Below are 57,671 nucleotides of genomic sequence, written 5' to 3'. Positions count from 1 at the left end.
CCCTTGTCGGCGCCGTGGTCCTTGGCCTCCTTGCGGTCACAGCAGTACTTGACCTCCTTGCCGTAGAGCTCGTGATAGGCGATGGCGGTCACGACGGCCAGGGGGATGCCCTTGTAGGCCGGCCCGAAGAGGACGTCGAAGTCATCGCCGAAGTTGTCGTGAATTGCCTGGGCGTAGTACTCGCCAAGGCGCTTGAGCTGGGAGCCGGTGACGTAGGCGCCCGCGTTCATGAAGAAGGGGGACTGACGGCCGCTCTTGAGCGTGAAGCTGCCGAACTTCAGGACGTCGGACTCGACCATGAACTTGATGAACTCGCTCTTGTATGCCTCCATGGGGCTCCCCTCGGGCGTGGTTTGTACATTCGAATCTAGGATAGAGCAAATGCCGCAGCGAAGAGTTGACAAAGGGACAGTCCCTTTGTCAACCCCGACCTGCAAAAGGGACTGTCCCTTTTGCAGGTATGCATGTCCAGGTTGGTCGGCTACTGCGTGTAGCGGGAGAGGAACTCGCGGGTGCGGGGGTGCTGGGGGTTTTCGAAGACCTGCTGGGGCGTACCCTCTTCGACGATGCTGCCGCCGTCCATGAAAACGACGCGGTCCGCGACCTCGCGCGCGAAGCTCATCTCGTGCGTCACGATCACCATGGTCATCTGTTCGGCGGCGAGGCCCTTGATGACGCGCAGCACTTCCGCGGTGAGCTCCGGGTCAAGCGCGCTCGTGGGTTCGTCGAAGAAGAGCACCTCGGGGTTCATGGCAAGGGCGCGTGCGATGCTCACGCGCTGCTGCTGGCCTCCGGAGAGCTGGCAGGGAACCTTGTCCTCGTTGCCGTTGAGGCCCATCTTCGCGAGGAGCTCGCGCGCCTGCGCCTCGACCTCGTCTTTATTGCGGTGCTGTACGTGGATGGGGGCGTCCGTGACGTTGCGCAGAACGCTCATGTGCGGGAAGAGGTTGTAGGCCTGGAATACCAGGCCAAAGCGCTGGCGCGCGGCCTTGAGGGCACCGGCGTCGCCGTAGCGTGAGCATCCGGTCCCGTCATCCGCGGCGACCGTCACGTCTCCATAGGAGAGGCTTCCGCCGTCGAGCTTCTCGAGTAGCGTCATGCAGCGAAGCAGCGTCGACTTTCCGCCGCCGGACGCGCCGATGATGGCTACGACCTCTCCGCGATTGACCTCGAGCGTTATCCCCTTGAGTACCTCGGTGTCGCCAAATGACTTGCGCGCTCTCTCAATCGAGACGACTTGCTGGTTCGTTGCACTGTTGCATGTTGCTCTGGTTTCAGACATCGAGGCCTCCTAGTCGTGGTAGTAGTCGAGTTTCTTCTCGAGTACACCGAGCGCGATCTCCACCAGGAAGTTGAACACCCAGTAGAAGAGCGCGGCGATGGCAAACGGCACCATGCTCACCTGAGACGCCACGAGCGCCTTGGCGGTGGAGAACATCTCGGCGACTCCGATGGAGAAGGCGAGCGAGGTGTCCTTTACGAGGGTGATGACCTCGTTTCCCATGGCGGGGAGGATGCGCTTGGCAACCTGGGGGAGGACGATGCGGAAGAACGTCTGGCAGCTCGAATAGCCGAGAACCTCTGCAGCCTCATACTGGCCACGCGGTATGGACTGGATGCCCGAGCGGTAGATCTCCGCGAAGTACGCGGCGTAGTTGATGATGAACGCCACGACGCAGGCATGCCATTTGGAGTCTGGCGTGAGTTGAATGCCGAAGACGTAATAAGGGGAGAAGTAGATCGCGAACATCTGCAGCATGAGCGGTGTTCCGCGCAGCACGCTGATGAACGCCCGCGCGAGCAGAGCCAGCGGTCGCAGGCGGCTCATTCGGGCGAGGGCCACCGGTATGCCCAGGGGGATGGCTCCGATGAGCGTGAGCATAAAGAGCTTGAGCGACACGCCAAAGCCCTGTATCAGCATGCCCGTCATCGTTGCTGTGTCCATGGTGCCTCCTGTACCGTGCGCGCCGGCGGTGCCTGGGATGTGGCGCCGCCGGCGCATGCCGGGTGTGTTGTGCGGTGTCTTGCGGAGCCCAGAGCGGGCGAGCCTTGGCTACTTGAGCTCCCAGTTCTCGTACGAGATGCCGTAGCTCGCGTACTTCTCGCACAGCTCCTTGACGAAGCCATCCGCGTCCATGGCCTTGAGGGTCTCGGTGACCTTGTCGGCGAGGGCCTGGGAGCCCTTCTTGAAGCCCGCGGCGTAGTTCTCGGTGGAGAGGTCCTCGTCAAGCTTGGCATAGGCGTCGGGCTTTGCGGAGAGTTGGTATTCGGCGATGGAGAGGTCGCAGGCAACGGCGTCGACGGCGCCGGACTCGAGCTGCATGAACGCGGTGTTGTAGTCGCCGATGGTCTCGAGGCCGGCGAACGTCGCCGCGAGGTCCGCCTTGTCGCCCTGCAGCACCTCGAGGGCGGCGGAGTCGGTCTGGGTGATGACGTTCTTGCCCGCGAGGTCGTCGAGGCCGGAGATGCCAGAGTCCTTCTTCACGACGACGACCTGGCCGTTCTTCATGTAGGGGGCGGAGAAGGTGTAGTCATCCTCGCGGCCCTCCATGGTGAAGCCGTTCCAGATGCAGGTGATCACGCCGGAGTTGAGCTGGGTGTCCTTGGCGTCCCAGTCAATCGGCTCGAACTCGACCTCCCAGCTGTTGCGGCGGCACACCTCGGCAGCGAGGTCGAGGTCGAAGCCGGTGAACTGGCCGTCATCGCCGACGAAGCCGTAGGGCGGGTATTCCTGGTCGAAGCCGACGGTCAGCTTGGTGATGTTCGCGGAGTCGTCGGCGGCCTCTGCCGTGGTACTGGCTGTGGCGGCAGTCGTCGTGGAGCCGGAGCCAGAGCCACAGCCGACGAGGCCGAGGCCGCAAACGGCGGCGATGCCGCCTGCGAGGGAGAGGAACTGACGGCGAGAGATGGAGTCGTTGGTGCGCATGAGAGCCTCCTTGGGGTGCCTGGGGACGCTGAGCGCCTGCGTGTCGTCCCTTGGCACTTTAGTTTGCTAAAGTTGCTGACAAGGACTTTAGCAGACTAAAGTGTGCGATACAACGCGTTCTTAGTAACGGTCGTGTTAACAGAAAGAGGTGCACAATGGTTGACAAAGGGACTGTCCCTTTGTCAACCATTGTGCCGCTGCCATAGGGGAAAGGATCCTCCGGTGACCGAGCCTTCCATTCTCATCGCGTCCGACTCGTTCAAGGGCTCTGCGTCGAGCTTTCGTGTGGCTGAGCTTATAGAGCAGGGCATTCGTAGGGTTTTCCCGCGGGCGAACGTCAAGCGCCTGGCTATCGCTGACGGCGGGGAGGGCACGGTGGATGCCGTCATTGCCGCTCGAAATGGCGAGATCCGCGAAGTGGACGTTCTTGGCCCTCTCGGCGACACCGTCTGCGCGCGCTACGGGCTCTTCGACCGAGACTGCGCCATCATCGAGATGGCGGAGGCGGCGGGGATCACGCTCGTGGAGCAGAATCGCTCGAACGCCCTGCTTGCCTCATCGTACGGCGTGGGCCAGCTCATAGGCGACGCCCTGGATGCTGGCGTCCGTCACATCTACGTGGGTCTCGGCGGATCCGCCACGAGCGACGGCGGCTCCGGCATGGCCAAAGCCTTTGGGGCCCGCTTTCTTAACGTGAACGAGGAGGATGTCGCTCCGGGGCTCGCCGGTCTCAGAGACCTCGCTCGCATCGATCTTGCGGGTCTCGACCCGAGGTTGGCAGATACGGACATCGTTGCCATAACGGATGTCACGAATCCCCTGACGGGCCCCTCTGGCGCCGTCGCGATATATGGTCCCCAGAAGGGCATCGACGTCCGCGACGTGGCTGCCGCCGATTCCTGGATGCGCTCCTACGCGCGCATGCTCGAAGCCATATGCGGGCGTGACATCGACGCCGTGCCGGGAGCGGGCGCTGCCGGCGGCCTCGGTGCGGCGCTAACGGCATTTTGCGGCGCGCGTGTCGAGCGCGGCATCGAGTTCGTGCTTGATGCCATCCATATTGACGAGGCGCTCGAAGGAGTCGACCTCGTTATCACCGGCGAGGGACGCATGGACGCACAGTCCGCGTTTGGCAAGGCTCCCGTGGGCGTTGCTCGTCGCGCCAAGGCCAGGGGAATTCCCGTCGTGGCGGTGGTGGGCGGTCGCGCCGAGGACCTTGGCGAGGTCTACAAGAGTGGGGTTGACCTCGTGCTTCCCGCCGTCATCGGGCCTTCGACGCTCGAGGAGTGCATGGCGGACGCCGCGACGCTGTTACCCATCGCGGGGGAGTCCGTGGCGCGTGCGTTCTTGCTCGGGACTCGTGCATGTCGTGTGTCGAGGCCCTGACTCGCGTGCAGCCTTGATTTGTCATGTTAAAGTTGACCACGGAAAAGTAGACAACCTAAGCGAGCCGCATGATGCGACTCGAGGAAAGGGTGCGTGCCCGTGGCAATCCATATCATCGAAGAAGCGGACCGTTGTCTCCAGTGCAAGAACCCCATGTGTCAGAAGGGCTGCCCCGTCTCCACCAACATCCCCGAGGTTATTCGCTTGTTCAAGGACGGCAAGCTCAACGAGGCCGGAGCGATGCTCTTTGAGAACAACCCGCTCTCCGTCGTGTGCTCCACGGTGTGCAATCACGAGGGCCAGTGCGAGGGCCATTGCATCCGTGGCCGCAAGGACACTCCCGTTCACTTCTCCGCCATCGAGAACTTCATCTCAGACCTCTACCTCGAGCGTATGCAGATTGAGCGCAAGCCTGCCAACGGTCGCTCGGTTGCTGTCATCGGGGCCGGGCCCGCGGGCATCACTGTTGCCGTGAAGCTCGCTCATGAGGGCTACGGCGTCACGATTTTCGACTCGAAGGAGCGCATCGGCGGGGTCATGCGCTACGGCATCCCGGAGTTTCGCCTCCCGAGCTCCGTCCTCGATCGCTACGCGAAGCGCATGGCGGACATGGGCATCATGTTCCGCGCAAACACGACGATCGGCGGCGCCCTCGAGATTCGCGACCTCTTCCGTGACGGCTACGAGTGCGTCTTCGTGGGCACTGGCGTCTGGCGCCCGCGAACCCTCGGCATGCGTGGTGAGTCCCTCGCCAACGTGCACTTCTCGGTCGACTACCTTGCGGACCCGACGGCCTTCGAGTTGGGCGAGACGGTCGCCATCATCGGCGTGGGAAACTCTGCGGTCGACGTCGCGCGTACGGCGCTTCGCCGCGGCGCCCGCCACGTGACCATGTACTCGCGCTCGAAGGAAGTCACCGCCAGCCCGGACGAGCTCGCATATGCCGAGCTCGAAGGTGCCGAGGTCGCCTATGGCGGGGCAATCACGATGCTCACGGAGGACGGTCCCGTCTTCAAGCGCGCCATCTTTGACGAGGAGGACAACGTCATCGGCTTCGACAACGACCTCGTCCAGTACGACGCGGACTCCACGATCATCTGCATCAGCCAGGGCCCAAAGAACAAGCTCATTCTCACGACGCCCGGCCTCGAGGGTGGGGAGCGGGGCCTGCTCCTCACCGACGAGCGTGGTATGACTACGGTCGATGGCGTGTTTGCCGCAGGTGACGTGGTGACGGGCTCCAAGACCGTCGTTCATGCCGTCGAGGGCGCCAAGCGAGTTGCCGAGTCCATGCTCGAGTACCTCGACGCCAAGGCTGCCGCCGGCGATGTTGAGAAAGAGCCGCTAGGCTACATCCACCACGTGCACGGCATCATGGACGTGTAGCGCGCAATCTCGCCCGCCGGCTCGCGGAACACTGGGGGCCGGCGGGCAGGCGACCCTACGCCGGACGACTTACGCCTGGCGGCCCTATGTCGGGTGACATTGCGCCGGACGACCCGTGCCATCTCGCGACCCTCCAGCCAATCATCGGCGTTATGTGGGAGAAACTAGCACGCCATAATTGTATTTTTGCTGTTAAACGGCCCCGTCGTCGGTTCCTATCCGATAGGATTGACGAGTAAGGATAAGAGGGGGCCGTTCTCGCATGTTCGTGCGGCCCTACAGATGGGCGTCCTGCCCGGCGTGTTAATCGCCGCGGCGGGCGTCAGAGCATCCGAAGGAGAACCGTGCTCCAATTTAAGAACTATGCGCGTCCAGACACCGCAGAGGAGGCGTACGAGCTTCTCCGGAAGGGACGCATGAATCGCGTCCTCGGCGGCGGGGTCTGGCTGCGCCTCCAAGACAGGCGAATCAGCACGATGATTGACCTGTCGAACCTCGGCCTCGACCAGATCGAGGAAACCCCCGACAGCTTCGTGATCGGCGCCATGGTGACGCTGCACGAGCTCGAGCGCCACGTCGCCTTCAATGAGGCCACTGGCAACGTCTTCCGCGATGCCGTCCAGGACGTGGTTGGCGTGCAGATGCGCAACTGCGCCACCGTCGGCGGCTCGGTCTTTGGCCGCTTTGGCTTCTCGGATGTCCTCACCTCGCTGCTCACCCTCGATACGGAGGTTGAGCTCGTCGGTGCCGGCATCGTGAGCCTCGCCACCTTCGCCTCCATGCCCTACGAGCGCGACATCCTCACCCACGTGATCGTGCACAAGCATGACTACGCCGCCAATTTCCAGGCGCTCCGCAACTCCGCGACGGACTTCCCGGTCCTGAACGTCTGTGCCGCCGCCTGGGGAGGCGCCTGGCACGTCACCGTCGGTGCCCGCCCGTGTCGCGCCCGCCTCGTCGAGGGCGATCGCCTCGGCCTTCCGCTCGAGTTCACGGACGAGGAGCTTGACGCCTCTTGCGCCCGCCTCGCCGAGCTGCCGATGAGCGGTAACATGCGCGGCTCCGAGCGCTATCGCCGCCACCTCGCCCGCGAGCTTGGTCGTCGTGCCATTCGCGTCGCGGCAGGCCTCGACCCCATCCCCGCTTCTGCCTTCACGCCTGCTCCGCGCACCGTGTGCTCCGGCGACCTGCATGACGCCGAGGGACCCAAGACGGGGGAGGGTGACAACTAATGCTCGTAAGCTTCTTCATTAACGACGAATACGTCTCCGTTGACGTGCGCCCCGACACGCGCCTGCTCGACTTCCTGCGCGAGCGCGGCTACAAGAGCGTCAAGTGCGGCTGTGAGACCACCAACTGCGGACTCTGCACCGTCTGGCTCGACGAGACACCCGTTCTGTCCTGCGCGGTCTACATGCCTCGCGTGAACGGCCGCCGCGTCACCACGCTTGAGGGCCTTCGCTCTGAGTCCGCCGAGTTCGCGCGTTGCATGATGGAGGAGGGCGCCGAGCAGTGCGGCTTCTGCTCTCCGGGCCTTGTCATGAACGTGCTGGCGCTCGATCGTGACCACCCTGACGCGAACGACGAGACGATCAGTCGCTACCTCTCCGGCAATCTCTGCCGTTGCACGGGCTACGCGAGCCAGCTTCGCGCCGTCCGCCGCTTCCTCGCGCGTGACCGCGTGACCGGCGTTTCGGCCCCTGCAAGCACGGAAGTCACCGGCGTCGCGCCCTCCGCAGACGCATCCGCGAACGAAGGGGAGGTGCGCTAATGGGAACCATCGGTGAGAGCGTCGTCTCTGACTCCCGCGCCGGCGAGCTTCGCCAGCTTTCTCACGCCGTTGTCAAGAAGGACGCGAAGGGCCTGCTCGAGGGCCGTGCGGTCTACACGAACGACCTTGCCCCGCGCGACTCCTACATCGTCAAACTGCTGCGTTCGCCCCACGCGCACGCGCGCATCCGCTCCATCGACGCCTCGCGCGCCCGCCGCATCGACGGCATCGTCGCCATCTACACCTACGAGGACGTCCCCCAGGTGCGCTACACGCTCGCCGGCCAGAGCTTCCGCGAGATGAGCCCGTACGACACGATGATTCTCGACCGTACCGTGCGCTACGTCGGCGACGAGGTTGCCATCGTGGTCGGCACGGACGAACTCGCCATCAACGCCGCCATGCGCCTCATCAAGGTCGACTACGAGGTTCTTCCCGCCGTTCTCGACTTCAAGGAGGCGCTCGACAACCCCACGATCGTTCATGACGAGGATGACATCCGCGCCTATGTGCCCATGGGCGAGGACTTCAAGCGTAACCTCGTCTGCCACGAGGTCTCCGAGCACGGTGACCTCGAGCGCGCGTTCGAGGAGTCTGACGTCGTCATCGACCGCGTCTACGAGACCCAGGCGACCGAGCAGTCGATGATGGAGCCCTTCAGCTCCTATGCCTACACGGATGCCCAGGACCGCGTGTGCGTGGTCGCCTCCACGCAGGTGCCGTTCCACATCCGTCGTCAGGTCTCCATCGCTCTCCAGATTCCCAAGAGCCGCGTCCGAATCATCAAGCCCCGCGTCGGCGGTGGATTCGGTGCCAAGCAGACCGGCTGCAACGAGGTCTACTCCGCGTTCTGCGCCTATAAGCTCGGCCACCCATGCAAGTGCATCTACACGCGCGAGGAGACCATGGCGAGTGGCAATACTCGCCACAAGGTGCGCATGCACGTCCGCCTCGGCGCCATGAACGACGGCACGATCACGGCCATCGACCTCTATGCGCTATCTGACGCCGGTGCCTACGGCTATCACGCGCCCACGACCATCGGCCTCGTCGGTCACAAGTCGCTCCCGATCTACAACCACGTCCGCGCGAGCCGCTTCTCCTATGACGTCGTCTACACCAACACGACGCCTGGCGGCGCCTTCCGTGGCTACGGTGCCACGCAGGGCCAGTTCGCGGTCGAGAGCGCCGTCAACGAGATGGCGGACAAGCTCGGCATCGATCCGTGCGAGATGCGCCTCGCCAATATCGTCCACGAGGGCGAGACCATGCCGCAGTACTACAACGAGAAGCTCGAGAGCTGCCGTCTCGATGACTGCCTGCGCCGCGCCATGGAGATGATTAACTGGAAGAACAAGCCGCTCGCCCGTGACCTGGGCGATCGCGTGCGCTCCCTGGGCGTCGCCCTCACCATGCAGGGCTCCGGCATTTCCAACGTCGACATCGGATCTGTCGACCTGCGCCTCGAGGATGACGGCTTCTACGTGCTCAACATGGGCGCGACCGACGTGGGCACTGGCGGCGACACGATCCTCGCCCAGTTCGCGGCAGAGGTCCTCGGTTGCAGCACCAACCGCATCGTGGTGAACGGCGTCGACACGGACACCTCGCCTTTCGACTGTGGCTCCTACGCGAGCTCCGGCACGTACGTTACGGGCATGGCTGTCGTGAAGGCCGCGACCGAGCTGCGCGAGAAGATCCTCGAGCAGGCAGGTCGCGTCATGGGTGTCGAGCCGTCTGCGCTCGACCTCGACGGCGGCCGCATCTTCGTCGCAGACGACGATGACGAGGTGCTCACCGTCGGCGAGATCGCCTCGGGTAAGATGCGTGAGATGACCTTGGACGATCTCTCCGGCCGTCTCATTGGCTTTGGCCTCCAGCCGGGCTTCCTCTCGGCGCATGCGTCCAACTCCCAGCCTGTTTCGCCCCCGCCCTTCATGGCGGGTATCGCCGAGGTCGATGTCGACAAGGCCACGGGTAAGGTCACGGTGGTCGATTACGTTTCCGCCGTCGACTGCGGCACCGTCGCCAACGCGAACCTCGCGCGCGTTCAAGCCGAGGGCGGCATCGCGCAGGGCATCGGCATGGCCCTTACCGAGGACGTACAGCGTGCTGCGGACGGTGGCCTGCGTACGAACAACTTCATGCAGTACAAGATCCCGTCGCGCCTCGACGTGCCTGAGATTCGCATCGACTTCTGCCCGAGCTATGAACCCACGGGTCCGTTCGGCGCGAAGTCGATCGGCGAGGTCGTCATCAACACGCCGCTTGGCGCCATCGCGAGCGCTGTCGCGCACGCAACCGGCAATTACGTGCGCTCGCTTCCGATCACGCCCGAGAAGGCGCTGTTCGGGGAGGAGTAGCTGACGGGTCCCGGCGGGCCGCCTGGGGTGCTTCGCAAACGTCCTCGCGGGCGAGTGCTTTGTGCTAAACGAGGGTGTTGGCGCTGCGGAATGTTTGCTTCAGCACCCCAGGCGGCCCTTTCGTGGACGGAGCCGCTGTGTTCCCGGCGCGCCTTTTCGGGCGCTCTCGTAAGGCTGTTTGCGCAAGCTGCTTGGGCTAATCAATCGCTCGTTCCGTTTTCTTGGCGGGACGGGCGATTGTTTCTATTCAGGTCGTCTAGTGGCCCACTTTTGTTTCGACTGTCACCGGCTTTTAGCCTCGCGTTTTCCGCTTTGTTTCTGCAACAAAGATGCAACCAAGACAAAACGAAGCATCCTACCTGCGGATTCATAAAACGGCGCGTGACTGTTTACAGTAGCGGCGTACTTTTTGTCATCTTTCGTTAACGGACGGCTCGCATTCTGCACCTGTCGCCAGGCAAGGGCCTGACGGACGTGGGGCCACAAGCTCCGCTCACCGATGCGAAAGGGGACGCACCATGGCTAAGCAGAACGTTACTCCGTACATGATCTCTCGCAGGAACTTCCTCAAGGGCGCGGGGATTCTCGGACTCGGCGTCTTCGGCGTCGCCTCCCTCTCTGGTTGCGCGCCGGATAGCTCCTCTGCCACGGGCGGATCTGCCTCCGGCAAGACCGTCAGCGTCCTTACCTACAACGGCAACCCGCCCTACTGTTCCCTCGACAAGGAGGGCAACCTCGTTGGCTACGACGTTGACGTGCTCAAGGCCGTCGACGAGCGCCTCGATGACTACTCCTTCGACATCGACTCCATGGACTTCACGGCCATGATCACGGCCTGCGAGTCGGGCTCGGCAGAGCTCGTCAGCTGCCAGCTCGTCCCCAGCGAGGAACGCAAGGAGAAGTTCATCTTCTGCGAGGAGTCCTTCTGCCTCTCGCCGATGGTCTTTGCTGTGCGCGATCCCAACATCAAGACGCTTGATGACATGGCGGGCCTGACCACGCTCTCCAACCCCATCAACTACGAGTACGGCATGATTGAGAAGTACAACGAGAAGTACCCCGACAAGGCCATCGAGCTTAAGACCACCTCCGACATCACCATGGCCGACGCCTTCAAGATGGTCGCCTCCGGACAGGTGGACTCCTACTCCTGCTACGACGGCTCCTTCGACACCGTCAACGACGAGGCGGGCACGGGTCTGTACAAGACCAACGTCGTGCTGTGCGAGTCTACCTACTTCATGTTCAACAAGGAGCAGACCGAGCTGCGCGATGCCGTGGACAAGGTTCTCAAGGAGATGAAGGGGGACGGTAGCCTGGGCAAGCTCGCCGAGCAGGACCTGGGCGTGGACGTCTTCACCGCTTACGCCGACGTCCTGTCTGACAACGAGCTCATGAACGACTAGCCCGGCGGGAGACAATCCTATGCAGACCTCCTACACCTTCGAGCTCCACGCCGAGCTGATCCCGGGCTTCATCTCGACGATTCTCACGGCGCTGCCCATGACGGTCTACCTGCTCGCGTACTCGCTACTCTTTGGTCTGGTCATCGGCCTTCTGCTCACGTTCGCGCAGCTGCGCGGCGGACGGGTGCTTGCCTCGCTCGCCCACGGCTATATCTCGCTCATGCGAGGCGTCCCGTCACTCGTCTTGATCTTTTTGCTGTTCATGGGCCTGCCGCAGGTCATGCCGGTGCTGGCGAAGCTCCCCAAGTCCACGTTCATCCTCGTGGCGATGACGCTCATCTCCTCGGCAAACCTCGGCGAGATGATGCGCTCGAGCTATCTGGCCGTAGAGCACGGCCAGACCGAGGCGGCGCTGTCTGTGGGCATGACCGAGGTCCAGGCCCTGCGCCGCATCGTGCTGCCGCAGGCCGTCGCCATCGCTATCCCCAACCTGGGCAACAACGTCATCAGCATCTTCAAGGAGACGGCCTTGGCGTTCTCCATCGGCACGCTCGACCTCATGGGGCGTGCGCAGACCATCTCACAGGCCAGCTACGGTGCCTCGCGTCTGGAGGTCTACATCTCGGTCGCCATCATTTACTGGTGCATCTGCTTGCTGCTCCAGCTCGTCACGACCATCATCGAGCGCGCGACCTCCCGCGGTCGCACCGTCACGGCATAGGGGTGGGCACATGATTGACTTAGAGTTTCTCGCCGAGGCGTTTCCCCAGGTCCTGGCATCGGTGCCCGTGACACTGCTGCTGGTCTTCGTCTCCATTCCTATAGGCTGGGTGCTTGGCATCCTCATCGCGCTCGTCAAGAACGCGCGCGTGCCGGTACTCAGCCAGCTGGCCAGCGTGTTCGTCTCGTTTATGCGTTCCGTGCCGATGGTCATCATCCTGTTCGTCTCGTACTACTCAACGCCGCTTATCATACAGACCTACCTGGCCTCCATCGGCCTCTCGGCCGACGTCAGCGCCGTGCCGGCCGCGGCCTACGCCATCGCCGCTTTCGTGCTCGAGCAGGCCGCCTACTCCTCCGAGGTCTTCCGCTCGGCGATTCTGGCCGTGGACAAGGGACAGATCGAGGCCGCGCAGTCCGTGGGTATGACCAAACCGGTGGCCTACGTGCGCGTCGTGCTGCCCCAGGCCATCACGAGCGCCCTGCCCAACCTGAACGGCCTGTTCGTGGGCCTCGTCCAGGGCACCTCGCTTGCCTACTTCGTGGGCGTCTACGAGGTCATGGCGACCTCGACCCTGCTTGCCAACGCGAGCTACGCCTACATCGAGGCCTATCTCATGGCGACGGTCATCTATGAGGTGCTGAGCTTCGTGTTCAACCGCATCTTCCGCGTCATCGAAGGCAGGGCATCCCGCTATCTGAATCTGACCGCGCCCGACGCTTCCGCCCAGACGGCCTAGCGCAACCATCCAAGAGGAGACTCACAATGCCAAACTCCGACTACATGCTTGAGCTCAAGGGCATCCAGAAGTCGTTCGGCTCGAACCACGTGCTCAAGGGCGTGGACATGAACGTAAAGAAGGGCGAGGTCGTCGTTATCCTCGGCCCGTCCGGCTCGGGCAAGACCACGTTCCTGCGCACCATCAACTTCCTCGATCCCGCCGACGAGGGCACGATCGAAATCAACGGGTTCAAGGTCGATGCCAAGAAGCACTCGAAGAAGGACGTTATCGAGCTTCGCCGCAAGACCGCGATGGTCTTCCAGAACTACAACCTGTTCAAGAACAAGACCATCCTCGAAAACGTCATGGAGGGCCTGGTCACCGTCAAGAAGTACCAGAAGGCGGATGCAGAGAAGGCCGCTCGCGAGATCCTGGCCAAGGTGGGCCTGGCCGAGAGGTGCGATTACTATCCCATTCAGCTCTCGGGTGGCCAGCAGCAGCGTGCCGGCATCGCCCGAGCGCTGATCCTCGACCCTGACGTCATCCTCTTCGACGAGCCCACGAGCGCGCTCGACCCCGAGCTTGTCGGCGAGGTCCTCGCCACGATCAAGAGCGTCGCCATGACGGGCATCACCATGGTCATCGTCACGCATGAGATCGCGTTCGCTCGCGAGGTCGCCACGCGCGTCGTCTTCATGGAAGGTGGCGTCGTGGTCGAGGAGGGCAAGCCCTCCGAGATCCTCGTCAATCCCAAGGAGCCGCGCACGCAGAAGTTCCTCGAGCGCGTGACCCACCCGATGGACATCGTCGATGGCAAGGTCGCGGGCGAAGCTGCCCCGACGTTCGCATAGGGGAGGGATGGCAATGTCTTCCATCACTGCAGCGACCGTCTGGACGGTCGCCGGAACCTCCCTTGTGGCGCTCATGCTGCTGGGCTATGCGCTCTTTGACGTGGGCTCCGTTCAGCACAAGAACACGTCGGGTACCATCGTTCGCCATGCCGTCGTGACGTTTGCGAGCGTCCTGGGATTCCTCTTCATCGGATTCGGCCTGTTCTTTGGCGGGCGAGGCGGCTTCTTCGGCGTGCTCGACTTCTTCACCCTCGGCAACTATGGTCCCGAGCTTCCCGAGGGCGTGCCCCTCACGCTCTTCGTCGCGGCGCAGGCCGTCGTCTGCGCCGTCTGCGCGAACATCGTCTGCGGCACGCTTGCGGAGCGCTCCAACATCGCCGCCAACATCGCGACTGCCCTGGTCGTGAGCCTGCTCGTGTATCCCTTCGTGAACCGTTGGACCTGGGGTCAGGGCTGGCTTGCCCAGATGGGCTTCCACGACTTTGCGGGCTCCGCGTCCCTGAACGTGGTTGCCGGCATCGTCGCGCTCGTCGCCGCGGCCCTCATGGGGCCGAGGTCTGGCAAGTACGTTGACGGCGAGGTCCGAGCGCTTCCGGGGCAGAGCCTGACTCGCTGCCTCGAGGGATCCCTCCTCATCTTCGTGGGCTGGTTCGGCCTTATGGGCGTCTCCTGCCTCGCCTTTGGCGTGAGCGGCGTGGATGCCTTTGGTCGGGCCGTTCTCGGCATGCTCGCCGCCTCGAGCGTCTCTGCCCTGACGGCGATGGTGGCGACCAGGGCGCGCTATGGGGGAGTCGACGTTCCGATGACGCTCAATGGCCTCGTTGGCGGCCTTGTGGCCGTTTCCTCCGGGGCAGACGTGATGAGCCCGCTCTTCTGCGCGCTCGCCGGCGTCGCCGCCGGGCTTGTGGTCGTGTTTGGCACGGAGCGCGTGGAGCGCTGCTCCAAGGTGGATGATCCGGTTGGCTCGATCGTCACCCATGGTGTCTGCGGCGTCCTCGGTCTCGTTCTTGCCGGCGTCTTTGGTAAGTCCGGCCTCATCTTCGGCGGATTCGGGACGTTCGTGGCAGAGCTCGTGGGCCTCGTTGCGATCGCGGCCTGGGCCGCCGTCTTCTCTTGGATCGTGTTCTCGATCGTCAAGAGAAACGCTGACCTGCGCGTGCTCGATTCCGAGGAGACGGCTGGCCTCGGTCTTTCCGGCCCGAGCCTCAACAACGCCTTCATGGAGTACCTGCCTGAGCTCAGCCCCGCGGCACTCCAGGGCGCTTCCGCCCGCACGCCGGACCTTCCCATCGACGTCGCCGTGCCCCTCGCCCTCATGGGCGGAGCCGATTCCTGCACGCTTAAGAAGGTCGAGGTCATCTGCCGTCCTACGCGCCTTGACGGGCTTCGCGAGGAGCTCAACCGTATTGGCGTGACCGGCATGACGGTGAGCGACGTCAGGGGTTGCGGCGAGCAGAAAGGTGCACGCGAGACGTATCGTGGCATCCCGGTGAGCGTCGAGTTCGTGCCGAAGGTCCAGGTGGACATCGTCGTCTCGAAGGTTCCCGTCGAGGACGTCGTCTTCGCCGCGCGTCGCGCCCTCTACACGGGTCACATCGGAGACGGAAAGGTGTTCGTGTATGGCGTCGCCGAGGCCGTGAAGGTCCGTACCGGCGAGCATGGCTTTGACGCTGTCCAGAGTATCGACGTACTCTAGCCTTTGCCGGGGCATCGGGAGCATCATCGTCCCTCGCTAGACAACAGGCGTTTGCGTTCTTGTGCAAGCATTCAACGGAAGGGTTCTTCTCATGAAGTATGACTTCACCAGCCACATGGAGCGTCACGGCATGGACGCGATCGCCGTCGACGGTCTTGGCACCGGGTTCGCCCCGGATGCTCCGGCCGAGGGCTTCGACGGCATCCCCATGTGGATCGCTGACATGAACTTCCCCACGGTGCCGACCGTCACCGAGGCGATTATCGAGCGCGCCAAGCACCCTGCGTTTGGTTACTTCGCCCCGACCGATGACTACTTCAACTCCATCATCAGGTGGCACGAGACGCGCAACGGCGTCGAGGGCCTCACCAAGGAGTGCATCGGTTATGAGAACGGCGTCCTCGGCGGTGTCGTCTCCACGCTGGCCTCCTTCATGGAGCCTGGTGACAAGGTCCTTCTCCACAGCCCGACCTACATCGGTTTCACGATGAGCCTCAAGAACAACGGCTTCGATATCGTGAACTCGCCCCTCAAGATCGACGAGGACGGCGTCTGGCGCATGGACTTCGAGGACATGGAGAAGAAGCTCGCCGAAAACAACATCCACGCCGTCGTCTTCTGCTCCCCCCACAACCCCTGTGGCCGCGTCTGGGAGCGCTGGGAGATCGAGCGCGCGATGGAGCTCTTCAAGAAGTATGACTGCGTCGTCGTCTCCGACGAGATCTGGAGCGATATCATCCTGCCGGGCCACAAGCACGTGCCCACGCAGAGCGTCTCCGATGACGCCCGCCAGCGTACCGTGGCCATCTATGCGCCCAGCAAGACGTTCAACCTTGCCGGCTTGGTGGGTTCCTACCACATCATCTACAACAAGTATCTGCGCGATCGTGTCACGGCTCGAAGCTCCAAGTGCCACTACAACGACATGAACGTGCTGTCCATGCACGCGCTCGTGGGCGCCTACAAGCCCGAGGGATACGAGTGGGTTGACGAGCTCACTCAGGTTCTCGGTGCCAACGTCGACTGGGCTTGCGATTACATCGACAAGCACTTCGATGGCGTCATCGTGCAGAAGCCCGAGGGCACCTACATGCTGTTCGTGGACTGCACCGAGTGGTGCGAGAAGCACGGGCGTGACATCGACTGGGTCGAGAAGGAGTGCTGGCGCGTCGGCGTCGACATCCAGGACGGTCGCATGTTCCATGGCCCTTGCCACCTGCGCATGAACCTCGCCCTGCCGCTCGATCGCGTTCAGGAGGCGTTCGAGCGCATGGATAAGTACGTGTTCAACGCGTAACTCGTCTTAAGAAGTCGGAACGAGGCCTCGGGCTGACTTCATCGAGCGAGACGTGATTATCTCGCGCGCCACCTGTGGACGAGGTGGCGCGACATCGTAGGCATGCCATGCCCCCGGCATGCCAAAAGGGAACCACCCCGACACGGCGAGTCGCTTCGTGTCGGGGTGGTTCTTGTGTGCGGCAAGCGCAGGCGTAGGGAGACGTTTAGCCTGCGTGGCGCGCTCGCCGCCCATCCGGGGAGACCCGAACTCCCCGGATGTACCCAGGGACGGGTTGGGCCCCTGGGTTTGGAGAGGGCGCCAGGCCGACGAATTAGCCTGGCGTCCCGGATGTTGGCTAGACCTGCTCGGCGAACGGCTGGCGCTCGCGGACGGGGGCATAGGCCGGCGTCACGGGAACGTACGGACGAACCTTGCTGGCGAGCGTCGCCTGCGCGGCTGCGAGGCGCGCGACCGGGACACGGTAGGGCGAGCAGCTCACGTAATCGATGCCCAGGTCATAGAAGGTGCGGATGGAATCAGGGTCACCGCCATGCTCACCGCAGACGCCGAGGGAGATACCAGGCCTCTCGGAGCGGCCGAGTTCGCAACCCATGCCGACGAGCTTCGCGACGCCCTCGTCGATGGTCTCGAACGGGTTTCTCGGGATGACGTTGGACTCGAGGTAGGTCGGGAGGACCTTGCCCTCGACATCGTCACGGGAGAAGCCGAGCGCGGTCTGCGTGAGGTCGTTCGTGCCAAAGCTGAAGAAGTCCGCGTGGCGGGCGATGCGGTCTGCCATGACGGCGGCGCGCGGGAGCTCGATCATCGTGCCGACGGGAATCTCGCCCAGGCGGACGCCGGTCTCGACCTCGACGTCGATGATGGCGCGCTCGACGATGGCGCGCATCTCACGAATCTCGGCGTTGAGGCAGACGAGGGGCACCATGATGTGCGGACGCGGGTTCTTGCCCTCGCGCTTCAGGCGCACCGTGGCGCGGGCGATGGCACGCGTCTGGAGGGCCGGGAGCTGCGGGAAGGCGAAGCCCAGGCGGCAGCCGCGGAGGCCGAGCATGGGGTTGGCCTCGGCGAGGGAGTCGACGCGGGCGAGGAGCGCGCGCAGGCGGGAAATCTCCTCGGCGGGAGCGCCCTCGCACTCCATGCGGGTGAGGCGGATGGCGAGGTCACGCGGGCTGTCGAGGAACTCGTGCAGGGGAGGATCGAGCAGACGGATGGTCACGGACTTGCCGTCCATGACGGAGAGGATCTCGTAGAAGTCACCCTCCTGGGCGTGGGCGAGCTCGTCGGCGGCCTCCTGGCGCTCCTCCTCGGTATCGGAGAGGATGAAGCGCTGGATGATGCTCTTGCGGTCACCGAGGAACATGTGCTCGGTGCGGGTCAGGCCGATGCCCTCGGCACCAAGCTCGAGGGAGAGGCGGGCGTCTGCCGGGTTGTCGGCGTTGGCGCGAACGCCCATGCGGCGGACTCTGTCGGCCCAATCGAGGACGGTCGCGAGGTCGCCCGTAGTGCTGGGGCGCTCGAGCTCGACGGCACCGAGCATGACCTCGCCCGTGGAGCCATCGATGGAGATGATGTCACCCTCGTGAAGGACGACGTCAGTGTTGGCGACGGCGACCTCCTTGCGCTCCGCGTCGATGCGCAGGGCGTCGGCACCGCAGACACAGGGCTTGCCCATGCCGCGGGCGATGACGGCCGCGTGGCTGGTCTTGCCGCCGTGGCTGGTGAGGATACCCTTGGCGGCGGTCATGCCCGCGAGGTCGTCGGGCGTGGTCTCCCAACGGACGAGCACGCAATCGTTACCGGCCTCGCTCTCGGCCACGGCATCGGCCGCGGAGAAGACGACCTTGCCCACGGCGGCACCGGGGCTCGCGTTGAGGCCGCGGGCGAAGACGTTCCTGGTGGCGTTCTTGGCAATCTGCGGGTGCATGAGCTGGTCGAGCTGGGCGGGGTTGATGCGCTGGAGCGCCTCCTCGCGGGTGATAACGCCTTCGCTGACGAGGTCCACGGCGATTTTGAGGGCGGCGGTGGCGGTGCGCTTGCCCACGCGGGTCTGCAGCATGTAGAGCTTGCCCTGCTCGATGGTGAACTCGATGTCCATCATGTCGCGGTAGTGCTGCTCGAGGATGCCGAAGATGCTTTCAAGCTGCTCGCCGGCGGCCTCGAGGCCGGGGGTGTGGCGCAGTGTCTCGATGGGCTCGGTGTTGCGGATGCCGGCCACGACGTCCTCGCCTTGAGCGTTCACGAGGTAGTCGCCGTAGAACTCGCGCTCGCCGGTGGCAGGGTTGCGGGTGAAGGCGACGCCGGAGGCGCTGGTCTCACCCTTGTTGCCGAAGGCCATGACCTGAACGTTGACGGCGGTACCGAGGTCATTGGGGATGTTGTTCTGCCTGCGGTAGAGGCGCGCGCGGTCGGACTCCCAGGAGCCGAAGACGGCGGCTACGGCAAGGCGGAGCTGGATGGTGGGATCCTGCGGGAACTGGGCGGAACCATCCTCGCCGGCGAGCTCGGGGTGCTCCTCGAGGTTTACGTTCTCGGCGAAGATTTGCTTGAATTCGCCGGCGAGGGCGCGGAGATTCTCAGCGGAGAGCTCAGTGTCGGTGGTGACGCCGGCGGCCTCGCGGGCGGCGGAGATCGCGTGCTCGAAGAGGTCGGAGTCGATGCCCATGACTACGTTCGAGAACATCTGGATGAAGCGGCGGTAGCTGTCCCAGGCGAAGCGATCGTTGTTGGTCTGGTGGGCGAGGCCGAGAACGGACTCGTCATTGAGGCCGAGGTCAAGCACCGTGTCCATCATGCCGGGCATCGAGAAGGGGGCACCGGAACGGACGGAGACGAGCAGCGGGTCCTTGGCGTCGCCAAGGCGCTTGCCGCAACGACGCTCGAGGTCCTCGCGGGCCGCGGTGATGCCGTCGAGCACGCCCTCGGGCCAGGTGTTGCCGCCGTTGGCGTATTCCATGCAGGTCTGGCAGGTAATCGTGAAGCCAGGAGGAACCGGAAGGCCGATACGAGCCATCTCGGCGAGGTTAGCACCCTTGCCGCCGAGGGTGAAGTTGTCGTGCGCGGTTCCCTCGGTGACGTCAGCGCCGTTCTCGTCAAGGCCAAACCTGTAGATGCGCTTCTCCATGATCCTCCCCTGTATTGAGGTTGGGCGGCACCTATTGCCGCCGTCGTCTCGACGCCCATCTGAGGCGTCGACTAGGGAGAGGGTATCGCGTCCAAGCGTGAGCAAATGACCACGAATACGCATACATATAGTCTTCGCAAATGACTATCGATAAGTGGACAACTAAAATCGAGTAGCGGTCTTGCGCTTTGTTACCCAACCACTCACGGAGAGATACCTGCCGCTCGCGACAAATCAAGAGACTGATGGTGTATCTGGCTTAATTCGCGCGCGGCTCCTGTGCCTGGCGTGCGGCGGGCGCGGTATGTGGTTGCGGTGGGCACGGTATGTGCTTGCGGCAGGTGCTGCGCGGGTGCGGATGGGCTTGCGGCGGGCACGCAGTGGGCACGGGCGTCTCGCTCTTGCTGCACCTGGCGTGCTAAGGACGTGCGAATTGACGCGCATAATGGCTTGGCCGCTTCAATTGTTTCGTGCTAGATAGCTTCGTTGACAAATCAAGCATCGACGCTATTCTCTTGATTCGTCAATTATTGATAAATCAAGCATTATCAAGAGGCGGAGTTTCATGGGGAAAGAAAAATATGCGGTTGGCGAGGGTTACTCCCTGGTTGACGCGCACATGGCTCTTTTGAGAGCGTTTCAGGCACAAAAGGCGCTGTTGAGGCCGTATGGGTCATCGCTTGGCCTTGCCTGCGGCCAACCTCGAGTCATCTCGTATCTGGCGGTTCACGAGCACGCTACCCAGCGAGAGATGGCGTCGTTCTTTGGCATGGATCCAGCCGCTGTCTCGCGCATGCTCGATGCGCTCGAGAAGGGCGGCTTTGTTACCGTCGAGGCGAATCCGGGAGACCGGCGCACGAAGCGTCTCAGGCTCACCGATGCCGGTCGGGCGTTGGTGATGCCGTGGGAGGAGCGCTGCGCCGAAATCGACGAGGCCATGCTTGACGGGTTTACTAACGAGGAACGCGAGTCTTTCATTGGTTACCTCGAACGCGCGAGGAAGAACATGGTGGCGCGTCGCGCCGAGGAGGCGGGCGTCCGTGAGTGACCTCAAAATCATCTTTCGCTATCTCGGTCCGTATAAGCGCGACTTCATTCTTGCTGCCATCTGCATGGTCTTCGAGGGCACGCTCGAGCTCCTGATTCCCTACCTTACGGCGGGCCTTATCGACCAGGGCATCGTCGCGGGGGATATGAGCCACGTGTGGGTCACGGGTGGCCAGATGCTCGCTTGCGGCATTATCGCCATGGGCTTTGGCATGGCGTTCGCCCGCTGCAGCGCCCGTGCGGCAATGGGTCTCGGCGCCAATCTCCGCGATGCCCAGTTCGAGGCGGTGCAGCGCTATTCGTTCGAGAACCTCGACCACTTCGACACTTCGTCCCTTGTGACGCGCATGACGACGGACGTCACCGTCATCCAGAACGCCTTCATGAACGGTTTCAGGCCCATGATGCGCGGACCCGTCATGTTTACGGCGGGCCTCATCCTCGCCAGCATGCTTTCGGTGCGTCTCGCCTGCGTCTTCTTCGTCATGCTTCCGCTCCTTGCCGTCGCCCTCGTCCTTATCGTCCGTCGGGTGGCGCCGCTTTACGGCGTTCTCCAAGATGTTATGGACCAGCTGAACGACGTCGTTCAGGAGAGCGTCACGGCCATCCGCGCGGTTAAGGCGTTCGTGCGCGACGAGTGGGTCGGAAGCCGCTTTGGGGCGGTCAACGGGGATCTCGCCGAGACTTCGACGAGGACCTTCGGTACCGCCGTTTTCAACCTTCCGCTCTTCCAGGCAACCATGTATACGAGTGACATCCTCATCCTGGCCTTGGGCGGCACGATGATCATGGCGGGCGAGCTGAAGGTCGGCGAGCTCACGGGGTTCATGAGCTACGTTCTCCAGATCACGAACTCCCTCATGATGATCTCGAACGTCTTCCTGCTCATGACGCGTGCGCTTACGAGCGCTCGCCGCGTGGGTGAGGTCCTGCGCGAACAGCCTACGATTGCGAGCCCGGAGCATGCGATCGCGGAGGTTCCGAATGGCTCCATCGAGCTGCGCCATGCGAGCTTCAAGTACAACGCCGACGCCTCCGCGGACGTCCTCCATGACATCACGCTCTCGTTCCCTGCGGGTTCGACGATCGGCGTCCTTGGTGGCACGGGGTCGGGCAAGAGCTCTCTCGTCCAGTTGCTTCCGCGCCTGTATGACGTGACGGACGGCGCCGTTCTTATCGGCGGCCATGACGTGCGCGAGTATGACGTCGCCGCGTTGCGAGAGAGCGTGGGCATCGCGCTTCAGCGTCCTGTGCTCTTCTCCGGTACGGTGCGCGAGAACCTTCTTTGGGGCCGTCCGGACGCTACGGACGAGGAACTGCTGGAGGCATGCCATGTCGCTGCCGTTGACGAGTTCCTTGACCGAATCGGCGGTCTTGATGCGGACCTCGGCCAGGGAGGCGATAACGTCAGCGGCGGCCAACGTCAGCGTCTCTGCATTGCCAGGGCGCTCGTGAGGCGCCCGCGCGTCTTGATTCTCGATGACTCGACGAGTGCGGTCGATATGGCGACTGACGCCCGCATCAGGGAGGGGCTGCGTGGGCTGACCGATGTCACGAAGGTCATCATCGCCCAGCGCATCGCGTCCGTGAACGATGCGGACCAAGTCGTGATCCTTGATGACGGTCGCGTCCACGCCGTGGGCACACCAGCGGAATTGCTAGCGACTGACCCAATCTACCAGGAGCTTTATCACACGCAGGTTGCTGAGGGGAATGAGGAGTAATGGCCGTCTATTCAACGAAGGGTGGCTCCTCAAAGCCAAAGAACCTCGGCAGCACGGTGCGCAGGCTGCTCGAGTATATGGGCGCGGCTCGCATGAAGCTCCTGCTTGTCGGAGTCCTCGCAAGCACGTGTGCCCTCTGCCAGCTCGCGGGCACCTACATGATCAAGCCCGTGGTGAACTGCCTGACTACCCAGGATGTCGCCGGCTTCAAGGCTGGCGTCGTGCTGGCGGCGGTCATTTACGTGGTCGGTGCGCTCTCCGCGCTCGGTTATACGCAGACGATGGTGAGGGCGGCCCAACGCGTCGTCTTCGATATCCGCCGCGACCTGTTCGCACATCTGCAGACGCTCACGCTTAGCTATTTCGACCGCACTCGCACGGGCGACGTCATGAGCTTCTTCACGAATGACGTCGACACGGTTTCCGAGGCGCTCAACAACAGCTTCGCGAATGTGATTCAGGCGGCGATCCAGGCATTTGGCACCCTGGTGCTGCTGTTCGTTCTCGATTGGCGCCTCACGCTCGTTACCGTCGCGTTTGACGTCATGCTCGTCGTGTACGTGCGCCTCGCCGGTAAGCGCAGCTCGGCATATTTCAAGTCCATGCAGGGTACGCTTGGACGTCTCGACGGCTATGTCCAGGAGATGTGCGCCGGTCAGAAGGTCGTCCAGGCGTATACGCACGAGGAGGCCTCTCTCGAGGGCTTCCGCGAGCATAATGAGCAGCTCCGCGAGCAGGGTACGGCTGCTCAGACCTACGCCGCGACCATGGTACCCATCACGGTTGCCATGACCTACACCAACTACGCTGTGGTGGCGGTCATGGGGTCCTTCCTCGCCGCGAGGGGCCTCACGGATATGGGCAGCCTCGCGAGCTACCTCGTATTTGTTCGTCAGGCGGCTATGCCTTTCAACCAGGTGACTCAACTCGGCAACTTCCTCCTCGGCGCCCTGGCCGGTGCGGAGCGCCTCTTCTCCGCCATGGACATCGAGCCCGAGGTGGATGAGGGCAAGGTCATCCTCGAGCGCCTCGAGGCGAAGGAGGATGCTCCGGAGCGCGCTGCCGCCGGGGCGAGCGGCTGGGCCTGGCGTCAGGAGGACGGCACCCAGGTGCCTCTTGCGGGAGACGTTCGCTTCCATGACGTTACCTTTGGGTATGAGCCGGGCCACACCGTCCTCAAGGACCTCTCGCTCTTCGCGAAGCCTGGCCAGAAGATTGCCTTCGTTGGGTCCACGGGCGCCGGAAAGACCACGATCACGAACCTTATCAACCGCTTCTATGACGTTCAGGCTGGTTCCATCACATATGACGGCATAGACGTTCGCGACATCGAGAAGGCGAGCCTTCGCTCGAGCCTCGGCATCGTGCTCCAGGACACGCACCTCTTCTGCGGAACCGTTGCCGACAACATCAGGTTCGGCAAGCTTGACGCCACGGACGAGGAGGTCAGGGCCGCGGCTCGCACGGCGAACGCGGACGGCTTCATCAATCGCCTGCCCAAGGGTTACGACACGCTTGTGACCGCAGACGGCGCCAACCTCTCAGCCGGCCAGCGCCAGCTTCTGGCGATTGCCCGTGCAGCTGTGGCGAACCCACCCGTCCTCATTCTCGATGAGGCGACAAGCTCGGTCGATACGCGCACCGAGGCCCTCATCGAGCGCGGCATGGATGCCCTCATGGCGGGGCGCACCGTCTTCGTGATCGCCCACAGGCTTTCCACCGTCCGCAACGCCAACGCAATTATGGTGCTGGAACAGGGAAGGATTGTTGAACGTGGCACGCATGATGAGCTCCTCGCGCAACACGGCGAGTACTGGCAGCTGTACCATGGGATGAGAGAGCTTAGTTAGGCGGGCGTAGCCTGTCACGCGCTGTCGCGCGGTCGAGGAGAGGCGGGCAAAGTTGCTCAAGGCACGCAAGAGGGATGTCGAGAACCATCGTCTTCGCGGAGTCAACCTGTCGGGCTGGCTTGTCCTCGAGCCTTGGGTGACGCCGTCCCTCTTCGCTGGTACGGGTGCATTTTGCGAGGCCGAGCTTGCCAGTGTGATGGAGGACTCGCGCTACGCCGAGCTCCTCGAGCGTCATCGCTCGACATTCATCGACGAGGGAGACTTCGCCCGAATTGCCTCGCGCGGCTATGACGCGGTCAGGCTTCAGGTTCCTTGGTACGTCTTCGGCGAGGCCGGGCCCATGCCCGGCCCCTCCGAGGGCTGCCTGGACTATGTTGATCGAGCATTTGACTGGGCTGAAGCGGCTGGCATCGAGGTCCTCCTTGATGTCGCCGTCGTGCCTGGCACGGATTCCGCCTCGCCCGCGAGCTTCTTCGGCGATGTCGCCTCCTTCCGTCGCGCGGTTATTGATGTCGCCGCGGCGCTCGCGGTGCGTTATGCGGAGCGTGAGAACTTCCTTGGCATCGAGCCGATCGGGGCGATTAAGGGTCGCTCGCGGCGCGGACTGTCCGTCGTTGAGGGCGTGCCGCCGCATCTTCTTCGCAACTTCTATCGCGATGCCTACGAGGCGGTCCGCGAAGCTGCCGGAACGCGTCCGGTTTTCGTCGTGAATGACGCTGGCCTGCCGGATGCGTGGCGAGCCTTTATGTCGCCTGCGCGCTATGAGAACGTGTGGCTGGATAGCCATGTGTTCCATTACTCTGATTCCATGAACGCCGCTGGTCCCACGGGCGTGCGGCGTCTCGTGAAGGATACGGAGCAGTATCTCGCTCGCGCAAAGAAGAGTGGCCTGCCTGTTATGGTGGGTGAGTGGTCGAGCGCGCTGCCGCTGGCGGACGCTGGCATGACGCCGGAGGGTCGCATCGCGCTCGAGCGCGTATTTACGGCAGGGCAGATGAGCGCCTTCTCTGGCTGCGCCGGTTGGTTCTTCCAGACTTGGAAGACCGAGGGTAGGCTGTCAAGCTGGGACGCCCGCGTGGCGCTTTCGAGCTTCGAACACGGAATGCTTGAGTAATGGGGGATTGCGTGAACGATAACGAGACGCCGTTCGCGAGGGACGCTGTCGAGGAGCAGGCGCGTCTGGCGCGGCCCGGCGGCATGCTGTCGCTCGTCGGCACGCCGATCGGCAATCTGTCTGACGCCTCGCCCCGAGTGATTGAGACGCTCCGCTCAGCTGATGTTCTTCTGTGTGAGGATACGCGCGTGACCTCGAAGCTCCTTGCTCGGTTCGAGATTCGCGTGCCGCTTGAGCGGTGCGACGAGAACGTCATTGTCAATCGAGTGGAGGGCGTGCTTGCGCGCGTTGCCTCCGGTTCGCGCGTTGCCTTCGTAAGTGATGCCGGCATGCCCGGCGTGTCCGATCCTGGTCAGCGACTGGTCGACGCCGCTCTCGATGAGGGGCTTCCCGTTGAGGTGATTCCAGGACCCAGTGCCGTGACCTGCGCCCTTGTGGCTAGTGGTCTGGGCATGGACCATTTCTTCTTCGAGGGATTCCTGCCGAGAAAGGCGGGGGAGCGCGCGAGGCGTCTGGCTGAGCTCGCGCCGATTCCCGGTGCGCTCGTGTTCTACGAGAGCCCCCATCGTGTTGTGGCGACGCTCGACTCCATTGCCGAGGCCTTCCCGACGCGTCGTGTGGCGCTCGTGCGCGAGCTCACGAAGCTTCATGAGGAATGCGTTCGCGATTTTTCCGGAGAACTCGCGCGACGCATTCGCGAGCGTGGTGAGGTGCGAGGGGAGTGCGTCATCGTGGTGGAGGGCCCGAGTGCGGAGGAACTTTCTGCCTTGCGCGTAGCCTCCGCTTCTGGTCCCGCCACTCTGGAGGAGGCCATTGCCGAGGGGCTCGAGGCCGGAGAGCCCAAGAGCGCCCTTGCCAAGCGCCTTGCCAAGCAGTTTGGCATCCCAAAATCCGAGGTCTACGACAAGCTCGTCTAACCCTACATGGGTGAAAAGGAAACCTGCAAAAGGGACAGTCCCTTTTGCAGGTTTCTTGATGTTGGTCTGGGCTAGCCGCGCTTCGAACCTTGCCGCCGGATACCGCCCTTGTGGCCGCAGGCTTTGTTCGGACCTATGCCCGCGCCGCGCGCTGGCCCGCCGAAGGCCTGGCGCCCGATCTGCTGTTTCGGCGGCAGAGGCATGTCGTAGTGGCGCTTGGCGCCGCTGGGCTTCGTCATCGTTGGCCTCCTTCGCATTCCGACCCGCTTACGGTAGCGTCTTTCCATCGTGATTCCAAGCGCGCCTGGCACCGTCGTCGTGGCCAGCGGCGCCCATCTCCCTCACAAAAAACCGCCGAGGCCAGCCCGTGGCTGGTCCCGGCGGTCATGCGCCACGCAATGGTGTGGGGCCTATCGAAGATCTTGCCCTACTGCAACGAGTGACTCAGGAAGTCCCTGCCCTGCTCGCTCGCGAAGGCGACCACACGGTCACCGGCGCTAAACGCTGTGTCGCCGTTGGGGATGAGGATGTTGCCCTCGTGCTCAAGCGCGACAAAGACCAGACCGTCGGGAATCTGGAGCTCGGCAATCGACTTGCCCACCATCGTGGAGCGCGGGCGGACCTCGCCCTGCACGATCTCGTGGCCGTCCTTGCCGAGTCGCATGATCGTGAAGACGTCCTCCATGTCGAGGCCCTCTTCGACGGACTTCGTGATGATCTCCGCCTGGTCAACGGCGATATCGACGCCCATGGACTCGTCGAACATCCAGGCGTTTGCCGGGTTGTTCACGCGAGCGACGACGCGATTCACGCCGTACTCCATCTTGGCGAGCATCGCGACCACGAGGTTGACCTCGTCATCGCCCGTCACGGCAATGATGACGTCGGCCTGGAGCACGCCGGCCTTTTCGAGGACATCCGGGCTCGAGCCCATGCCCCTCACGACGCAGCCCTCGGGCAGCTTCTCCTCGAGGCGCTGCGCAACGGCCTTCCTTGACTCGACGATGCGAACGTTGTAGCCGCGGTTGCCTAGCAGGGTGGCGAGGTAGGAACCAACCTTGTCACCGCCGACAATGATGATGTTCATACAGCCTCCTAATCCGTCATGCCGAGCATGGCGCGGAACTTGCTTGCCGAGGTCGCCTGGACGGCGGCGTAGATGATGTCACCGTGGTCGAGAACCGTGCCCTGGGTGGGAACGAAGGTCTCGTTGTCGTGAGAGACGGCGACGATGTTGATCTCGCCAACGGCGGTGAGCTCGCGAACGGGGCTACCTTCGAGCATCGGCGGGACGTCGGCGCGAACGAGGCGCACGTCGCCGGAACCGATACCGGCAACGTCATCGAGCTCGTTGAAGGTCAGGAGCTCGCAGACGCGCCTTACGCCCCAGTCAGTGGTCGAGATGCTCTGGATGCCGAGCCTGCGGTACGTCTCGGCATTGCCGATCTCGTACAGGCGCGCGATGACGCGGGGGACTCGATAGGTCTGTCGGGAGATGCGGGCGACGACGATGTTCGTCTCGTCTGAGGCGGTGCAGGCGATGACGGCGCTCGCACGGTCGATGCCGGCGGCGGCGAGGACCTCACGGTCGAATCCGATGCCCTCGACGGTCTGGCCGCCAAACGTGGGGCCGAGCGCCTTGAGGCGCTCGGGGTCCTGGTCGATGGCGCAGACCTCGTAGCCCTGCCTGTCGAGCTTGCGAGCGAGGCTCGTGCCCATGCGGCCCATTCCTACGACGATAACTTTCATCTTTACCTCTTTTCCGGTGCCTGCTTGATGGCGACGCCGTTGCGATCGATGTGGTTCCTCTTGCGAACGATGGCCTTTCGGGCCTCCTCAAGGAGGAGGACGATGGGCGGCAGCAGCACCAGGAACACGAAGTCATTCAGGACGAGCGGGCTGGTGTGGAAGACGCTCTGGAAGGGCGGGAACAGCGTGATGAAGATGATGAGCGCGATCTCGAAGAGGATACCCTTGTTGATCTGTTTGTTGGAGAACAGACCCACCGAGAAGACGGATGCGGTCTCCGTGCGGCAGTTCCAGACCTCGCCGATCTGCGTGAAGACGATGGCCGCAAGTGCCATGGTCGTCGCGCGGACGTAGACCGGATCGAGGTCGTTGCCCACGCCGAACATCTCGATGCCGGAGTGCCAGCCGTTCATGACCTGGCAGAACATGAACGCAGCGAAGGAGAACAGGGCGCCGAGCATTCCGTACCACAGGAAGGCCTTACGCATGACCTTGCCGGAGAGCAGCGGCTCGTTGGGGTTGCGAGGCGGGTTGGCCATGACGTCAGCCTCGGGAGGCTCGGTGCCAAGACCAAGGGCGGGCAACATGTCGGTGCCAAGGTCGATGGTGAGGATCTGCATCGTCGTGAGCGGCAGCGGCACGGCGCCACCGGAGAGCAGGTAGATCGCAGAGGGGACAGCCTCGGGCACGTTGGAGTTCAGGATGTAGAGCATGAACTTCCTGATGTTCGCGTAGACCGCGCGGCCCTCTTCGATGGCATGGACGATCGAGGCGAAGTTGTCGTCGGTCAGGATCATGTCCGCGGCCTCCTTGGCCACGTCCGTGCCGGTGATGCCCATGGCGACGCCGATGTCAGCCCTCTTGAGGGCGGGGGAGTCGTTCACGCCATCGCCGGTGACGGCGACGATCTCGCCCATCTGCTGCAGGTTCTCGACGACGCGCAGCTTCTGCTCGGGCGCCATGCGGGCGAAGACGACCTCGCCCTTCAGGGCCTCCTTGAGCTCGTCGTCAGAGGTCTTCTCGAGCTCGACGCCAGAGAAGACGCGAGGGTTCGGGCCCTGGACGATGCCAATCTTGCGGGCGATGGAGAGGGCGGTCAGGCCATAGTCGCCCGTGATCATGACGACGCGGATGCCAGCACGACGGCACTCGGCCACGGCGTCGGCGACCTCGGGCCTGGGCGGGTCCTGCATGACGAGGAGACCGACGAAGGTGAGGCCACACTCGATGTTCTCGGGCGTGTAGTCGCTCATCGAGCGGGGGATGGAAGTGTCGTCCGGGCTCAGGGGGCGGTAGGCGAGGGCAAGCACGCGCAGGCCGTTGGCGGCATAGCCGTCGTTAGCGTCCATGATGCTCTTACGCATCTCGTCACTCATCGGCATGACCTTGCCGTCAGTGCGGTAGTTGTCGGAGAGGCGGACGACCTCGTTGGGGGCACCCTTGACGAACGCAACGCGCGAGGCGCCATCGAGCGGACGCTTGAGCTGGTGGATGGTGGTCATGCGCTTGCGGCGGCTCTCGAAGGGGAGCTCCCTCACGCGGGGCATCTCGCGCTCGAGGCCCTCGAGGGAAAGGCCGGCCTTCTGCGCGCTGACGAGCAGGCAGGCCTCGGTCGGGTCGCCGAGGACGGTGTAGCGGCCACCCTCCTCGTCCGGCTCGACGAGACGGGCGTTGGAGCAAAGGGCACCACCAGAGACGAGCAGGCGAAGCTCCTCGTTGTCCGCAGCCTCCCACTTGTCCTTGCCGCAGAGAATCTCGCCCTTGGGGGCGTAGCCAACGCCGGAGACCACGTACTCGCGGTCGCAGGTCCACAGGTGGTTGACGGTCATCTCGTTCTGGGTGAGGGTGCCGGTCTTATCGGTGCAGATGACGCTCGTGGAGCCAAGTGCCTCGACGGAGCTCAGCTTCTTCACGAGGGCGTTGCGCTTGCTCATGCGCTGGACGGCCATGGCGAGGGACAGCGTGACCGTGGGGAGCAGTCCCTCCGGGATGAACGCCACGACCATACCAAGTGCGAAGATGAACGACGAGGCTAGGCCGTTGCGGACAAACAGCACGTCGAGGAGGAAGAAGACGATGCCCATGCAGAGCGCGAACAGGGTGACCTGCTTGGTCAGGCGGTCGAGCTGACGCTGGAGCGGGCTCTCGGAGTCCTCCATGTTCTGCGTAAGGCTGGCGATTTTGCCAAACTCGGTCGCCATACCAATCTTGGTGACGACGACGCGTCCGTTGCCCTCGGAGACCGAGGTACCGGCGAAGACGAGGTTGGGGGTCTCGGCGGCGGTGAGGTCGGCCTCGAGGACGGCGTCCGCGGTCTTCCTCACGGGGTTTGACTCGCCCGTGAGTGTCGACTGGTCGACCTGGAGGTCAGACGCGCGCACGACGCGGCCGTCTGCGGAGATCTTGTCGCCCTCGGCAAGGACCATGACGTCACCGGGGACGAGGTCCTCCGCGAGAACCTGGGCCTGCTGGCCGTCGCGGATGACGTTGACGTAGGACGGCAGCATCTTTTTCAGGGCCTCGGTAGCCTTGTCCGCCTGGTGCTCCTGCCAGAAGCTGAAGCAACCGTTGATGAGGTTGACCAGCCAGACGGAGACACCAAGCTCGGGCATGCCGGCCACGAAGGCGATGATGCCGGCCACCCAGAGGAGGATGGCCATAAGGTGTGTGAAGTTTGAGAGAAACGCAAGGATGGGCGACTTCTTCTTACCCGCCTGGATAAGGTTCTTGCCGTACTTAGCCTGCAGTTCGCTCACTTGGTCACTCGCGAGGCCGGCTTGGCTCGTGCCTAGCGACTTGAATACCGCGTCGCTCGTGAGTGCCGCGATCTGCGGTACCTCTTCCTCGTGCGTATCGGACATGGTGTTCAAGGACCCTCCTTTCCTTGTTCGCGCACGCGTTTTCTGGCGCGTGCGACCGACGGTTGTTTCACCGTTGCAAGGGGAGGATATCCTCGTGAAGACTCTGACTTTCAGTCTATTTTGGGCGTGCGCAATTCCACACCTCGCAGGCATAAAGTGCGTGTGAAGGTGACCTAAAGATAGGCTAAAGACCGAGGTAAAGCGCTTAATACGTCCTTATATGCCTTGTTGATATATGTGTAGGCGCGAAGCTTGCAGGTCGAGGTCGAGCCTACACACGATACGGCTCGAACCGCCAACCAAAAACCCTATTCGTCCGCGACGCGCATCATGCGGTAGCCCACGCCAACATGCGTCTGGATGTAGCGCGGATGAACCGGGTCGGGCTCGATCTTCTTGCGAAGGGTTCCCATGAAGACGCGAAGCGAGGCGAGGTCCGCCTGGTGATTGTTGCTCCAGACCTCTTGCAGGATAAAGCTGTGCGTGAGGACTTTGTCGACGTTGTGCGACAGAAGGCAAAGGAGCTTGTACTCGATGGGCGTCAAGTGCAATTCCCTGTCGTCAAGGTATGCGATGCCTGCCGTGTAATCGATTCGCAGGTTACCGTTCTGGAATGTCGAAGGCTCCTGTCCTTGCGTGGGCGACTGATAGTTGAGGCGCCGTAGCGTGGTGCGGATTCGCGCCAGCAGCTCGCCCACGGAGAAGGGCTTGGTGAGGTAGTCGTCCGCGCCTGCGTCGAGCGCGCCGATCTTGTCGGCATCTTCGCTCCTAGCAGAGACGACGATGATGGGCATCTGAGACCAGCTGCGAATGGCGCGGACGACCTCGATGCCGTCGATGTCGGGAAGCCCGAGATCGAGGAGGACCACGTCCGGCGTGCTTGAGGCAGACGCCGCGATGGCGCCTCTTCCGGTGGTCTCGCTGAGGTGACGAAAACCCTGCGTGTCGAGAGTCGTCAGGATGAGGTTCCTGACGGTGGCGTCATCCTCGACAACGAGAATCGTGGGATTCGATTCAGTCGGCATCTTCCGGGACTCCTTCCTCGAGCTCGTAGAGGGGCAGTGCGAATTCGAACGCGCATCCGTGGGGGACAGTGTCCCTAACGACGATGCTACCCCCATGCGCTTCCACAATCGACTTGCAAAGGGAGAGACCAAGCCCGACGCTTCGCTTGGAATCCGCGAGCGTTCGGCCGATCGTATAGAAGGATTCGAAGACATGCGCCTTATCGCTATCTTTGATGCCGGGGCCATCATCTTCGACCCTGACAATGGCCTCGGTACCTCGCGAGCACGTTGAGACGCGGATGGTCGAACCCGCCTGCGTGTGGGTTACGGCGTTGTTCACCAGATTGACCACGACCTGGACAATCAACTTGGCATCCACTTTGACGAGGAGGAGGTCCTCACACGGCTCGATTTCCAGACCGTGCTGGCAGATGTCTGGATTGGCGTGGCGCAGCGCCTCCTCGATGATGTCGTCAAGGAGCTCTACGGTGGTATTTAGCTGGACATTCCCATTTTCTAGGCGAGTGATGGCGAGAAGGTTCTCAACGGTGGCGTTCAGCCAGTTCGCATCGGATCGAATGTCTCGGAGCAGCTCTCCGCGCTTGTCCGTGCTCAGTGCATCTCCGTCCGAGAGCAGAACGTCGGCGTTTCCCGAGATTGCCGTGAGCGGAGTGCGCAGGTCGTGCGAGATCGAGCGGAGGAGGTTGGCACGAAGCTGCTCGTTCTTGGCTAGAACGGCAGCCTCCTCGCGCTGTTCTAGCGCCTGGATGCGATTGAGCGCGAGAGACGCCTCGCCCACAACTGCCTCCGCCTCGTTTTGCTCGGCGGGGAGTGGCGTCTTATTGCCAAGGCAGGCACCCATTACGCCGATAACCTTGTCGTCCGAGATGACCGGCAGATAATAGCCGCTTGCGGAGGGGAAGCAGCCGGTCCCGGCGCCGACCGCGCCTCTGTTCTCCATAGCCCTACGAGCCATGGGGGTCTCGACGATTGGCTCTGTCTGCGTTGCCGAGACAGCGGAGAAGTGTCTTTGGGGAGCAAAGCCCGAGATGCCCTCGGCATACCAGATGACTTCGGCTTCGAGCAGCTTGGACAGCTGGGCGCCAATCGCATCAATGATTTGCTCGCGCGTAGAGCACCTGCGTAGCGCTTCGTCCGCTTCGAGGATGATCTGCGTCCTGCGGTATGCGAGCTGTGAGGCGTGGACTTCGCGCCTGAGCGTCACGGCAACGGCGCTGGCGATGAAAGCGACCACGAACATGACTGCGAACGTCGCGGGATAGGTCCTGCCCCAGGCGGTGAGCGAGAAGCGCGGGTGGGTGAAGAAGAAGTTATAGAACAGGACCGCGAGGGCGGAGGCCACGAGGCAGTGGAGACGTCCCACGGTGAGGAGCGAGACGCAGAGAACGGCCAAGACATACGTGATGACTATGCATGCTTCCATGTCGAGGTCGTAGAAGATGGCGCCAAGAACCGTGGCAAGCAGCATCGTCAGGAAGACAATAAGCGTGTCGGTCACGAAGCGCTTGGGCGTGGGCTTATCGGACCACGCGAAAACCCTCTGCTCGAACCACGAGACTATGCTCCAATTTGAGCACGGGCTTGCCATGCCGTCCCCATTCGCATTTCGCCCTAACACGAGCTCGACCTTTCTGCTTTCCTTCGAAATAAGTCGCTATTTTAGAATAGGCAGGCGTCAATCAGGTCCTTGGCTCTGAGCGTCTCAAGCCATGTATCCGGTATTCCCTCAATACCATAGACGATGCCGGCAAGCGCCCCGGCCACCGCGCCGGTCGTGTCGGTGTCGTCTCCCAGGTTGACTGCCATGAGCACGCACTCCGCAAAGCTCTCGGTGTTGGCGAGGCACCACAGGGCTGCCTCATGGGTGTCTCTGACGAAACCGCCGGAGCGGATGTCGCCGCGGTCCTTGTTGACATTGACGCCGTGGGCAGCGGCGACATCGCGTGGGGTGGCGCCCGCTATGAGCTCGCGCGCCGCATGGACCATGTCTATGCAGGCTTCGGTTGAGACCCTGTGCGCGTGGGTAATTGCGGAGACGGCGCGAATCTCGTCGTCAGAGGCGCTTGTGAAGGCAAGTGGGACCGTTCTCATGAGCGATCCGTTGCCGTTGTCACGCTCGCCCGAGAGGCCTGTGCCACGCTTGAGCGCAAGAATCGTGGTGTTGCCGATATCGAACAGCCTGTCACAGGTGTAGGCGTCGTCGCGGTACCAGGAAACGAAGCGTCTCCGAATGTCGTCCGTGTCAATACGTCCGAGCTCACGGTAGCTGTCGCATATCGCGAGCGCCATCGAGGTGTCATCGCTCCAAGTGCCCGCCGGTTGGCGGTGGGTGCCGTAGCCAACCATGTCCGAACATTCATAGCTGTCGCGAGGACGGAATTCGAAAGGCACCCCAAGGGCGTCACCGATGGCCTGGCCATATACGCAGTCTCTAAGCGTCGCAGTCATGGTTTCCCGCCTTTCTTCGGGGGCGTATGGAGACGGATGTCCCAAACTCCTCTAACCGGACTTGCCTTGATGGTAGACCAAATCGCGCGATTAATATCATAAGGGGGGGGGAGGGCTCCCAAGCGCTGCTTGTTCAAACGAGAGGACGCTCAGATAGCCTCCCCCTATTCATTTGAAATCATTGACGGGGTATTTCGTCGGAAGGCAATCGTATCTTGGTCGGACGATTGTCGTGGATGTCTATTTGGGAGGCGTTCTTGCCGGTCGAACTTAGCTTTCGTGGCGACGGAGCCAGTTGGGCAAAAATGGAGGGCCCATCGCCGCAGGTTAAAAGGGACTGCAGCTCGGGCCCTCCGTTTGCTACTTCATGGTTACTTCATGCGGAGAGCTGTTCGCGCGAGGTGTTGGCCGTTACCTTTTGATTTTCCGTGGCCAATGGCTATGCCGCCCGCGATTCGCTCCTCGTGCCATACCTTGCGCTAATCGATAGTCGTCACGTACTCGCCGAGGGAGTCATACGTGTCGCTGTTATAGGCGAACAGGTGAAGCTCAACGTTCTTGAGGTCATCCAGTGAGGTGATGCCCTCGAAGTACATGAAATCGGTGCTGCTCTCGCCAGGAGCCAGGTGCGCGTTATACCAGGGCTGGGTCAGCACGCCGTCGACGGTGGTGTAACCGGTCGACGTATAGAACGTGACGTTTACGCTCGAGTTGTTCGTGACCGTGATGACATAGCCCGTCTCGCCGGTGCTTTCCGTTGCCTTCTCGATGATCGATGCGGTGACGACGTCATCGTTGGCGACGACGATGGGAGGGTCGACGGGAATCGTGACGGGCTCATAGGTTCCGCCCGCCGGGTCTTCCGTCCCAAAGCCGCCGGTTGAAGTGCTGTTGCGGTCGGTCTCGATCGCGGCGGCGAGGTCAGTGGAATTGCCCCTGGTAAAGGTGAGGTTGTCGTCTCCTTCGACGATGTAAAGGGTATCGTTCTCGAGCTTGAACTCGAGAGTATCGCCCTCGAAGGTCATTTTCTTGTCCTTGAGGTCCCATGTCCCGTCAATGACCTCGCCAAAAAGGTCCATCTCGGCTTTGCCATCCTTGTCGAGGTGGATCACCATGACCATGCCCCAGTCCTTCATCATCTGGAGCATCTCGGCGTCGTACTCCTCACCATAGAGCGTGCCGCCGGAGACCTCCCAATAGCCGATGTAATCGGCTTCCGTAGGGCCGCTCTTCCCGCATCCGGCGAGGGCGAGTACCATCGCAAGAACGAACGACACGCCAATGAGCATTCTCCGCCAGAGTTTGTTCGTCTTCATGTCGCTTCCTTTCTCTCGCTGCATCGGCTTATCGGTGAGCTGTCGAGCAGGTGGCTAGCGTACGATTTCGATGTCGTCGAGCTTGACCTCGCGCGCCTCGCGAATGGCGTTCGGGACGTCCTCTGCGAACTCGAGGGTGCTGAGCACGGTTTCAACGCCCTCGGCGTGGTCTTCGACGTTATCGATGCTGATGTATACGCTGCCCCCATCAACCTTGGTGAAGTACTCGTAGGTCGTGCCGCCGGTGTGCGTGAAGTAGGCGGCCGTGTACGTCTTGTCGCCAAACGTGACCGGACCCTCGACGGTCCAGTCGAACAGGTCATGCCACTTTCCCTCGTACTCGACGTGCTCTTCGACTGTCATTCCCTCTTCGAAACTGAAGTAGATGCGGTCGGCATTTTCATTGTTGAACTTGAACTGGACTTTGTTCGCGGTGTCGCCAGCAACTGGGTTAAGCACGGCATCCTCGGGAACCTGCAGCTTGAGCCAGCCGTAGTCTGTCCTCATATCCTTGTTGCCGCCACCGCAGCCAACGAGGGCAAGGGCGGCAAAGAGGCTAAGGGCCAGGGCGAGAATCGCGAGAGCTCTTTTCTTCATGGTGTCCTCCTTTGCTCTGGTGGCAACGGGAGGGCGCTCGGTGCGCCTGGCTCCGCAGCTGCCGTTTCGGCTCCGACTTGTGCCGTCGCCGCCGTCCATCCCGGAAGCATCGCTCCGATCCACGGGCTGGAATGCGAGTCCGGGGTAAAACCTCTCTTCAAGTATCTCGTACCCGCTCGCACCCGGGATGAGCTCTGGAAACGTGGGACTTTGGTCCCAACAATGCCTCGATTCGCGATACCTATGGACCACGAAATGGCCCTTGCGCTCTCGGGCCGCGCGCCGGCGCTCTCGCGATACAATGTCACGCGGCTCATTCGCCTGCGGCCGGCCCATTTGCCGGCGCACGTCCTAAGAAGAGGTTCCACATATGGCAGACAAGCCCTCGTACTTCGTCACCACCCCCATCTACTACGTCAACGCCGACCCGCACCTCGGCACCGCGTACTCCACCATCCTGGCTGACGTCCAGGCTCGTTACCGCCGCGCTGCCGGCTATAACGTCAAGTTCCTAACCGGCATGGACGAGCACGGCGAGAAGGTGGCCGAGGCCGCCGAGAAGCACGGCATGACCCCGCAGGAGTGGACCGACTCCCAGGCCCCGCACTTCAAGGATCTCTGGCAGAAGCTCGAGATTTCCAACGACGATTTCATCCGCACCACCGAGCCGCGTCAGTACAAGGCCGTGCAGTACCTCTGGGAGCGCATGAAGGAGTCTGGCTATCTCTACAAGGGCAGCTATGACGGTTGGTACTGCGTGCCCGATGAGACCTATTACACCGAGACCCAGGTCGAGAAGGGCGACGAGGAGAACGGCACACCCGGCGCCCACCTCTGCCCGGATTGCCATCGCCCGCTTGAGCGCGTGAAGGAGGAGAGCTACTTCTTCAAGCTCTCCGCGTTCCAGGATCGCCTCCTCAAGCTCTATGACGAGCACCCTGACTTCGTCCAGCCGGACTTCCGCATGAACGAGGTGCGCAGCTTCGTCGAGGGCGGTCTGAATGACCTCTCCGTCTCCCGCACGAGCTTCGACTGGGGCATCCCCGTTCCGTTCGATGACGGTCACGTCACCTACGTTTGGTTCGATGCCCTCCTCAACTACATGACGTCTGTCGGCTACGGCGTCGATACCCCCGAGGCGAAGGCCGAGTTTGCCTACCGTTGGCCCGCGAACACGCACATCGTTGGCAAGGACATCATTCGCTTCCACTGCGTGATCTGGCCTGCCATGCTCATGGCCATTGACGAGGCCCTTCCCGAGCACGTCTTTGCCCACGGCTTCCTCACGGTCCGCAACTCGGAGACCGGCAAGGCCGAGAAGATGTCCAAGAGCCGCGGCAACGCCATCGCCCCGCACGAGGTCATCGACCTTCTCGGCGTCGAGGGCTATCGCTACTACTTCATGACCGACGTCGTGCCTGGCACGGATGGAGCTATCAGCTTCGAGCGTATGGAGCAGGTCTACAACGCTGACCTCGCGAATAGCTGGGGTAACCTCATTAGCCGCTCTGCCAACATGAGCGTGAAGTACTTCGACGGCTGCGCTCCTGCCAAGCCTGCGAGCGCCGACGCCTTCGCCAACCCGCTCGCCGAGGTTGCAGAAGGCATCTTCGAGCGCTACTCCGCGCGCATGGACGTCTTCGACTACGCCGGCGCTAAGGACGAGGTCATGGCGCTCGTCCACGCGGCAAACCACTACATCGAGGACTCCGAGCCCTGGAGCCTCGCCAAGGATTCCGCCAAGGCTGACGAGCTCGCCTTCGTGATCTACAACCTGCTCGAGGCCATCCGCATCTCCGCGCACCTGCTTGCGCCCTTCATGCCCGAGACCAGCGCCGAGGCCCTTCGCCGTATCGGTGCCGAGTCTGAGGCCGGAACCGATGACCTCGCCGGCGCTTGCGCCTGGGGCGGCCTGGCCGGTGGTGCTCCCGTCGAGAAGGGCGAGGCCCTCTTCCCGCGCCTCAAGCTCGACGAGGACAAGTAATCTAGCTCTTTGACGCTGTGCCCGCGGCCGCCCGGTTTGCCCTGGCGGCCGCGGGTGCTCTTTTGATTGGACGGTCAAATGACCACATCCCCGCTTGCAAGCCCGGCCGCTACGAGGGGCCTGCTGGAGGAGTTTGGCCTGGCGACCAAGCATCGCCTGGGGCAGAACTTCCTTATCGACAATCACGTGATCGAGCGCATCATGTCTCTCGCCGAGCTGGATGGCAGCGAGCGCGTGCTCGAGGTCGGTCCTGGCATTGGCACCCTCACGCTCGCGCTCTTGAGCGAGGCTTCGCGCGTTGTCTCCGTGGAGGCTGATCCCGAGCTCGAGCCCGTTCTCGAGGCCCATGCGGAGGAACACGATGGCTTCGCCTTCATCATGGGCGACGCGCTCAAGGTGGCACCGGCGGAGATTGCCGAGGCTGCCGGTGGCGAGCCCACGGTATTCGTCGCGAACCTTCCCTATAACGTCGCCGCTACGATCATCCTCCAGTTCTTCCAGACGATGCCCGCCCTCCAGCGCGCCGCCGTCATGGTGCAGAAGGAGGTCGCTGATCGCATCGCGGCGGCCCCGGGCAACCGCACCTATGGCGGCTATACGGCCAAACTCGGGCTTTATGGCCGCGTGACTGGTCGCTTCGAGGTTCCGCCGCGTTGCTTCATGCCGGCGCCGCACGTGGATTCCGCCGTCGTGCGTATCGATCGCGGGGGTATCGAGCTTCCTGACGGAATTGATGCCGAGGCGGTCTCTCGCGTGATCGACGCCGCCTTTGGACAGCGTAGGAAGACCATCCGCAACTCCATGGGTTCGAACGGGTTCGACAAGGCCGTGCTCGACGAGTCGTTCCCGGTCGCCGGCGTGGAGCCGAGCGCGCGTGCGGAGACCCTCTCGACGGCAGATTTCGTTCGCCTGACTGCCGCGCTTGCCCAATCTGTGCCCTCCGCGGGGGAGAGCGAAGCTCGATGAGCCACGCCGTCCTGCTCAACGCTGATGCCCTCACGCTCGAAGATGGCATGCTCTTTCATACGAAGAAGGGTAAGGCACGCGAGTTTCCGATGCCACTCGCCCCTCTTGCTGACACTCATGGGCACCTGACGGTGCTCAAGAGCCACGACCCGGCCCTTGCGCTTGCGCGTGCGGCGCTTGCGGGCGTGCGCCTGCTTGTGGTTCCGCTCGATCCTTTCGATGACTGTGGCTGCATCGAGGATGATCCTGCCCCTCGTCGTAGTCCTGAGGATCTACTGTCGTTTCTCGACGAGGCATACGGTCTCGCCATGCCGCTTATGGCGGAGTTTGCGGATGCCGGGCTGGTGCCGCCCGCGTTTCCTGGCTATGAGCCGCTGCCGCTCGCTGCGCCAGAGTTGCCTCTTGACCTGCGATTCGTTGCTGGCTCTCATCCGTATAACGCGCCATATTTCGATGACGCGGTCGAGGCTCGCATGCGTGAGCTGCTTGCGGGGGAGCGTTGCGTTGGCGTTGGCGAGATTGGCCTCGACTTCGGCCCCTATAACGAGGTCGATGTCGAGACTCAGCTTGTTGCCTTCAGACGTCAGCTTGCCATTGCCCATGAGCTAGATTTACCCGTCGAGCTGCACCTCAGGAGCGCGTCGGATGACCCTGACGCCTCCGCACATGCGTTGGCGGCGCAGGTTCTCCGCGAGATGGGCGTGCCCGCCGCTGGCTGCGACATCCACTGCTTCACGTCGGGCCCGGAAGTCGCCAATCTATTCATAGGGCTTGGTTGCTCGATTGCCTTTGGTGGCGCTGTTACCTTTGGCAAGAGCGACGACATTCGTGCGGCCGCCGCGAAGGTCCCGCTCGACCAGCTTCTCTCGGAGACGGATTGTCCCTATATGGCTCCCGTCCCGCTCCGTGGGGAGGAATGCGAGCCCGCGATGGTTGCTTATCAAGCTGCCTGCGTCGCCGACGTTCGTGCGGAGTCCGGCGTTTCTTCGCGCGAGGAAACGTATCGCGCCCTGTGGAATAACGCTTGCGCGCTCTTCCGACTGAGCTAACCTATCTTCGATGATTTACCGTCCGTCGCGCCCCACGTAAGCGGGCCGCGGCGCTGTTTGATATGAAGTCGCTTGAGTGGCAATTGCCACGTGTCAGATGGGAGTCACATGGAAGGCACCCTTCATGTCGCCGTTCTCTTTGGCGGCACTTCGTCCGAGCACGATATTTCGCTTCGTTCGGCCAATAACGTCCTGCACGAGCTGTCGGGCCTTGAATATGACCTTACGCTCGTCGGCATCACGCGTGATGGCGAATGGCTTAACTACACGGGCGTCCTCGATGATGTTGACGAGGGCGACGCATGGACCGCGCACGACGTGTGCCCCGTGGTTGTTGTTCCCGGCGGCGGGCTCTGTCGCCATGAGGCAAACGGAACCCTGACCCGTCTCGATGTGGACGTTGCGCTCCCGGTGCTTCATGGTCAGGGCGGGGAGGATGGCGTTACGCAGGCGCTTCTTGAGAGCGCTGGCGTGCCGTATGTCGGCTGTGGGGTCCTCTCGAGCGCCGTCTGCATGGATAAGGACGTCTCGCATCGCCTGGCCGCGAGCGCGGGCGTTCGCGTTCCCAAGTGCGAGGTCCTCTATCGCGGCGCAAGCGCTGCGGATGTGGAGGCTGCCGTTAGCGCATGCGGTGGCTATCCCGTGTTCGTAAAGCCCACGCGAGGAGGCTCTTCCTACGGAGTCTCTAAGGTCGCCGATGAGAACGAGATGGCTCGCGCTCTCGAACTCGCTTTTTCGCTGGATCCCAAGGTCTCCGTTGAGGAGGCCATCGTCGGCACCGAGGTTGGGTGCGCCGTGATCGGCGACGCGACGTCGGGCCTCGAGATGGGCGTCGTGGACGAGACCGTCGTCTCGGATGGCGGGTTCTTCCATATTCACCAGGACCAAACTGCAGGTGCCTCGGCTTCCTCTCAGAACTCGTCGCTTCGCTGCCCGGCACAGATCTCGGATGAGGATATGGCGCTCGTTCGCAAGACGGGCTTCGCCGTGTACGAGGCCCTGTGCTGCTCCGGATTTGCGCGCGTCGATCTCTTCGTGACGCCCGAGCACGAGGTCGTCTTCAACGAGGTCAACTCCATTCCGGGACTTACGCGCTATTCGCGATTCCCTGAGATGATGAAGGCGTCTGGCCGCGAGCTTTCAGGCGTCCTCGACCAGTTGATTCGCTTGGCGGCGAAGAACTAGCCCATGCTCCTGACATTGGCGTCGAGCCTGGAGCAAGGCTGATTATGGCCGAGGCTCTCCTCGCGCAAGAGCGATAAAATTGTTGTCACCGAGAATCCCCTTCGTGCTTGCATGGAGGGGATTCTGTGCATTTGGGATCTGTTTGTAGTGCCGCCATGGAGGTTATCTGGCCGACGCGCTGCGTCGTTTGCGATGAGCCGGGGGAGTTACTCTGCGAGTCGTGCCGGAACTCTCTCCCGTGGATCGAACAACGCCTCGCGTGCCCGAACTGCGGGGCTCCCTTTGGTCGGCTCACTTGTACGGAGTGTGACTTGCCTCAAGGCGGAGGATGGGAAGCTCGCTCGTGCGTCTGCGCCTTGCCGCTCGAGGGCGCCGGTCGCGCGCTGGCCGTTGCTCACAAGGATGCGGGGGAGAGGCGCCTTGCCGCGGTTATCGCCGCGATAATCGCGACGTCTCTTGACGAGGCGGCAACCCTACCCGCCATTGATGGCTCGCCCCGCTTTGACCCGAGCGAAACGGATGCCATCTGCTTTGTGCCGGCGACGCCCGAGGCGTTCCGGCGCAGGGGCTTTGACCATATGGAGGCGATCGCGAGGTTCCTCGCCCTCTTTCTCGACTTGCCGTTGGCAGACGTTCTCGCGCGCGAGGACGCCAAGGACCAACGTAAGCTCGGTCGCGAGGGGAGAAAGGCAAACCTCGAGAGCGGCGTTATGGTTATCGAGGACGTTGCGGGTTGCTCCCTGCTGCTCGTCGATGACGTCCTCACGACCGGCACGACGGTTCGCGCTTACACGCGCTGCCTGCTTGAAGCCGGAGCGGCGGATGTCACCGCTTGCGCCCTCGCGCGCTCGTGGTGAGGTCCTGGGAGGTGAATTCACAGTCTCACCATGCCTAAGCTGCTATAATGCGAAAGTCTCATTCAGGTCTGTGGTTGCGGGCCGGTGGGCCAGCCGATACGATGCGAGCCAAAGGTGGCCAGCGCGTTCGTCTGTCCCTGCGGGCACGCGCCCGCGGCCGTCCCAAGTCCATGCCAGACGAGGGCAAAGGGATCCACGTAAGTCAGTCCGTGCGCGGGTTGGCGATCATGGCTCGTCCTAGAAGTAAGCCGCACCGTTCGTTAGATGAGGGGCTAAAGCTCCGCGGGCGAGAGGGTCACGAGTGGCGGATGCCGCGGCGTCCAAAGCAAACGCTCCAGTGCGCGAGTGTGGGGTCAAATACCAGGTCAGCTGTCTGAGACCACTGACAACTTCCGGCACGTGCCGGCCCAGTGGGCGCTCGCGCCCGAGATACGAGGAGACTCGATGAAACGCTCGTTGGCGGCTAAGCCCGTCCTCGCCTCCCTGCTTGCGGTGGCTTGCACCGTTGCCCTTGCTGGCTGCTCTAACCCGCTCGAGGCGCTCGGCGACGCCTTTGCCTCTCCCACGGTCGAAGAGGCCCGATCTCAGCGCGCTGCCGCTGCTACGCCGGCCGTTTCCTCTCCGTCCGTTCTCGAGGACGGCGTCCTCACGGTTGGTCTCAACCGTTCTTCTTCGGCTCCCATGTGCATGACTGACCAGGCTGGCTCTTACCAGGGCTATGACGTGGACATGGCGTATGCGCTCGGCGACGAGCTCGGCCTTACCGTCAAGCTCGTTAGCGTTTCGAGTGCTTCCTCCTCGCTTGGCTCTGAGTGCGACGTCGTCATGGGTGAGACCTCGGGCCGTTCGAGCGTGACCGTTGCTGGCTCCTATGCCGAAGACGCGATTGGGTTCTTCCACAAGGGTGACGAGACGGTTGCCTCCAACATGGACCTTCGTAGTAAGAGGATTGGCGTCCAGGAGGGCTCCTCTTCTGCCCAGTATCTCAAGCGCAGCGACCTCAACGCCACGGAGCAGGATTTCCAGAACTTGAACGACGCGTTTGATGCGCTTGACCAAGGCATTGTTGACTACGTGCTTTGTGACGCGTTCTCGGGGGCCTTCCTCTCGGGTTCCTATGACGGCATCGCCTTTGCCGGCTCCATCAATGCCCCGTCCATGATTGGCGTTGGGGTTATGACTTCTAACACTGATCTTCAGATGGCGGTCAAAGATGCCCTCGACAAGATCTCCTCTAATGGAGTCGGTGACGTTATTCGTGCTAGGTGGCTCGGCGGTTTGAGTCCCTTGACGGATTCATCGCAGATTTCTGGCATCACGCTTTCTGCCGGAACCGTCGAGGGGTCAGAGTCTGACTCCTCTGGGATTGAGGGCGTGACCTCGGGGATTCAGGACGGATCGACTGCCGGCGCCAATGCCGCGGACGTATATTAATGCCTGATTTGTCTGTCTAAGCGTGCAATTGTTTGCTTGTGAAGGGTGGAATCGGTAACCGGTCATTTATTTTCTCGCGAACTTTTTTGTCGCGTTTGGGTATCTAGAGAGTACGGACGTCAGTCCCAAGGGCTCGCGTCCCCGGAACGTGCATTTTGGCTCTAGGGTTGGAGGCACTATGGACATCAAGGTATCCGGTCGCAAGGTTACCGTTACTGACGCGCTGCGCAACTACGTTGACGAGAAGATCGGCGGGGCTCTCGGAGTCTTCGACATTCAGCCCATGACATGTGACGTCGTCCTTCGAGTCGAGAAGAACCGCTCCAATCCCGAGGCGGCGGTCTGCGAGGTCACCGTGCGTGTTCGCGACAACGTGGTTCGCGTCGAATCCGCAGATCCTGACATGTACGCCGCCATTGATATCGCCGCTGATAAGGTGACCCGTCAGATTCGTAAGTTCAAGACCAAGGTCATTGACCGTCGCCAGCGTACTCAGGGGCTGCCCGTCGCTCCCGCCTCGGGGGATTTGGCTGATCTTATCGAGGGTGATGACGACGAAGAGCTTGTTCGCGAGAAGGTCATCGACCTGCCGCCCATGAGCGAGGAAGAGGCCCTCGTCCAGACTGACCTCATCGGTCACGACTTCTACGTTTTCACGAATGCCACCACTGGCCTTGTGAATGTTATTTATCGCCGCAAGAGCGGCGGGTATGGAATCATTAAGCCCAAGATCGAGGAGCCGGATGAGTAGCGAGATTTCTGACAATTCAAACCTTCAGGCCGCGGGTTCTACGGAGCCCGCGGCCGTCGCATGCTTCGAGGCTGCGCCGGTCGCGGGGGAAGAGCCCGAGACCATTGCGCGTGCGGTTGGAGCAAGCTATCGCCGTGACGGCCAGTGCCGCATCATCGTGGACTCCTGTGCCGACTTTGCCCCCGAGGTCGCCCGCGCCCTCGGTGTCGAGATCGTCCATTTTCCGTTCGTAATGGAAGACGGGGAGCACGTGGATGACCTCTGGCGCTCCATGTCCCCTCATGAGTTTTATGAGCGCATGCGTGCCGGCGAGCACGTGTCGACGTCTGCCGTTACGCCCGGTAACTATCTCGAGGTGTTTGAGCGCATGGCCAAGGACGGCATCCCTGCCGTTTACCTCGCCTTCACTCGCGGCCTTTCTTCGAGCGTCGACGCCGCCCGTCAGGCGGCTGACCTTGTCCGCGAGGCGCATCCCGGCTACGAGATTTACGTCGTGGACAATCTTTGTCCCTCCGCTGCGGCCGAGCTCTTGACCATCGAGGCCGTGCGTCAGGTGGGCAACGGCCTCACGGCGTCCGAGCTTGTCGGGTGGGCGGAAGAGGCCCGCTATTACATCCAAGGCTACTTTACGCTCGATAGTTTTGACGCCCTCGCGCGTGGTGGACGCATTCCGCCTGCGGCGGCGACCGTCGGTGGCAAACTCGACATCAAGCCCGAGCTCTCTTATGACCTCAGCGGCGCCCTCACGCTTCGTGGCATGTGTCGCGGCCGCAAGAAGGCCCTCCGCGCTATCATTGCCGACTTCAAAGAGAACTACATTGGCGCGAGCGGTGTCGTCACGCACATGCCCATCGGCATCGTGGACACTGACGCCGAGAAGGACGCGCGCTGGCTTGCTGACCAAATTCGCAAGGAGCCTGGCTGTCGTGACATTCCTATCATCCACAGCTCCGTCTCGCCGGTCATTGGCGCGCACGTGGGCCCCGGTATGGTGGCGTGCGTCTTCTGGGGCAAAGACCGTCGCGAGGCCCTCTCCTTCACGGATCGCATTGCCCGTAAGGTCCGCTCAAAGTAACTGATTCCCACGAGGGGAATCCTTGTTCATTTGCGGTCGTTTGCGCCGCCAGAAAGGAGCAGCATGACTGCAGCCAAAAACCTCAAGGTCGCCTTCATCGGTACCGGCATTATGGGCGCGCCCATCGCTGGCCATATCATGGATGCTGGTTATGACGTAACCGTCTACAACCGCACCAAGGAGAAGGCCGATGCCATCATCGCTCGAGGTGCTACCTGGGCGGATAGCCCTGCGGTGGCTGCCGCTGACGCAGACGTCGTCTTTACGATGGTCGGCTATCCCTCTGACGTGGAGGATGTCTACCTCTCGACTGACGGGCTCATTCGCGTCGCAAAGAAGGGCGCATGGCTCATCGACCTCACGACCTCTTCGCCTGCGCTTGCTCGCGATATTCACGACGCGGCGGAGGTCGAGGACAAGCACGCCTTCGACTGCCCGGTGACCGGCGGCGAGCAGGGCGCCATCGACGGCACCCTGACGCTCATCGTTGGTGCCAAGGAGGCAGACGTTGCTCCGGTTCTGCCCATTCTCGAGTCCTTCTCCTCGAAGATCTTCTATTTCGATGCCGCTGGCGCAGGGCAGACCGCAAAGCTCTGCAACCAGGTCTCCCTTGCCGGCTGCATGGTCGGCATGGCCGACGCCCTCGCCCTCGCCGAGCAGGGCGGCCTTGACGTGTCCCGCATGCTCGAGATGGTCGGCTCCGGCATGGGTGGCTCGCGTGCGCTCACGGGCCTTGGTCCCAAGGCCCTCGAGGGAGACTACAAGCCTGGCTTCCTCGTCGAGCACTTCCGCAAGGACCTTGGCCTCGCTATCGAGCAGTCCGAGGACCTCGACATCACGCTTCCTGGCGTCGAGACCGCCTTCACGCTCTACGACATGCTCGATCAGATCGGTGGCGGCCGTCTTGGAACCCAGGCGCTCACCCTTCTCTACGCCGAGCAGGCTGACGCCGTGGCAGCGGGTCTGGACTGGGGCAAGCTAGACACCAGTGCCTTCGAGCCCGACGACCATGACCACGAGTGCTCCTGCGGCCACGACCATGGCCACGATCACGAATGCACATGCGGTCACGATCACGACGGCGACCATGAGTGCGCCTGCGGCCATGGCGATGGCTGCCACTGCGAGGAGTAGCGCGTGGGTGACGGTTTCGGCATCACCATCGTCAGCATCCTGTTCGCGGTCTTTGGCATCTTCATCGGGTTTCACCTCGGTGAAGATGCTGGAGGTCGCGTGAGGGGTACATCTGGCTTCTTCGCTGCCAATCTCGCTGCGGTTCTCGCAGGCTCCTTCCTGTTCATGGTCGTGTGGATGACGGGGTATGTGGTCCTCGGCATGTTTGCCATCGGTGCCATCACGGGCGCAATCGCCGGGCTTAAGTTCGGTTATGGCGAGTCGGTTGGTCCGTGGAAGTTCGTGGATCGCCTCATGACCCCCGAGGCCCGCGCTCGTGATCGGGAACGCGCCCGCGTCAAGCGTGCGGAACGCGAGCGAGCTCGTACTGGCGCGTCCGAGCCAGAGCTCATGAGCGTCGCTGACGACAAGAAGAAGGCTGGTAAATAGTCGTGCGTGAAATGGACCAATCGATTCCCACGGCTCCTCAGGGCACGATTGCCGTGTTCATCGACTACGAGAACCTTGCTCTTGGCACTGGCAAGCGCAACCGTCGGGGCCATCAGGAACCAGGCCCCGCGCCGGACGTCAAGCGCATTCTCGAGCGCCTTGTCGAGAAAGGGCGCATCGTCGTGAAGCGCGCCTATTGCGACTGGCAGCGCTTTGATGAGGCGGTGACGCCACTGCATGAGCTGGGCATCGAGCTGATCGAGATTCCCGATCGTGCCTATACGGGCAAGAACTCCGCGGATATCCGCCTTGCCGTGGACGCCATGGAGATGTGTCTTACCAAGAACCACATTGACACCTTTGCGGTTCTCTCCGGTGACTCGGACTTCTCGCCGCTTGTCTCCAAGCTCCGAGAGTTCAATAAGACCGTGATTGGCGTGGGCATGCGCGAGGCGACGAGCACCTTGCTCACCGAGGTCTGCGACGAGTTCATCTTCTATGAGGATATCGTCTCCGCTGGCGGCGTTCCCGCCTACGAGGATCGCGTCCCAAAGGAGAAACTCGCCTGCTATAAGCTCATGTTGGAGACCGTCGACGCCCTCCAGCGAGAGACCGACAGCATCATTCGGGCGTCGCTCATTAAGGACACCATGCGCCGTAAGCAACCACAGTTCTCCGAGAGGAGCTATGGCTATCGCTCTTTCACGGCGTTGTTGCGCGAGGCCGCGTCGTTTGGCCTCATTGAAATTCACACCGACCCTCGAAGCGGCACCGCCGTTGTCGATGGGTTCTGCGAGTAGGGGAGGACCCGCATGACCGAGAAGACTGCCACCGCGAGGTTTGGCGCTGGAAAGATTACCATGGTTGACCGCCTGATCGACGAGGTCTCCGGCCCCGTTCGTCGCGCTCGTCAGGAAGCTTCCCATACGCTCACGAGTATGCTTGCCGATGATCCCAACGCCCTTGGCGACAAGCTTCCGGCTGTTGCCGAGGCCATGGTCGACGCGCTGTTCCGCCCAGAGGCGCAGACGCGCTGGGAGGCACTTGACGCGCTCCGCTATATCGCCGATGTCGACCCCACGCTTGTCGAGGATTCCTACGAGGGCGCCGAGGCCTCGCTGTTTGATGAGAACAACTCTCGCGTTCGCGTTTCTGCCTTCTGCCTGATTGCACGTATGGGTTCAAAGTCCCTCGATGCTGCCGAGAAGGCCTGGCCTCTTCTCGACGAGGCCATCCAGTGCTATCACGGCGACCTTGGCTACCGCGACATGCTTGCCGGCATGCTCGAGTTCGTTCAGGGAGAGGCGAGCGATGAGATTAAGTCCGCCCTTGCTGAGCGCATTCGCTTTGACGCCGAGAACGGAAGGGGCTTCGTCAAGGACCGTTCTGCCGAGATCATCGCCATCGTCGACGGCAAGTAGGTTTCGGCTCTGTGAAGCCGTGAGTGTGCTTGCTCCGCCTTCAATCGTTCTTACGTAGAATCGCTTACGCAGCCAATAGCGGGTCGCTCCGCAATACGACGAGGGGGAATTATGGCCCATCAGGTAACGCTCATTCCTGGCGATGGCATCGGTCCGGAGATTTCTGCTGCCATGCGTGAGGTCGTCGAGGCCTCTGGCGTAAGCATCGACTGGCATGTCCAGGAGGCGGGCGCCCACGTCATGGAGGAAGAGGGCACTCCGCTGCCTGAGCGCGTCCTCGATTCGATTCGCGAGACCGGCACCGCCATCAAGGGTCCGGTTACCACGCCCGTGGGTTCCGGATTCCGCAGCGTGAACGTTGCACTGAGGCGCGCCTTCGACCTCTATGCCTGCGTGCGCCCGTGCCTCTCGATGCCTGGCGATGGCAGCCGTTATGACGGCGTCGACCTCGTAATCGTTCGCGAGAACACGGAAGACCTCTACGCTGGCATCGAGTTCGATGAGGGTAGCGAGGGTGCTCGTTCTATCATCGACACCGTTGCCGCGCAGGGTGCCGGCGCCATCAAGCCCGATTCCGCCATTTCACTCAAGCCCATCAGCGTGAGCGGTTCCGAGCGCATCATTCGCTATGCGTTCGACTACGCTCGCAAGAACGGCCGCCGCAAGGTCACCGCTGTTCACAAGGCGAACATCATGAAGTGCACGGACGGCCTGTTCCTCCACACGGCCGAGCGCGTCGCTGCCGAGTACCCCGATATCGAGTTTGACAACAAGATTGTCGACGCCACGTGCATGGGCCTCGTACAGAACCCCGCGGACTTCGATGTCATGGTCCTTCCCAACCTGTACGGCGACATCGTGAGCGACCTCTGTGCCGGCCTCGTTGGAGGCCTTGGCCTCGCGCCCGGGTCTAACATTGGCCTGAACCAGGCCATTTTCGAGGCTACGCACGGTAGTGCCCCCGATATCGCGGGTAAGGACATCGCCAACCCCACGGCAATGATTCTCTCCGCGGCGATGATGCTCGATCACCTTGGCGAGAACGAGGCGGCGCATCGCATTCGCACTGCCGTGCGCGATGTCCTTTCTGCCGGCGAGAGCGTCACTGCGGACATCAAGCGTGCCCTCACGGGCTCCACTGAGGGTTCCGTTGGGACGCGAGCCTATGGTGCCGCAGTCGCCGCTCGTGTCGCAGAGCTTGCCTAGCGTCTACGTGGTGTCTCCAACATTGGGGTAGACTTGCCAAAGTATGTATGCGCGGCCGGGTTTCGTACCCGGCCGTTCGATTGATTTGGAGTTTGCAATGGGTGATAAGAAGTCTTCCGATAAGCTTGCCTCGCAGGGCGCGCGCTCCGGCGGTGCTAGGTTCTCGCAGACTCCCAAGGCTGCTGCCTCTGTCCCTGTTCAGATTCTTGCCGCAGGCGTCGTCGTCGCTCTCATCGTTGGCTTGCTCGTCGGTCACTTCGTCCTCGGGGGCGCTGCGCCGTCTCCGGCGTTCCCTGGTGCCACGACGGTTTCCGAGGGCGACCTCGACCGGGTGATTGCCTCCTATACCTTTAACGGCAAGACTGAGACCATCACCGTTCGCGATGCGATCGAGTCCCAGATCTCTCTCGACTCCGCCAAGGATGCGGACGGCAACTACTCGCTGCCCAACGCCGACTCCACCCTTGCTGTCGCTCGCAACCAGATTCTTGCCAAGCAGGCAGAGGCCGAGGGAATCACGGTCTCAGATGATGAGATCGGCTCCTATGCCGAGCAGATCCTTGGTACGTCCGATATCGCCTCCCTTGCGCAGCAGTACGGTTTGAGCGAGGATCAGGCGAAGGAAGTCGTTCGCGAGAGCGCTGCCATGTACAAGCTCAAGGAGAAGGTCTGCAGCACTCAGGCAGGTACCATCCCCGATGCCCCCACGGCTCCGGCCGAGGGCGCAGAGGATACCGCCACGAGTGACTACGGTGCTTATATCGTCAACCTCATCGGCGACGAGTGGGATGCCGCCAACAACACCTGGGCGCGCACCGACGGCCCCTACTACGAGGCCCTGAAGGACGAGACCTGGACTCCCGATTCCGCCACGTACGCCCAAGCGCAGATCGCCTATGCCGTCGCCTATAAGCAGTATGCTTCCAACGCCACGGCGTCGAGCAGCGAGTGGACTGCCTACGTGAACGGCATCCTTTCCAGCGCTTCCATCCAGATCTATACCCTGGGCGCATAAGAGAGCCGTGGACCTTATCGTAAGCAGGTGCCTATTGGGCGAGCGTTGCCGTTACGACGGCGGCGCTCGCCCTTGCGCGTCCGTAGAGGCTCTCGTGCGTTCCGTGGAGGATGGGGGAGGACGCGTCGTTCCCATTTGCCCCGAGGTCGACGGCGGACTGCCCACTCCTCGACCGCCTGCCGAAATTCTCGGAGATTGCGTTGTCACTGTATCTGGGGACGACGTAACCGCAGCTTATGTACGCGGGGCGAGGTACGTCGCCTCTCGTGCTCGTGAGCTCTCTTCGCCGCTCGCCGTACTCAAGTCGAAGAGTCCGGCTTGTGGCTCCGGAGTCGTCTACGATGGAACCCATACAGGGAAACTCGTGAGGGGAACGGGTTTTGCGGCCCGTGCTCTCGAAAAGGAGGGAATCATCGTGGTTGATGAGAAGATTGTCGAGGGTTGTCGTGCGAGCGTCGAGCATCCCGTTGCTATCGTCCTCGGAAGTGGTCTGGGTGCGCTCGCTGCCGCGGTCAAGCCCGTCCGTCGCATTCCGTATGCTGATATCGACGGATTCCCGGTTACGGCTCGCCCGGTTGCCGGGCACACGTTTGAGGCGACGGTCGGCACCATCGATGGAGTGCCCGTCGTCGTGTATCCGGGCCGCGTCCACCTGTATCAGGGCTATGATCCGGCCCAAGTGACCTCGCTTGTTCGACATGCCTATAAGCTCGGCTGTCGCGACATCATCTTTGCCTGCGCGACGGGCGCGATCGCCGGGCGCGCCCACGTTGGCCTTGGCCTGATCACGGACCACCTCAATCTTACGGGGACGAACCCCCTTATCGAGGACGAAGACCTTGCCTGCGTCGAGTCGCCCTTTGTTGGCATGACGGATGTCTACACGCCCTATCTGCGCAGTCTTGCAACCGGGGTCGCCGCGGATAATGGCATTGATCTCCAACAGGGCGTTTATGCCGGCCTTCTCGGACCTTGCTTTGAGACTGGCGCCGAGGTTGCCATGCTCGGCAGCCTGGGAGCCTCCTATGCGGGCATGTCCCTTGTCTGCGAGGCTATCATGGCCCATGCCCTCGGCATGAACGTCCTTGGCGTCACCCTCGCTGCTAACATGGCCGGCGAGGCCGGCGTCACGCACGAATCCGTTCTTGAGGTTGCCCATGATCACGAGAAGGACTTCGAGGCTCTCATCTGTGGCGTCCTCGCTCGCCTCAAGTAGGGAAGGGCTTGTCCCTTTGTATCGGTTGTTTCTTGATTGAGCCGCACCTTGTTGGGCCGTCTTGGCGGAAAGCCGAGGCGGCCTTTTTTCGTGGATTCCTTGGGGCAATCTCCGGTTTTTGCTGAAGCAATCTCCGGTTTTGCTGGGGCGATCTCCGGATTCTAGCTCTCAGTCCTCGGCATAACCAAATGTTAACCAAATCAAACGGTTCACTATGGTTGACTCATGCAAAAGTTAGTCACATACTACTCAAATTAGTTATGGAGTTAGTTCGGGACAACTTTTGGTTAGAGGAGCAGCTATGGTTGCAGCGTCGGTCGCACAGCTTCCGCTTGCCATGGCACGCGAGGGCGAAGACGTCCGCGTCGTGAGGGTCAGCGGCAATACCGAGATGCGACGTCACCTCGAGAACCTTGGATTCGTCGAAGGTGCCGTGGTCAGGGTCGTAACCCAGGGCGGTGCCTCGGGGTCCATCGTGAGGGTTAAGGGAGCCCAGCTCGGTCTCGATCGCACCATCTGCACGCACGTGTTCGTTAGCTAATTCATCTATTCGCTCGCTTGGGATACGCATCGTGTTCGGGCGAATTCGCATCTAGTTGTCGTTTCAGGCCGGATTGCCGGCAGAGAGGAAGAGAGGGAACAGGTGACTACGCTTAAGGACATGCCAGTTGGGTCGTCTTGCACGGTGAAGGCGCTTACTGGTGTCGGCGCCGTGAAGCGCCGCATCATGGACATGGGCATCACCAAGGGAGCCAAGGTGAAGGTCGTAAAGGTGGCCCCGCTCGGTGATCCGCTCGAGCTCAACGTTCGCGGCTACGAGCTTTCTATTCGCAAGGATGAGGCCGAGAAGGTCGAGGTCGAGCCCGAGTAGGCAGGGGTCGGCCTGGTGCCACCAATGCTCCGCACGAGCGGAGAGGCGCGGTCACGAGGGGATCTCCGCGCCCATCTGAAAAGGTCCGGCATAAGGGACCAGGGGGCCGACCCCGCCCCCAGCAACACATCAGGAAAGGGAGTCATGGAAGACCGCATGTATATCGCGCTCGCAGGAAACCCTAACTGCGGCAAGACCACGCTGTTCAACGCCCTCACCGGTTCGAACGGCTATGTGGGAAACTGGCCCGGTGTCACCGTTGAGAAGAAGGAGGCCAACTGGAGGAAGGACAAGCAGATCACCTTCACCGACCTCCCCGGCATCTACTCGCTTTCTCCGTACTCTCCTGAGGAAGTCGTCTCGCGTGACTACCTCATCAAGAACCGCCCGTCTGCCGTTATCGACCTCGTCGATTCGACGAACCTGGAGCGCAACCTCTATCTCGCGACCCAGATTCTCGAGTGCGGCCTTCCCGTCGTCCTCGGACTGAACATGCTCGACCTCCTCGAGAAGAGCGGCGACCGCATTGACGTGTCCGCCCTCTCTCGCGAGCTTGGCTGCGAGGTCGTTCAGGTATCTGCCCTGCGCGAGACGAACGTCGACGACCTCGTCAACAAGGCCGTCGAGGCTGGCAAGGCGGGTACTGCTCCGGCTCCTGCCCGCGTCTTCTCCGACGAGGTCGAGGCGGCGCTTGCCAAGATCGAGAAGGACATCGCCGGCAAGTGCGACGTTTCGCTGAACCGCTGGTTTGCCATCAAGGTGTTCGAGCGCGACGCTGCTGCCATCGAGCCCCTCGGCCTTTCGAACGCCGAGCTCGAGGCCTTCGAGGCTGACATCAAGGCTGTCGAGACCGCTCGCGATGACGACGCCGAGTCCATCATCACCTCCGATCGTTACGAGTGGATCGCGCGCGTCATGGACGCTTGCGTCGTGAAGGCCCCGAAGAAGCTCACCACCTCCGAGAAGATTGACAAGGTCGTCACCAACCGTGTCCTCGGCCTGCCGATCTTTGTCGCCGTGATGTTCCTCGTCTACTACATCGCCATCTCCACCGTGGGCACCGCTGGTACCGACTGGGTGAACGACAACCTCTTCTCTGATGGCTTCTTCGTCAACTCTGCCGGCCAGGAGCAGTACGAGGCCGATGCCGAGGAGTTCGCCGACAACCACTACGGCGACCAGATCTCCGGCTTCATCGCCGCCGCCGAGGATGACGGCGTCGTGACCGAAGACGGTGCGACTGAGGTCTCCGACGCTGTCGACGCCCTTGCGGAAGACCCCGAGGATGCCGACTCCGAGGCCATCGTTGACGGCTTCGTCGCCTCTGCCTCTGATGTGACCGCTAAGGACGTTGTGATCACCGACGAGGACGGCAACGACACCGAGGACACCATCCCCGCCGTCACGGCTGATGACTTCCTTGCTGCTGTCGACGCGCAGTCTGAGGAGCCCGATCCCGCGGACTACGATGGCTATGTCCCCTCCATTCCGGGCGCCGTCGAGGGTTGGCTTGATGACGCGGGTGCGTCTGATGCGGTCAAGTCCCTCGTCATTGACGGCGTCATCGGCGGCGTGGGCTCCGTGCTCGGCTTCATCCCGCAGATGTTCGTCCTGTTCGTTCTGCTTTGCTTCCTCGAGGACTGCGGCTACATGAGCCGTGTCGCCTTCGTCATGGACCGCGTCTTCCGCCGCTTTGGCCTCTCTGGTAAGTCCTTCATCCCGATGCTCGTGAGCTCTGGTTGCGGAGTGCCTGGCGTCCTCGCCACCAAGACCATCGAGAACGAGAAGGACCGTCGCATGACGGCCATGCTCACCACGATGATTCCGTGCGGAGCCAAGCAGCCGATCATCGCCCTCGTCATGGGCGTCCTCATCGGCGGTTCTGACGGCTGGTGGATCGCCCCGATGTTCTACTTCCTCGGCGTTGCCGCGATCATCATCTCCGGCATCATGCTGAAGAAGACCAAGGCCTTCGCCGGCGAGCCCACCCCGTTCGTCATGGAGCTGCCGTCCTACCACTTCCCGTCCATCAAGTCTTGGTGGCTCCACATCTGGGAGCGTGTCAGCGCGTATATCAAGAAGGCCGGTACGATCATCTTCGCTGCTGCCGTTGTCGTGTGGTTCCTCTCTAACTTTGGCTTTGACAATGGCGCGTTCGGCTTCCTGGCCGACGGCGACGTCGAGAAGTCCCTCCTGAAGGTCATCGCCGGTTCCATCTCCTGGCTCTTCGCCCCGCTTGGCGCCGACAACTGGATGGCCACCGCCGCCTCCATCAACGCGCTCATCGCCAAGGAGAACCTGGTCTCGACCTTCGGAGTCCTGTTTGGTCTTGGTGACGCCACCGAGAACTCCCTCTCCATGTGGAGCGGCTTCGCTGGCATGTTCACGGATGCTTCCGGCATCATGCACGCCGGCGCCATGTGCGCGTTCGTTGCCTTCAACATGCTCGACGCTCCGTGCTTCGCTGCTATCGGTACGATTCGCAAGCAGATGGATGACCCCAAGTGGTTCTGGTTCGCCATTGCCTACCAGTGCGGCTTCGGCTGGGTTGTTGGCCTCATCATCAACCAGCTCTGGGAGCTCGCCGTCCTGGGTAACTTTGGCTTCTGGACCGTCGTGGCGTTTGTCGCGCTTGCTGGTATCCTGTTCATGCTCTTCCGCCCCGCTCCCAAGTACGACGGCAAGGACGAGCACATCCTCGACTCCCTGTCTGAGGCCGAGGCGACGCTGTAGCGGCTGGGGTATGGCTGGCGACGTTCGAGACTCTTCGTAGCCAGTTCATCGCCTAGATCGAAACTCGCTCGCCATGTGCTTTGTGTAAGGGGCTGCGTGCCGCGATGCCGGCGCGCAGCCCCTTTGTTCCGTTCGTTCGAGTGTGTGATGCAATCGAACCCTCACGAATGACGTTTTTGCCGCGCGCGAATACGGCTTGGGCGGCGGGTATCATGAACCGTAACCTGATGATTTGGGAGGTTGTATGGGAAACGTCAAGGTTGGCATCATCGGAGCGATGGATTCCGAGGTCGAACTGCTCAAGAGCAAAGTCGAGGGTGCGACGGAGCACAACGTCGCGGGGCTCGTGTTCGTCGAGGGCTCCATTGACGGGGTCTCCGTCATCGTCGTCAAGTGCGGCGTCGGCAAGGTAAACGCGGCCATGTGTGCCCAGGCCCTCGTTTCCCAGCTTGGCGCCACCTGCGTCATCAATACGGGCGTCGCTGGCTCGCTCGACAATGATATCGAGGTGGGCGACATTGTTGTCTCTACGGATGCCGTCGAGTACGACATGGACGTGACGCCGCTTGGCTACAAGCCTGGCGAACATCCTGACCTGCATGTCATTGCCTTCGAGGCGGATCGTTCCCTTCGCGAGGCCGTGCTATCTGCGGCTAGGGCGCTCGATGACGTGAATGTCTTCGAGGGGCGCGTTTGCTCCGCGGATAGGTTCGTCGCCTCAGCTGAGGCAAAGGCCCAGATTACCTCGCAGTTTGGTGGCACGTGCTGCGAGATGGAGGGTGCGGCAATCGCTCACGTCTGTTATGTGGCCGGCGTTCCGTACGTTGTCGTCCGCGCCATTTCAGATAAGGCCGACGGCTCTGCGAACGTTTCCTACCCGGAGTTCGAGGCGGCTGCGGCCAAGCACTGCGCTGGCGTCGTTCTTGCAGCGCTTTCTCTCATTGCTAGGTAGCGGCACGAGGACACTCGCTTCAATCCTTTGGCGCCCCGATGGTCGATGACCCTCGGGGCGCCGTTTTGTCTCTTGCCTTTCTCGAGTGGTGTCGGGGTTTGAGGTGCGGAAACGCTACCAACAGACACGTTCGACGAGGCGAGTGAGCACCGCCTGGGCTCGGCGTACATCCTCATGCGGTACGTATTCGTTGGGCTTATGGGCAAGCGCGAGCGATCCCGGCCCATAGCTCATGCAATTGTGATTCTGGCACGTGCCCGCTATGACCGCGGTGTCGGTGTAGCCGGTGAAAATGCCAACTTCCGCGGAAGTGCCCGTTACATCGGCGGTTGATTCGAGCAGCTCGGCCAGCAGGGGAGAGGCGGGGTCACGCTCGACGGCAGGGCGGTCCCCGGTGATGACGAAAGACCCGTGACAGCCCTCCACCTCATTCTCGGCGGCTGTAATTGCATCCTGTACGATCTTCGTCGCTGCCTGCGTGTCGCAAGGCGGGACCAGCCTCATGTCAATCCAAACCTTGCACGAGTCGGGGACGACATATGGGCGATAACCGCCTTCGATCTGCCCAAACGTCACGGTGGATCGGCCAAGCTCGTCATGCGTGGGCTGGCTGCCAATCTCTCGCCGTATGTGATTGATGGCTACCGCCATGGCGGCGATGGCGTCCGCTCCTTTCCACGGCTGGCTCGCATGGGCAGTTACTCCCTGCATGGTAAGCTCGAACCACGTGCGCCCCTTGTGAGCGACTTGGATCTGGGAGTCGGTCGGCTCGGTGTCAACCACCCACTCCGAGGCACCGACCCAGCCCTGTTTGATGGCGGCCTCGACGCCACGCATGAAGTCTTCCTCGTCGACGCTGCAGATGAGCGAGAGGCCTCTCCGCGGAAGCTCGCCGGTCCTTTCCATCTTTTCGAGCGTGGCTTCGAAAGCGACCATAGCGCTTGCGAGGCCGCTCTTCATGTCACATGCCCCGCGGCCGTAGAGACGGTCGTCGCGTATGAGCCCGGAAAGTGGGTCAATGTCGTCGTCCCAACCGTCTCCGAGCGTCACGGTGTCTATATGGCAGATGAAGACGAGGCGGGGCTCTTCGGTAG

50 protein-coding genes and 2 pseudogenes (1 of these 52 running past the window's edge) are annotated in these 57,671 nt (G+C 62.3%); 37 read left to right on the top strand and 15 right to left on the bottom strand.

The features are described from left to right. The 4 genes from pyrE to Q0H23_RS06270 all read right to left on the bottom strand — a co-directional run. A protein-coding gene (gene pyrE / locus Q0H23_RS06285; RefSeq protein WP_293813999.1) for an orotate phosphoribosyltransferase crosses the window boundary here: on the bottom strand, nt 1-332 show its beginning. The gene continues 355 nt to the left of window position 1, outside the view; only the first 332 of its 687 coding nucleotides appear in the window; its start codon is at nt 330-332; the stop codon falls past the left edge of the window. Nucleotides 333-481: 149 nt separating this feature from the next. Beyond that, nucleotides 482-1,282, bottom strand: a complete 801-nt coding sequence (locus Q0H23_RS06280) for an amino acid ABC transporter ATP-binding protein (protein ID WP_293836734.1) — start codon at nt 1,280-1,282, stop codon at nt 482-484. 9 nt (nt 1,283-1,291) lie between these two features. Continuing rightward, nucleotides 1,292-1,945 carry an amino acid ABC transporter permease gene (locus Q0H23_RS06275; RefSeq protein ID WP_293836732.1) on the bottom strand — a complete coding sequence of 218 codons (654 nt, stop codon included), beginning with the start codon at nt 1,943-1,945 and terminating at the stop codon, nt 1,292-1,294. A 108-nt stretch (nt 1,946-2,053) separates the two neighbouring features. Next, on the bottom strand, nt 2,054-2,926 hold the full coding sequence (locus tag Q0H23_RS06270; protein WP_293836730.1) for a transporter substrate-binding domain-containing protein: 873 nt from the start codon (nt 2,924-2,926) through the stop codon (nt 2,054-2,056). Nucleotides 2,927-3,148: 222 nt separating this feature from the next. Between Q0H23_RS06270 and Q0H23_RS06265 the strand changes: the two genes are divergently transcribed. The 11 genes from Q0H23_RS06265 (at nt 3,149) to Q0H23_RS06215 (ending at nt 16,524) form a co-directional block, all read left to right on the top strand. Continuing rightward, nucleotides 3,149-4,312 (top strand): glycerate kinase, encoded by a 1,164-nt coding sequence (locus Q0H23_RS06265; RefSeq protein WP_293836728.1) that lies wholly within the window; start codon nt 3,149-3,151, stop codon nt 4,310-4,312. 99 nt (nt 4,313-4,411) lie between these two features. Continuing rightward, the gene (locus Q0H23_RS06260) at nt 4,412-5,698 is read left to right on the top strand and encodes an NAD(P)-dependent oxidoreductase (protein WP_293836726.1); all 1,287 of its coding nucleotides are present in this window, start codon (nt 4,412-4,414) and stop codon (nt 5,696-5,698) included. A gap of 344 nt (nt 5,699-6,042) precedes the next feature. Further along, nucleotides 6,043-6,930: an FAD binding domain-containing protein gene (locus Q0H23_RS06255; RefSeq protein WP_293836724.1), complete on the top strand. Its 888-nt coding sequence runs from the start codon at nt 6,043-6,045 to the stop codon at nt 6,928-6,930. Beyond that, nucleotides 6,930-7,469 carry a 2Fe-2S iron-sulfur cluster-binding protein gene (locus Q0H23_RS06250; RefSeq protein ID WP_293836722.1) on the top strand — a complete coding sequence of 180 codons (540 nt, stop codon included), beginning with the start codon at nt 6,930-6,932 and terminating at the stop codon, nt 7,467-7,469. Before Q0H23_RS06255 ends, Q0H23_RS06250 begins: the two co-directional genes overlap by 1 nt. Then, nucleotides 7,469-9,832 carry a molybdopterin cofactor-binding domain-containing protein gene (locus Q0H23_RS06245; RefSeq protein ID WP_293836720.1) on the top strand — a complete coding sequence of 788 codons (2,364 nt, stop codon included), beginning with the start codon at nt 7,469-7,471 and terminating at the stop codon, nt 9,830-9,832. The genes Q0H23_RS06250 and Q0H23_RS06245 overlap by 1 nt, the downstream gene beginning before the upstream one ends. Nucleotides 9,833-10,350: 518 nt before the next feature. Continuing rightward, nucleotides 10,351-11,238, top strand: a complete 888-nt coding sequence (locus tag Q0H23_RS06240; protein WP_293836718.1) for a substrate-binding domain-containing protein — start codon at nt 10,351-10,353, stop codon at nt 11,236-11,238. 19 nt (nt 11,239-11,257) lie between these two features. Continuing rightward, nucleotides 11,258-11,959, top strand: a complete 702-nt coding sequence (locus Q0H23_RS06235; protein WP_293836716.1) for an amino acid ABC transporter permease — start codon at nt 11,258-11,260, stop codon at nt 11,957-11,959. Nucleotides 11,960-11,969: 10 nt separating this feature from the next. Beyond that, a complete protein-coding gene (locus Q0H23_RS06230) occupies nt 11,970-12,698 on the top strand; it encodes an amino acid ABC transporter permease (RefSeq protein ID WP_293836714.1) in 729 nt (242 codons plus the stop codon). 44 nt (nt 12,699-12,742) lie between these two features. Then, the gene (locus tag Q0H23_RS06225; protein ID WP_366509947.1) at nt 12,743-13,531 is read left to right on the top strand and encodes an amino acid ABC transporter ATP-binding protein; all 789 of its coding nucleotides are present in this window, start codon (nt 12,743-12,745) and stop codon (nt 13,529-13,531) included. A 13-nt stretch (nt 13,532-13,544) separates the two neighbouring features. Beyond that, nucleotides 13,545-15,227, top strand: a complete 1,683-nt coding sequence (locus Q0H23_RS06220) for an ammonium transporter family protein (protein WP_293836710.1) — start codon at nt 13,545-13,547, stop codon at nt 15,225-15,227. Nucleotides 15,228-15,318: 91 nt separating this feature from the next. Beyond that, a complete protein-coding gene (locus tag Q0H23_RS06215) occupies nt 15,319-16,524 on the top strand; it encodes an aminotransferase class I/II-fold pyridoxal phosphate-dependent enzyme (RefSeq protein ID WP_293836708.1) in 1,206 nt (401 codons plus the stop codon). A 337-nt stretch (nt 16,525-16,861) separates the two neighbouring features. Here Q0H23_RS06215 and ppdK read toward each other — a convergent pair whose 3' ends face one another. Continuing rightward, complete coding sequence (gene ppdK, locus Q0H23_RS06210) at nt 16,862-19,651, bottom strand: pyruvate, phosphate dikinase (RefSeq protein ID WP_366509946.1); 2,790 nt, start codon at nt 19,649-19,651, stop codon at nt 16,862-16,864. A gap of 562 nt (nt 19,652-20,213) precedes the next feature. Between ppdK and Q0H23_RS06205 the strand changes: the two genes are divergently transcribed. From Q0H23_RS06205 to rsmI, 5 genes are all read left to right on the top strand, one after another. Further along, entirely contained in the window at nt 20,214-20,696 is a 483-nt protein-coding gene (locus Q0H23_RS06205) for a MarR family transcriptional regulator (protein WP_293814015.1), read from the top strand. Beyond that, nucleotides 20,689-22,419 carry an ABC transporter ATP-binding protein gene (locus tag Q0H23_RS06200; protein WP_293836704.1) on the top strand — a complete coding sequence of 577 codons (1,731 nt, stop codon included), beginning with the start codon at nt 20,689-20,691 and terminating at the stop codon, nt 22,417-22,419. The genes Q0H23_RS06205 and Q0H23_RS06200 overlap by 8 nt, the downstream gene beginning before the upstream one ends. Further along, nucleotides 22,419-24,269, top strand: coding sequence for an ABC transporter ATP-binding protein (locus Q0H23_RS06195; RefSeq protein ID WP_293836702.1), 1,851 nt, complete (start codon nt 22,419-22,421; stop codon nt 24,267-24,269). Before Q0H23_RS06200 ends, Q0H23_RS06195 begins: the two co-directional genes overlap by 1 nt. A 52-nt stretch (nt 24,270-24,321) precedes the next feature. Further along, nucleotides 24,322-25,383 (top strand): cellulase family glycosylhydrolase, encoded by a 1,062-nt coding sequence (locus Q0H23_RS06190; protein ID WP_293836700.1) that lies wholly within the window; start codon nt 24,322-24,324, stop codon nt 25,381-25,383. Between the two features lie 83 nt (nt 25,384-25,466). Further along, on the top strand, nt 25,467-26,300 hold the full coding sequence (gene rsmI, locus Q0H23_RS06185) for a 16S rRNA (cytidine(1402)-2'-O)-methyltransferase (RefSeq protein ID WP_293836758.1): 834 nt from the start codon (nt 25,467-25,469) through the stop codon (nt 26,298-26,300). 71 nt (nt 26,301-26,371) lie between these two features. Here rsmI and Q0H23_RS06180 read toward each other — a convergent pair whose 3' ends face one another. The 9 genes from Q0H23_RS06180 to Q0H23_RS06140 form a co-directional block, all read right to left on the bottom strand. Further along, the gene (locus Q0H23_RS06180; protein WP_293836698.1) at nt 26,372-26,539 is read right to left on the bottom strand and encodes a hypothetical protein; all 168 of its coding nucleotides are present in this window, start codon (nt 26,537-26,539) and stop codon (nt 26,372-26,374) included. A 188-nt stretch (nt 26,540-26,727) separates the two neighbouring features. Beyond that, nucleotides 26,728-27,387: an NAD-binding protein gene (locus tag Q0H23_RS06175; protein ID WP_293836696.1), complete on the bottom strand. Its 660-nt coding sequence runs from the start codon at nt 27,385-27,387 to the stop codon at nt 26,728-26,730. A gap of 8 nt (nt 27,388-27,395) precedes the next feature. Continuing rightward, nucleotides 27,396-28,049: a TrkA family potassium uptake protein gene (locus Q0H23_RS06170; RefSeq protein WP_293814021.1), complete on the bottom strand. Its 654-nt coding sequence runs from the start codon at nt 28,047-28,049 to the stop codon at nt 27,396-27,398. Nucleotides 28,050-28,051: 2 nt separating this feature from the next. Further along, nucleotides 28,052-30,910, bottom strand: coding sequence for a cation-transporting P-type ATPase (locus tag Q0H23_RS06165; protein WP_293814041.1), 2,859 nt, complete (start codon nt 30,908-30,910; stop codon nt 28,052-28,054). Nucleotides 30,911-31,218: 308 nt separating this feature from the next. Further along, nucleotides 31,219-31,935, bottom strand: coding sequence for a response regulator transcription factor (locus Q0H23_RS06160; RefSeq protein WP_293836694.1), 717 nt, complete (start codon nt 31,933-31,935; stop codon nt 31,219-31,221). Continuing rightward, on the bottom strand, nt 31,925-33,526 hold the full coding sequence (locus Q0H23_RS06155) for an ATP-binding protein (RefSeq protein ID WP_293836692.1): 1,602 nt from the start codon (nt 33,524-33,526) through the stop codon (nt 31,925-31,927). Before Q0H23_RS06155 ends, Q0H23_RS06160 begins: the two co-directional genes overlap by 11 nt. Before the next feature lie 71 nt (nt 33,527-33,597). After that, complete coding sequence (locus Q0H23_RS06150; RefSeq protein ID WP_293836690.1) at nt 33,598-34,386, bottom strand: ADP-ribosylglycohydrolase family protein; 789 nt, start codon at nt 34,384-34,386, stop codon at nt 33,598-33,600. Between the two features lie 479 nt (nt 34,387-34,865). Then, nucleotides 34,866-35,702: a hypothetical protein gene (locus Q0H23_RS06145; protein WP_293836688.1), complete on the bottom strand. Its 837-nt coding sequence runs from the start codon at nt 35,700-35,702 to the stop codon at nt 34,866-34,868. 54 nt (nt 35,703-35,756) lie between these two features. Beyond that, nucleotides 35,757-36,299 carry a hypothetical protein gene (locus tag Q0H23_RS06140; RefSeq protein WP_293836686.1) on the bottom strand — a complete coding sequence of 181 codons (543 nt, stop codon included), beginning with the start codon at nt 36,297-36,299 and terminating at the stop codon, nt 35,757-35,759. A 370-nt stretch (nt 36,300-36,669) separates the two neighbouring features. Between Q0H23_RS06140 and metG the strand changes: the two genes are divergently transcribed. The 21 genes and pseudogenes from metG (at nt 36,670) to Q0H23_RS06035 (ending at nt 56,577) form a co-directional block, all read left to right on the top strand. After that, entirely contained in the window at nt 36,670-38,283 is a 1,614-nt protein-coding gene (gene metG / locus Q0H23_RS06135) for a methionine--tRNA ligase (protein WP_293836684.1), read from the top strand. A gap of 78 nt (nt 38,284-38,361) precedes the next feature. Further along, the gene (gene rsmA, locus Q0H23_RS06130) at nt 38,362-39,249 is read left to right on the top strand and encodes a 16S rRNA (adenine(1518)-N(6)/adenine(1519)-N(6))-dimethyltransferase RsmA (protein WP_293836682.1); all 888 of its coding nucleotides are present in this window, start codon (nt 38,362-38,364) and stop codon (nt 39,247-39,249) included. Further along, nucleotides 39,246-40,298 (top strand): TatD family hydrolase, encoded by a 1,053-nt coding sequence (locus tag Q0H23_RS06125; RefSeq protein WP_293836680.1) that lies wholly within the window; start codon nt 39,246-39,248, stop codon nt 40,296-40,298. The genes rsmA and Q0H23_RS06125 overlap by 4 nt, the downstream gene beginning before the upstream one ends. 108 nt (nt 40,299-40,406) lie before the next feature. After that, nucleotides 40,407-41,483: a D-alanine--D-alanine ligase family protein gene (locus Q0H23_RS06120; RefSeq protein ID WP_293836678.1), complete on the top strand. Its 1,077-nt coding sequence runs from the start codon at nt 40,407-40,409 to the stop codon at nt 41,481-41,483. Between the two features lie 155 nt (nt 41,484-41,638). Further along, nucleotides 41,639-41,779, top strand: a pseudogene (locus Q0H23_RS06115) (double zinc ribbon domain-containing protein); the annotation flags it as partial. Between the two features lie 15 nt (nt 41,780-41,794). Next, nucleotides 41,795-42,340, top strand: coding sequence for a phosphoribosyltransferase family protein (locus Q0H23_RS06110; RefSeq protein WP_293836756.1), 546 nt, complete (start codon nt 41,795-41,797; stop codon nt 42,338-42,340). Between the two features lie 444 nt (nt 42,341-42,784). Further along, a complete protein-coding gene (locus Q0H23_RS06105) occupies nt 42,785-43,774 on the top strand; it encodes a transporter substrate-binding domain-containing protein (RefSeq protein ID WP_293836676.1) in 990 nt (329 codons plus the stop codon). A 178-nt stretch (nt 43,775-43,952) separates the two neighbouring features. Next, entirely contained in the window at nt 43,953-44,525 is a 573-nt protein-coding gene (raiA, locus tag Q0H23_RS06100) for a ribosome-associated translation inhibitor RaiA (RefSeq protein ID WP_293836674.1), read from the top strand. Further along, the gene (locus Q0H23_RS06095) at nt 44,518-45,600 is read left to right on the top strand and encodes a DegV family protein (protein ID WP_293836672.1); all 1,083 of its coding nucleotides are present in this window, start codon (nt 44,518-44,520) and stop codon (nt 45,598-45,600) included. Before raiA ends, Q0H23_RS06095 begins: the two co-directional genes overlap by 8 nt. Nucleotides 45,601-45,663: 63 nt before the next feature. Continuing rightward, nucleotides 45,664-46,734 (top strand): NAD(P)-dependent oxidoreductase, encoded by a 1,071-nt coding sequence (locus tag Q0H23_RS06090; RefSeq protein ID WP_293836670.1) that lies wholly within the window; start codon nt 45,664-45,666, stop codon nt 46,732-46,734. 3 nt (nt 46,735-46,737) lie between these two features. Next, nucleotides 46,738-47,163 carry a hypothetical protein gene (locus tag Q0H23_RS06085; RefSeq protein ID WP_293836668.1) on the top strand — a complete coding sequence of 142 codons (426 nt, stop codon included), beginning with the start codon at nt 46,738-46,740 and terminating at the stop codon, nt 47,161-47,163. Between the two features lie 11 nt (nt 47,164-47,174). Further along, on the top strand, nt 47,175-47,963 hold the full coding sequence (locus tag Q0H23_RS06080) for an NYN domain-containing protein (protein WP_293814501.1): 789 nt from the start codon (nt 47,175-47,177) through the stop codon (nt 47,961-47,963). 12 nt (nt 47,964-47,975) lie between these two features. Next, nucleotides 47,976-48,584 carry a hypothetical protein gene (locus Q0H23_RS06075; RefSeq protein ID WP_293814502.1) on the top strand — a complete coding sequence of 203 codons (609 nt, stop codon included), beginning with the start codon at nt 47,976-47,978 and terminating at the stop codon, nt 48,582-48,584. 111 nt (nt 48,585-48,695) lie between these two features. After that, nucleotides 48,696-49,790, top strand: coding sequence for an isocitrate/isopropylmalate dehydrogenase family protein (locus tag Q0H23_RS06070; protein ID WP_293836665.1), 1,095 nt, complete (start codon nt 48,696-48,698; stop codon nt 49,788-49,790). A gap of 97 nt (nt 49,791-49,887) precedes the next feature. Further along, nucleotides 49,888-50,805 carry a hypothetical protein gene (locus Q0H23_RS06065; RefSeq protein ID WP_293836663.1) on the top strand — a complete coding sequence of 306 codons (918 nt, stop codon included), beginning with the start codon at nt 49,888-49,890 and terminating at the stop codon, nt 50,803-50,805. Between the two features lie 7 nt (nt 50,806-50,812). Next, nucleotides 50,813-51,220 (top strand): annotated as a pseudogene (locus tag Q0H23_RS06060) (DUF523 domain-containing protein); the annotation flags it as partial. Further along, nucleotides 51,221-52,021 carry a purine-nucleoside phosphorylase gene (locus Q0H23_RS06055; RefSeq protein WP_293836754.1) on the top strand — a complete coding sequence of 267 codons (801 nt, stop codon included), beginning with the start codon at nt 51,221-51,223 and terminating at the stop codon, nt 52,019-52,021. Between the two features lie 301 nt (nt 52,022-52,322). Next, nucleotides 52,323-52,562 carry a FeoA family protein gene (locus tag Q0H23_RS06050; RefSeq protein ID WP_293836661.1) on the top strand — a complete coding sequence of 80 codons (240 nt, stop codon included), beginning with the start codon at nt 52,323-52,325 and terminating at the stop codon, nt 52,560-52,562. Nucleotides 52,563-52,664: 102 nt separating this feature from the next. Continuing rightward, on the top strand, nt 52,665-52,892 hold the full coding sequence (locus tag Q0H23_RS06045) for a FeoA domain-containing protein (RefSeq protein WP_293814506.1): 228 nt from the start codon (nt 52,665-52,667) through the stop codon (nt 52,890-52,892). Between the two features lie 144 nt (nt 52,893-53,036). Next, nucleotides 53,037-55,625, top strand: a complete 2,589-nt coding sequence (locus Q0H23_RS06040) for a FeoB small GTPase domain-containing protein (protein WP_293836659.1) — start codon at nt 53,037-53,039, stop codon at nt 55,623-55,625. Between the two features lie 244 nt (nt 55,626-55,869). Beyond that, a complete protein-coding gene (locus Q0H23_RS06035; protein WP_293814508.1) occupies nt 55,870-56,577 on the top strand; it encodes a 5'-methylthioadenosine/adenosylhomocysteine nucleosidase in 708 nt (235 codons plus the stop codon). A 114-nt stretch (nt 56,578-56,691) separates the two neighbouring features. Here the strand turns inward: Q0H23_RS06035 and Q0H23_RS06030 are convergent. Beyond that, nucleotides 56,692-57,671: M20 family metallopeptidase (locus Q0H23_RS06030; protein ID WP_293836657.1), on the bottom strand; the 980-nt coding region annotated here is incomplete at its 5' end.

This window comes from uncultured Parolsenella sp. (assembly GCF_934660935.1).
Taxonomy (GTDB): domain Bacteria; phylum Actinomycetota; class Coriobacteriia; order Coriobacteriales; family Atopobiaceae; genus Parolsenella.
The sequence above is the reverse complement of the archived record's forward strand: the minus strand, read 5'-3'. Positions and strand labels throughout refer to the sequence as shown.

Bases quoted from the DNA above. Each gene is read 5' to 3' on its own strand.
- Q0H23_RS06125 (WP_293836680.1), top strand. From the start codon at position 39,246: ATGAGCCACGCCGTCCTGCTCAACGCTGATGCCCTCACGCTCGAAGAT.
- Q0H23_RS06160 (WP_293836694.1), bottom strand. From the start codon at position 31,935: ATGCCGACTGAATCGAATCCCACGATTCTCGTTGTCGAGGATGACGCC.
- Q0H23_RS06225 (WP_366509947.1), top strand. From the start codon at position 12,743: ATGCTTGAGCTCAAGGGCATCCAGAAGTCGTTCGGCTCGAACCACGTG.
- Q0H23_RS06080 (WP_293814501.1), top strand. From the start codon at position 47,175: ATGGACCAATCGATTCCCACGGCTCCTCAGGGCACGATTGCCGTGTTC.
- Q0H23_RS06250 (WP_293836722.1), top strand. From the start codon at position 6,930: ATGCTCGTAAGCTTCTTCATTAACGACGAATACGTCTCCGTTGACGTG.
- rsmA (WP_293836682.1), top strand. From the start codon at position 38,362: ATGACCACATCCCCGCTTGCAAGCCCGGCCGCTACGAGGGGCCTGCTG.
- Q0H23_RS06170 (WP_293814021.1), bottom strand. From the start codon at position 28,049: ATGAAAGTTATCGTCGTAGGAATGGGCCGCATGGGCACGAGCCTCGCT.
- Q0H23_RS06275 (WP_293836732.1), bottom strand. From the start codon at position 1,945: ATGGACACAGCAACGATGACGGGCATGCTGATACAGGGCTTTGGCGTG.
- Q0H23_RS06180 (WP_293836698.1), bottom strand. From the start codon at position 26,539: ATGACGAAGCCCAGCGGCGCCAAGCGCCACTACGACATGCCTCTGCCG.
- Q0H23_RS06155 (WP_293836692.1), bottom strand. From the start codon at position 33,526: ATGGCAAGCCCGTGCTCAAATTGGAGCATAGTCTCGTGGTTCGAGCAG.
- Q0H23_RS06145 (WP_293836688.1), bottom strand. From the start codon at position 35,702: ATGAAGACGAACAAACTCTGGCGGAGAATGCTCATTGGCGTGTCGTTC.
- Q0H23_RS06150 (WP_293836690.1), bottom strand. From the start codon at position 34,386: ATGACTGCGACGCTTAGAGACTGCGTATATGGCCAGGCCATCGGTGAC.
- Q0H23_RS06175 (WP_293836696.1), bottom strand. From the start codon at position 27,387: ATGAACATCATCATTGTCGGCGGTGACAAGGTTGGTTCCTACCTCGCC.
- Q0H23_RS06195 (WP_293836702.1), top strand. From the start codon at position 22,419: ATGGCCGTCTATTCAACGAAGGGTGGCTCCTCAAAGCCAAAGAACCTC.
- Q0H23_RS06095 (WP_293836672.1), top strand. From the start codon at position 44,518: ATGAGTAGCGAGATTTCTGACAATTCAAACCTTCAGGCCGCGGGTTCT.
- Q0H23_RS06035 (WP_293814508.1), top strand. From the start codon at position 55,870: ATGGGAAACGTCAAGGTTGGCATCATCGGAGCGATGGATTCCGAGGTC.
- Q0H23_RS06075 (WP_293814502.1), top strand. From the start codon at position 47,976: ATGACCGAGAAGACTGCCACCGCGAGGTTTGGCGCTGGAAAGATTACC.
- Q0H23_RS06065 (WP_293836663.1), top strand. From the start codon at position 49,888: ATGGGTGATAAGAAGTCTTCCGATAAGCTTGCCTCGCAGGGCGCGCGC.
- Q0H23_RS06240 (WP_293836718.1), top strand. From the start codon at position 10,351: ATGGCTAAGCAGAACGTTACTCCGTACATGATCTCTCGCAGGAACTTC.
- rsmI (WP_293836758.1), top strand. From the start codon at position 25,467: ATGCTGTCGCTCGTCGGCACGCCGATCGGCAATCTGTCTGACGCCTCG.
- Q0H23_RS06040 (WP_293836659.1), top strand. From the start codon at position 53,037: ATGGAAGACCGCATGTATATCGCGCTCGCAGGAAACCCTAACTGCGGC.
- Q0H23_RS06235 (WP_293836716.1), top strand. From the start codon at position 11,258: ATGCAGACCTCCTACACCTTCGAGCTCCACGCCGAGCTGATCCCGGGC.
- Q0H23_RS06230 (WP_293836714.1), top strand. From the start codon at position 11,970: ATGATTGACTTAGAGTTTCTCGCCGAGGCGTTTCCCCAGGTCCTGGCA.
- Q0H23_RS06220 (WP_293836710.1), top strand. From the start codon at position 13,545: ATGTCTTCCATCACTGCAGCGACCGTCTGGACGGTCGCCGGAACCTCC.
- raiA (WP_293836674.1), top strand. From the start codon at position 43,953: ATGGACATCAAGGTATCCGGTCGCAAGGTTACCGTTACTGACGCGCTG.
- Q0H23_RS06270 (WP_293836730.1), bottom strand. From the start codon at position 2,926: ATGCGCACCAACGACTCCATCTCTCGCCGTCAGTTCCTCTCCCTCGCA.
- Q0H23_RS06215 (WP_293836708.1), top strand. From the start codon at position 15,319: ATGAAGTATGACTTCACCAGCCACATGGAGCGTCACGGCATGGACGCG.
- Q0H23_RS06205 (WP_293814015.1), top strand. From the start codon at position 20,214: ATGGGGAAAGAAAAATATGCGGTTGGCGAGGGTTACTCCCTGGTTGAC.
- Q0H23_RS06120 (WP_293836678.1), top strand. From the start codon at position 40,407: ATGGAAGGCACCCTTCATGTCGCCGTTCTCTTTGGCGGCACTTCGTCC.
- metG (WP_293836684.1), top strand. From the start codon at position 36,670: ATGGCAGACAAGCCCTCGTACTTCGTCACCACCCCCATCTACTACGTC.
- Q0H23_RS06165 (WP_293814041.1), bottom strand. From the start codon at position 30,910: ATGTCCGATACGCACGAGGAAGAGGTACCGCAGATCGCGGCACTCACG.
- Q0H23_RS06050 (WP_293836661.1), top strand. From the start codon at position 52,323: ATGGTTGCAGCGTCGGTCGCACAGCTTCCGCTTGCCATGGCACGCGAG.
- Q0H23_RS06245 (WP_293836720.1), top strand. From the start codon at position 7,469: ATGGGAACCATCGGTGAGAGCGTCGTCTCTGACTCCCGCGCCGGCGAG.
- Q0H23_RS06140 (WP_293836686.1), bottom strand. From the start codon at position 36,299: ATGAAGAAAAGAGCTCTCGCGATTCTCGCCCTGGCCCTTAGCCTCTTT.
- Q0H23_RS06070 (WP_293836665.1), top strand. From the start codon at position 48,696: ATGGCCCATCAGGTAACGCTCATTCCTGGCGATGGCATCGGTCCGGAG.
- Q0H23_RS06105 (WP_293836676.1), top strand. From the start codon at position 42,785: ATGAAACGCTCGTTGGCGGCTAAGCCCGTCCTCGCCTCCCTGCTTGCG.
- Q0H23_RS06090 (WP_293836670.1), top strand. From the start codon at position 45,664: ATGACTGCAGCCAAAAACCTCAAGGTCGCCTTCATCGGTACCGGCATT.
- Q0H23_RS06280 (WP_293836734.1), bottom strand. From the start codon at position 1,282: ATGTCTGAAACCAGAGCAACATGCAACAGTGCAACGAACCAGCAAGTC.